Genomic DNA, 57671 nt, shown 5'->3' with positions numbered 1-57671 from the left:
TGCACCACTTCCGGGGCGGCCTGTTTGTGGATGCGCTCGATCATCACCACCTGGTTGTTGCTCAGGCGGGCCTCGCGCGCCAGCTCGGCGCGGCTGACCGGGGTGGAGGTCTCTTCCCACGGCGGGCTGTCGCTGTCGGCGGCGGCCTGGACGGTGCCGTGTTCGATGCCGGCGGCGGGCTGGTCATCGTCGGTGACCACCGGCGCTTCCGCCGCGGCGTCGGCATCGCGCTGGCTGCGCTGGCGCGCGGCCAGGATCTCGCGCTTGCGCAGCGCCAGCACGCCACGCTGGAAGTCCGACACGCTGCGCCGGCCCAGGTGCTGCTCGATCATCCACAGGTGCACGTCCTGCATCGACTGGAAGCGCGGGTTCTGCACGGTCTGGAACGGCAGGCCGTGCTTCTGGCAGATGCCGTAGCGGTTGTGGCCATCCACCAGCACATCGCCCCACAGCACCAGTGCATCGCGGCAGCCCTCGGCCAGCAGGCTGCGCTCCAGCGCCTCGTGCTCGTCGGGCGTCAACGGGTCGATGTAGGCCTTAAGTTCTTCTTTGACAACGATGTTCATGCGGCAACTGCGGGGAAGTGCGGGGCCGGCATTGTAGTGAGCCTGCCCCGGCTTTGCGCGCTTGACCGGGCTGCGCGCGGACGGTACACGCGGGCGCCCGTGCCGTCGCCGTCAGGCAGTGCTGCGCAGGATCTTCCCCAGCGTTTCGACCATCTGCCCGATCTGCTCGGGGGTGACGATCAGCGGCGGCGACAGCGCGATGACATCGCCGGTGACGCGCACCAGCAGGCCGCCGTCATGGAAGCAGCGCTCGAAGACCTCATAGCCGCGTGCGCCCGGCGCGCCGTCGCGCGGGGCCAGCTCGACCGCGCCGATCAGGCCGATGTTGCGGATGTCGATGACGTGCGGCAGCCCGCGCAGGCCGTGCAGCGCATCTTCCCATTGCCGGCCCAGCGTGATCGCGCGGTCGAACAGGTTCTCCTCGGCGTAGGTGTCCAGCGTGGCGATCGCCGCGGCGCAGGCCAGCGGATGGCCGGAATAGGTGTAGCCGTGGAAGAGCTCGATCGCGTTCTGCGGGCCGTGCATGAAGGCGTCAAAGATCGCATCGGCCACCAGCACCGCGCCCATCGGCACGCTGCCGCTGGTCAGCCCCTTGGCGGCGGTGATCAGGTCCGGGGTGACGCCGAAGCGTTGCGCCGCAAACGCCTCGCCGACCCGGCCGAAGCCGGTGATGACCTCGTCGAACACCAGCACGATGCCGTGGCGGTCGCAGATGGCGCGCAGCCGCTGCAGATAGCCTTCCGGCGGCAGGATCACCCCGGCCGAGCCGGACACCGGTTCGACGAAGACCGCCGCAATGGTGGAGGCGTCATGCAGGGTGATCAGGCGTTCCAGATCGTCGGCCAGTTCGGCGCCGTGCGCCGGCAGCCCGCGCGTGTAGGCATTGCGTTGCAGATCCAGCGTGTGCCGCAGATGGTCGGTGCCGGCCAGCAGGGGGCCGAACCATTTACGGTTGTTGGGCAGCCCGCCGATCGACATACCGCCGAAGCCGACCCCGTGGTAGGCCTTCTCGCGGCCGATGAAGCGGGTGCGCTGGCCCTCGCCGCGCAGGCGGTGGTAGGCGAGCACGATCTTCATCGCGCTGTCGACCGCCTCCGAGCCGGAGTTGGTGAAGAACACATGGCCCAGGCCGGGCGGGGCGATCGCGGCCAGCCGCTGTGCCAGCACGAACGGCAGCGGTGAGCCCATCTGGAAGGTCGGCGCGAAATCCAGCGTGCCGGCCTGCGCGCGGATCGCCGCCACGATGCGCTCGCGTGCATGGCCGGCATTGCAGCACCACAGCCCGGCAGTGCCGTCCAGGATCTGGCGCCCATCGACATCGCGGTAGTACATGCCGGCAGCGGAGGCCAGCAGGCGCGGGCGCGCCTTGAACTGGCGGTTGGCGGTGAACGGCATCCAGAACGCGTCCAGCTGCGCCGCTGCCTGCGACGCATGCGCGTCGTCGCGCGGAGGGTGGTCGTGCATGGCGGGCTCCGTCGCTGGGGAGCGTCCGACTCTACGGCCACCGCGCGTCGGCCGTCACCCCGCAGAGCGCGACGGCGACCACGATTTCCGGACCCGCATGCGCCGATCCGCACGGACTAGTCAATTAGTCGCAGCGTCTGCCGCTAAGCTCTGGGAACGCCTTGTGGCGCGGGCCAGGACGGGTGTTTGAGCGGCTGCGGGGCGCGCCGAAGCATTGCAAAGATTCAACGATCGCCGATGATGCGCCAGACGAGTGCCAGTTGGGCCTGGTAGTCGCCGCTGCCCTTATCGCAACACGTCAATCGATCGCAGCCATCAATCGTTTTCGCGGCCACTGACACCGCCTGCGTGCAGGCGTTGTGTCAGGCGCCCCGGACACTTCATCGTACTTTTTAGGGGAACGGGAATGACACAAGGGTCCACCGTGGCGAGCGCCAACGGCGCAGACGCCGGCCTGCTGTCCAAGGAGCGCATCGTCGCGCGTCCGGGGTTCAATCGTTGGTTGGTACCGCCGGCTGCACTGGCGATCCATCTGTGTATCGGCATGGCCTACGGCTTCAGCGTGTTCTGGCTGCCGCTGTCCAAGGCGCTGGGCATCACCGAAGCGATCGCGTGCCCGGCCGACATGGGCCTGTTCGCGCGCATGGTCGCCACCACCTGTGACTGGAAGATCAGCGAACTGCAATGGATGTACACGTTGTTCTTCGTGCTGCTGGGCTGCTCGGCGGCGGTCTGGGGCGGCTGGCTGGAACGTGCCGGCCCGCGCAAGGCCGGTGTGGTCTCGGCGCTGTGCTGGTGCGGCGGGCTGGTGATATCGGCGGCCGGCATCCACTTCCACCAGATCTGGATGCTGTGGCTGGGCTCGGGCGTGATCGGCGGTATCGGTCTGGGCCTGGGCTACATCTCGCCGGTGTCGACCTTGATCAAATGGTTCCCGGACCGCCGCGGCATGGCGACCGGCATGGCGATCATGGGCTTCGGTGGCGGCGCGATGATCGGCAGCCCCCTGGCCGATGCGCTGATGCGCCACTTCGCCACGCCGACCTCGGTGGGCGTGATGGAAACCTTCCTGGTGATGGCGGCGCTGTACTTCGTCTTCATGATGGCCGGCGCGTTCGGTTACCGCGTGCCGCCGAGCGGCTGGACCCCGGCCGGCTGGACCGCGCCGGTGGCCAGCAACAACGCCATGATCACCGCCAACCACGTGCATGTGAGCAAGGTCTGGGGCATTCCGCAGTTCTGGCTGCTGTGGGGCGTGCTGTGCCTGAACGTGTCGGCCGGTATCGGCGTGATCGGCATGTCCTCGCCGATGCTGCAGGAAGTGTTCGGCGGCCGCCTGATCGGGGTGGATGCCGGCTTCGGCAGCCTGGATACGGCGCAGCTGGCCAGCATCGCGGCCATCGCGGCCGGCTTCACCGGCCTGCTCAGCCTGTTCAACATCGGCGGCCGCTTCTTCTGGGCCAGCATGTCCGACAAGCTCGGCCGCAAGAACACCTACACGCTGTTCTTCGTGCTGGGCATCTGCCTGTATGCGGCGGCGCCGTCGGCCGGCAGCGTGGGCGGCATCGCGCTGTTCGTGGGCATCTTCTGCATCATCCTGTCGATGTACGGCGGCGGTTTTGCCACCATCCCGGCGTATCTGGCCGACCTGTTCGGCACCCAGATGGTGGGCGCCATCCACGGCCGCCTGCTGACCGCCTGGGCCACCGCCGGCATTCTCGGCCCGGTGGTCGTCGGCTACATGCGTGAGTACCAGCTGGCCCACGGCAGCCCGCCGTCACAGGTCTACAACACCACCATGTACATCCTGGCCGGCATGTTGGTGCTCGGTCTGATCTGCAACCTGTTGGTGCGTCCGGTGGCCGCGCGTCACTTCATGACGCCCGACGAACTGGCGCGCGAGAAGCAGCTGGCGCACGAGAAGGTGGACGGCAGCGGCAAGGCGATCCTGCCGCCGGAGCAGATGGCGCGCATCGGGCACGGCGGCAATCCCGCGCTGGTCGCGCTGGCCTGGCTGGCCGTCGGCGTGCCGATGTGCTGGGGCATCTGGGTCACGCTACAGAAAGCCTTCGTGCTGTTTCATTGAGATGAGATGACCACTCCGTCTTCCCGTTCCGTGCGCGCCGGCAGTGTGGTGCGCACGGTCGTCCGCCACCGCGGCGGCCGCAACGCCACGGTGCAGGACATGGTGGCGGCCGAAATGCCGGTCGCCTTCCACTACAACGGTGTGCCGTTCGCGGTGATGATGGCCACGCCGGAGGACCTGGAGGATTTCGCACTCGGGTTCTCGCTGAGCGAAGGCATCGTCGAGCACCCGCAGGACCTGCGGGTGACGGCGGTGGAGACGTTCCTGGAGGGCGCCTCGCTGCAGATCGAGATTCCGCCCGGGCGTGCCGCCGCGCTGGATCAGCGGCGGCGCAACCTGGACGGGCGCAGCGGTTGCGGGGTATGCGGCAACGAATCGATCGAAGCGGTGTTGCGTGTGCCGCCGGTGCTGCAGTCCGCGCTGCAGATCGATGTGCAGACCCTGGCGCGTGCACTGGATGCGCTGCATGCGCAGCAGCCGATCGCCGCGCAGACCGGCGCGGTGCATGCCGCCGGCTGGGCCGATGCGCAGGGGGTGGTGCGTTACGTGCGCGAGGATGTCGGCCGGCATAACGCGCTCGACAAGTTGATCGGTGCCCTGGCGCGCGCGCGCGTGGATGCATCGCATGGGTTTGCGGTGGTGACCAGCCGCGCCAGTTACGAAATGGCCATGAAAGCCGCGCATGCCCGGATCCCGCTGCTCGCAGCGATTTCGGCGCCGACCGCGCTGGCGATCAGCCTGGCCGACAGTGCGGGACTGACCCTGATCGGGTTTGCCCGCGATCACGATTGTGTCGTTTACAGCCATCCGCAGCGCCTGGACTTGGGCGTCGCCGTGGGAGAGCCCGCATGAGCAAGAAGACCATCCAGCAATACGACAATCCCGCTGGCGGCTGGGGCGCACTGCGCTCGGTGGCCAAGCACCTGATGGAACAGGACATCGCGGTGCAGGGCGCCAAGACGCTGCTGCATGCCAACCAGCCGGACGGTTTCGACTGCCCCGGCTGTGCCTGGCCCGACCGTGACCACACCTCCACCTTCGAGTTCTGCGAGAACGGCGCCAAGGCCGTTGCCGCCGAATCCACCGCGCGCCGCGCCGGGCCGGAGCTGTTTGCCTCGCACAGCGTCAGCCTGTTGTCGCAGTACAGCGACTACTGGCTGGAAGGGCAGGGCCGGCTGACCCAGCCGATGCGTTACGACGCCGCCACCGATCACTACGTGCCGGTGAGCTGGGACGCGGCGTTTGCGCAGATTGCCGGGCACCTCAACGGGCTGGCATCGCCGGACGAGGCGATCTTCTACACCTCCGGGCGCACCAGCAACGAGGCGGCCTTCCTGTATCAGTTGTTCGTGCGCGAGTTCGGCACCAACAACTTCCCGGACTGCTCGAACATGTGCCACGAGCCGTCCGGCACTGCGCTGCGTTCGCAGATCGGCGTGGGCAAGGGCACGGTGTCGCTGCACGACTTCGAACTGGCCGATGCGATCTTCATCTTCGGCCAGAACCCGGGCACCAATCACCCGCGCATGCTCGGCGAGTTGCGCCAGGCCTCCAAGCGCGGCGCGGCGATCGCGGCATTCAATCCGTTGCGCGAGCGCGGGCTGGAAAAGTTCGCCGACCCGCAGGACAAGCTGGAGATGCTGCACAACGGCTCCACCCGCATCGCCTCGGATTATTTCCAGCTCAAGATCGGCGGCGACCTGGCCGCGGTCAAGGGCATCATCAAGCATGTGCTGGAGCGCGACGCCCAGGCCCAGCGCGACGGCACGCCGCGCTTGCTGGATCTGGAATTCATCCACGCCCACACCGCCAATTTCGAGGCCTTCGCGGCCGAGGTGCATGGCGAATCCTGGGACACCATCATCGAAGAGTCCGGGCTGGACGAGGCCGCGCTGCGCAAGGCCGGCGAGCTCTATCTCAATGCCGAGCGCGTGATTGCCTGCTGGGGCATGGGCATCACCCAGCACAAGCATTCGGTGGCCACCATCCACATGATCACCAACCTGCTGTTGCTGCGCGGCCATCTGGGCCGGCCGGGCGCGGGCGTGTGCCCGGTGCGCGGGCACAGCAACGTGCAGGGCGACCGCACGATGATGATCTACGAGAAACCGCCGGCCGCCTTCTTGGACAAGCTGCAGACGCTGTTCGGGTTTGCGCCGCCGCGCGAAGACGGGTTCGACACCGTTGGTGCGATCGAAGCGATGCTGGACGGGCGCGGCAAGGTGTTCTTCGCGATGGGCGGCAACTTTGCCGCGGCCACGCCGGATACCGACGCCACGCACCGCGCGCTGCGCAACTGCGAACTCACCGTGCATGTGACCACCAAGCTCAATCGCAGCCACCTGGTGCACGGGCGCGATGCGCTGATCCTGCCATGCCTGGGCCGTACCGAAATCGACATCCAGGACGCCGGCCCGCAAGGCGTGACGGTGGAGGATTCGATGAGCATGGTGCACCTGTCGGCCGGCATCAACCCGCCGGCCTCGCCGGACCTGCTGTCCGAGCCGGCGATCGTGGCACGCCTGGCCGAGGCAACGCTGGGCGCGCGCAGCGCGATCCGCTGGCGCTGGCTGGTGGGCGACTACGACCGCGTACGCGATCTGATCGCACAGGTCTTCCCGGATTTTGCCGACTTCAACCAGCGCGTGCGCGTGCCGGGCGGTTTCCGTCTGTCCAACACCGCGCGTGATCGCCAGTGGGTGACGCCCGAGAAGCGCGCGGTGTTCAAGCCACACGCGGTGCCGACCGACAACCCGATCCACCGCGCACGCCGCAGCCACACCGGGCAGATCGTGTTTACGCTGGCCACCACGCGCTCGCACGATCAATACAACACCACCATCTATGGGCTGGACGACCGCTACCGCGGCGTGTTTGGCGAGCGCCGCGTGCTTTTCATCAATGGTGCGGACATCGCGGCATTGAACATGAAGGCCGGCGATTGGGTGGACCTGGAGAGCCTGTGCGAGGACGGTGTGCATCGTGAGGCACGCCGCTTCCTGCTGGTGGACTACGACATCCCGCGCGGCTGCCTGGCAGCGTACTACCCGGAAACCAACGCATTGGTGCCGCTGTCCAGCTTCGCCGACGAAGCGCGTACGCCCACCTCCAAGTCAATTCCGGTCATCGTGCTGCCGCACCGCGCAGAAACCGCCGATGCGGCGCCGCGCGACATCGGAGCGGTGCTTGTCCGCTGATCCACAGCTCACCGCGCAGTTGCTTGTTGCGTTGGCCGACACGCCGGAGGGCGTGTCGCTGGCCCGGTTGTGCAAGCAGCTGGGCGTGCGCATGAGCGTCCTGCTGCGCACCCTGGCGTGGTTGGGCAGCGCCAGCCTGGACGGTCACCCCGGTCCGGGCTGGATCCAGGTGGAAGCGCGCGGCGAGCGCCAATTCGCGGTGCTGACGGATGCCGGGCGCGCTGCGCATGCGCAGCGTGCAATGGCACAGGCGCCGCACGGCGACTGAGCAACTTGCTGGTACTTCCCGGCTGAGGAAAGCGGGAGACTGAAGCCTCTTCACCTGCAAGGGAAGCTTGATCAGACGCAACCTGATCCGAACAACGCAGGCCATGCTTTGCTTGCAGCCAAACACACCGAGTGTCTCGACAGGTCCTTGCCCGCTCACCGTCGCGGGACCTTACGCGGCATGGATGCCGCGTAAGAGCCTACACGGACGTACTTGCGGCGTGTCCTGCGATGGTGGGCGGGCAAGGGCCCTGCAGCACACTCGCAGCGTCGAGCGCGCGGCGCCCTCACCGCTTGCGGGACACGCCGTGAACCCATCCCCGGGGGGCTCGGTGGCGGCATCCATGCCGCCACACGGTCCCGCAACCGGCGAGGACACCGCACCAGACAGTTGGTCGGCGCTCGTTTGAAGAGCTGTCTGTCGTACGGTGCGCATCAGACGTGGAGGCGATGCTTCACGATCGAACAAGGCGCACCCAGCACTGCTCTACGTGACGTACCGACCATCTCGACTGGTCCTTGCCGGCCCACCGTCGCGGGACCCTGAGCGGCATGGATGCCGCGCCGGAGCCTACATGGACGTACTTGCGGCGTGTCCCGCGATGGTGGGCCGGCAAGGGCCTTGCAGCCAAATAGCTGACCAACCGCTCTGTCGGTGATCTATCCGCATTGTCTGACGACCACCCTTAAATGACCGGAATTTCGGGAGTTAGCGATGTACCCAGAGCGGACTTGCGGCGTGTCCTGCTGTGGCGGGCAGACAAGAGCTCTACAGCCAAGTCGCAGACCCGCCGCTCTGCAACCGACGCATTTTCGGCGCGATCAATCCTCGGTGAAGAGAACGCGCCGCGCTCTGTCGGTCACTGCCAGAACTGAGGCTGACATGGCCCACCTGGGCCGGAGGTCACGTCTGTAACTTTTTACCCACCGGTGGACCTGCGCAAACCCTTGCTGCAATCTGCCAGAATCGGCTGTCCTGTCTTGTCTGGAAGCCGATCAACGATGACTGCTGCCGCGCCGCTCGCTGCTCCCATCAATTCGCCTGCGCGCGTGCTGTTCGCCAGCCTGATCGGCACCACGATCGAGTTTTTCGATTTCTATATCTACGCCACCGCCGCGGTGCTGGTGTTTCCCACCCTGTTCTTTCCGGCGGGCGATGGCAGCGCGGCGATGCTGCAGTCGCTGGCGACGTTTGCAGTGGCTTTCGTCGCGCGGCCGGTGGGCTCGGCGGTGTTCGGCCACTTCGGTGACCGGATCGGGCGCAAGGCCACCCTGGTGGCGGCGCTGCTGACGATGGGCTTGTCCACCGTGGCGATCGGCTTGCTGCCCAGCTACGCCCAGATCGGCGTGTTCGCCCCAGCGCTGCTGGCCTTGTGTCGCTTCGGCCAGGGCCTGGGTCTGGGGGGCGAGTGGGGCGGGGCCGTGCTGCTTGCCACCGAAAATGCACCGCCGGGCAAGCGCGTGTGGTACGGCATGTTTCCGCAGTTGGGTGCGCCACTGGGCTTTCTGCTGTCCACCGGCACCTTTCTCGGCATGGGCGCGGTGCTCGACGATGCGCAGTTCATGCAATGGGGCTGGCGGGTGCCGTTCCTGGCCAGCGCGCTGTTGGTGCTGACCGGTTTGTGGGTACGCCTGAGCATCACCGAGACGCCGGATTTCCAGAAGGCCCTGGACCGCAAGACCCGTGTGCGCCTGCCCTTGGGCACGGTGATCTCGCAGCACTGGTCGGCGCTGATCATCGGCACGCTCGGCGCGTTCGCCACCTTCGTGCTGTTCTATCTGATGACGGTCTTCGCGCTGGGCTATGGCACCAAGACCCTGGGCTACGACAAGGAGCAATTCCTGTTGTTGCAGATGGCCGGCATCGTGTTTTTCGCGATCGGCATTCCGCTCTCGGCCAGGTTTGGCGACCGGCATGGTGCGCCGCTGGCGATGATGCTGGCCAGTGTTGCGATCATCGCGTTCGGGTTGGCATTCGCGCCGCTGTTCCAGGCCAATCACCCGCTGCAGGTACTGGCATTTCTGGGGCTGGGCTTCTTCTTCATGGGCCTGACCTACGGCCCCTGCGGCACGTTGCTGGCCGAGCTGTATCCCACCGAGGTGCGCTACACCGGTGCCTCGCTGTCGTTCAACCTGGCCAGCATTCTCGGTGCGGCGCCGGCGCCGTACGTGGCCACGCAACTGGCCGCACGCTTTGGCGTGCAGGCGGTGGGGCAGTATCTGGGCGGCGCTGCGGTCGTGAGCCTGGTGGCGTTGATGGCCGCACGTACGATGCGGCGCCGTTCGGCATCGGCGATTTCGACCTAGCCAGCGCGGCAGCGGAGCCGACGCGTCTCAGCTGGCCAGGCGCACCTGGTTACGGCCGCCGGCCTTGGCCAGGTACAGGTATTTGTCCGCTTCGCCCAGCAGGTGGTGCAGCGACTGGCCGTCTTCGGTGGCGATGCACACGCCGATGCTCACCGTCATGCTGAGGGTTTCATTGCCGATCCGCACGCGCAGCGCGCTGATGCGCTCGCGCAGGGTTTCGAAGTAACTGGTGGCGTTGGCGGCATCCAGCCCCGGCACCAGCAGGCAGAATTCCTCGCCGCCGAAACGTGCCACCAGATCCTGCGGCCGCGCATGGCTGGAGACCGATGCGGCCACCGCCCGCAGCGCCTGGTCGCCGGCTTCGTGGCCCCAGGTGTCGTTGATGTGCTTGAAGTGGTCGATGTCCAGCATCGCCGCGGTGACCGTCTGCTCCTGCGACAGCAGGGTGGGGATCACCCGCTGGCTCTGTTCCAGGAAATAGCGCCGGTTGGGCAGGCCGGTGAGGAAGTCGCGGGTGGCCAGGTCCTGCAGCGTGCCGATCAGTTCCAACTGGTCCACATTCTGCGATACGCGGCAGAAGAATTCTTCGCGCGAAAACGGCTTGCGCAGGAAGTCGTTGGCGCCATTTTTCAGGAAGCGCGGGATCAGCGACGAATCGCTGTTGCCGGAGATGCCGATCACCGCGACCTTGTCGCGCGAACGGATCGCGCGCAGCCGGCGGGTGAATTCCACCCCTTCCATACCGGGCATTTCCTGGTCGACGATGGTCAGGCGGATACCGGGATCGCGCTCGATCGCCTGCAGGCCGGCCGCGCCGTCGGCCGCCAGCACCACGCGGTAGCCGTACATGGACAACAACGCGGCTGCATAGGTCCGTGCAGACAGGGAATCGTCCACCACCAGCGCCGCGATGCGGCGGTTGCGTTCCAGACGCTGCACCAGCCAGGCCAGATACTCGATGCTGCCGGGCGCGTTCTTGAGCACGTAATCGATGATCTGCTGCTGCAGCACGCGCTGGCGCAGGTCCTCGTCATAGACGCCGCTGACCACCACGGTGGGCAGTTTGCGCGAAAGGAAAAATTCCACGACCTTGTCGCGGTCGCCGTCCACCAGCACCAGACCGGTCAGAACCAGAAACCAACCGTCTTCTTCGTCCAGTACGCGGGCCGCTTCCGCCAGGGTCGACACGACCGTGACCGGCAGTTCCACACGTTGCTCGATGGCTTCGCGCAGCATGCTGGTGAAGGTGCGCGAGTTCTCCACCAGCAACACGCGTTGCGGCAGGACTGCGCTTTCGCTATTGCGATGTAGGGTACCTGGGGACATCGGCTGGCCGTGCGGATCGAACCGTCCTACCGGCTAACGGCCCGGTTCGCCAAAACTTGAGCGCCGCGTCTCAAAGTGCCCAAGACCGCGCCCCTCTCACCACAATGCATCGCGCAGCCGGTACCAGCTCATCGCGGCCACCAGCAGCGGGGTACGCAGCAGGCGTCCACCGGGAAAAGGCCGATGCGGGATGCGCGCGAACACGTCCAGCCGTCGGCTCTGGCCGGCGATGGCTTCGGCGATGACCTGGCCGGCCAGCCCGGTGGCGGCGACGCCATGCCCGGAGAATCCCTGGGCGAAATACACGTTGGACCCCAGCCGTCCCCAGTGCGGGGCGCGATTGCGCGAGATGTCCACGTAGCCGCCCCACAGCGTTTCCAGCGGCACGTCGTGCAGTTGCGGGAAGACCGTGTGCATGCGCCGGGTCATCAAGCGATCCAGCCCGGGGGGCGGGCGCGATGAGTAGCTGGCGCGTCCGCCGAACAGCAGCCGGTGGTCGGCGCTGAGCCGGTAATAATCCAGTGCCCAGTTGGTGTCGGCGACCGCCATGTCGTTGGCGATCAGCGCGCGCGCGCGGGCTGCGCCCAGCGGCGGCGTCGCGCCGACATAGGTGCCGACCGGCATGATGTGGCGTTCCAGCGTTGTGGACATGCCCTGCAGCAGGGCGTTTCCGGCGATCACGCCGAAGTCGGCGCTGACGCTGCCCTGGTCGGTCTGCATCGTCACGCGCGCGCCATGTTCCAGGCGGGACACCGCCGAGGCCTCGTGGATGCGCACGCCGGCCGCCAGCGCTGCGCGTGCCAGGCCCAGTGCGTAGGCCAGCGGATGCAGATGGCCGCTGGCCGGGTCGAACATCGCGCCCAGGTAGAGCGGGCTGTCGAGCACCTGCCGGGTACGCGCGCGGTCCCACCATTCCAGCGGGTAGTCATAGCGCTCGGCCATCCGCACGATGCCGTGCTGCAGGGCCTGCACCTGGCGCGGTTTCAGCGGCACATGGGCGTGACCGTCGCGCCAGTCGCAGGCGATGGCATGACGCGCGATGCGCGCGCGCAGCAGGTGCATGCCGTCGCGCGAGAAGTCGAACAGCAGCCGCGCGTCGGCATCGCCGACCAGCGCTTCCAGGGTTTCCTGCTCGCAGCCGTAGCCGACGATGGCCTGGCCGCCGTTGCGCCCGGAGGCGCCCCAGCCGATGCGCCTGGCTTCCAGCACGATGACGGAGTAGCCGGCCTCGGCCAGGGCGAGCGCGGCGGTGAGGCCGGTGTAGCCGGCGCCGAGGATGCAGACATCGGCACGTGCGGCGCCCTGCAGGCGCGGTTGTTCCGGCAAGGGCGGCGTGCTGCGCGCGTACCAGCTGTCGGGATAGCCATTGCCCGGCGGATCGGCAGGCGGCAGGGGCGTGCCCGGGCCGTCCATCAGACGATTCGCAGATACCGGGCGTAGTCCAGATCCGGCACCAGCGCCTGGTAGTCGAGCAGCTCGCGCTGTTTCTGCTGGCCAAATACATGCTGGAACTGGCTGCCGAACTGCGCGCCGACGAAGTCGCTGGCGCCGAATGCATCCACTGCGCCCTGCCAGGTGCGCGGCCGGAACACCGCTTGCGCATAGGCATTGCCGGTGACTGGCGCGGTGGGTTCGCCGGGGTGTTGCAGGCCGTCCAGCATGGCGGCAAGCACGGCGGCGGCGGCCAGGTACGGGTTGGCATCGGCACCAGCGATGCGGTGTTCGATGCGGGTGTTGCGTGCATCGCTGTGCGGGATGCGCAGCGCCACGGTGCGGTTGTTGAAGCCCCAGCTTGCATCCAGTGGCACGAAGGCGTTGCTGACGAACCTGCGGTAACTGTTGGCGTGCGGTGCGAACATCAGCAGCGAGGCATCGGCATGCCGCTGCAGGCCGGCGATGGCATGGCGCAGGCGGTCGGCGGGCACATCGACGTTGCCGGCAAACACGTTGTGCCCGTCGGCATCGAGCAGGCTCACATGCAGGTGCAGGCCGCTGCCGGCCTGGCCGGGAAACGGCTTGGCCATGAAGCTCGCAAGCTTGCCCTGCTGCTGCGCAATCGCCTTGATGGTGCGCTTGAGCAGGAGTGCCTCGTCGCAGGCGGCCACCGCATCGGCGCGATGCTGCAGGTTGATTTCGAACTGGCCGGGCGCGTACTCGGCCACGGCGGTGTCGGCCGGGATGCCTTGCTGCCGGCAGGCGGCGGTGACCGCGTCGGTGAACGTGCGCTGGTCGTCCAGGTCCTGCAGCGAATACACCTGGGTACTGTCGCTGCGCGCACCGGTCTGCGGGTCGCGCGGTGTTTGCGGACGCCCTTGTGCATCGGGCACCGCATCGAACAGGTAGAACTCCAGTTCCACTGCAATCACCGGTGTCAGGCCGAAGGCGGCGAAGCCGTGCAGCACGCGCTGCAGGACCGCACGCGGTGCAACCTCGAACACGCTGCCGTCCGGCTGATGCATCGCCAGCAGCAGCTGTGCCATCGGCCGCGGTGCCCACGGCACCGGGCGCAGCGAGCCTGCAATGGGCCGGCAGATGCGATCGGCATCGCCGATGGCATAGCCCAGCCCGGTTTCCTCGACGGTATTGCCGGTGATGTCGGTGGCGATCAGCGACATCGGCAGGCACACCCCGTCGCGATAGATCTTGCCCAGGACCTCGGCTGTCACGCGTTTGCCACGCAGCACGCCATTGGTGTCGGGCAACAGCAGGTCGACCGCCTCGCAGCCATCGATCCGCGCCAGCGTGGCGGCATCGGTGGCGGGCAAGCACGCGACGGAGTTCTCGGAAACCATGGGGCACCACCTGCAGGGTCGCTGCCCAGACTAGCAAAGCGCACGTGATCTTTCGCAATCGTGCGCGTGCCGACCCTGGCAATGCCGCTGGCTGCGCGGTAAGTTCGCAGGCATCCACGACAGACCCTCAACCCGTGGCGAAGACACGCTGACGTTGCGTCGCGATCGGACGCATGCAATGCCACGCACGATTGCAAACACGCGCCACCCTGTGGCCAGCACATTGCCAGCGCCTGCCTGACGGTGAGCGCACCCGTTTCCCTGCCGCGTACAACCGGAATATCCAGCATGGCTGTCGTTCCCCTGGTCGGGTTGCCGACCGATCGCATCCAGCAAGGGCCGCATCCGTTTCTGGCCACCGGCGAAAAATACATCCGCGCGGTGGTGGACGCGGCCGGCGCAATGCCGGTGCTGTTGCCGAGCCTGCAGCCGGCGCTGGATGCGGGGGTCTGGCTGGATCGCCTGGATGGCCTGTTGCTGACCGGCGCGGTGAGCAATGTGGAGCCGCATCACTACAGCGACGAGCCGAGCTGGGAGGGCAATCCGCATGATCCGGCGCGCGATGCCGCCAGCCTCGGGCTGATTCCGCAGGCACTTGCGCGCGGCCTGCCGGTGCTGGCGATCTGCCGCGGGCTGCAGGAGGTCAACGTAGCGATGGGCGGGCGCCTGCATCAGCGCGTGCATGAGGTGCCCGGTCTGGCCGATCACCGCGAAGACCGTACCGCGCCACTGGACGCGCAGTACGGCCCGGCGCATCCGGTGCAGCTGCAGGCCGGCGGCCTGCTGGCCGGCATCAGCGACAGCGCGCAGGTGGCGGTGAACTCGCTGCACGGGCAGGGCATTGCGCGGCTGGCCGACGGCCTGCTGATCGAGGCGACCGCGCCGGATGGCCTGATCGAAGCCTTTCGCGGCCCCGGGCCGGGCTTTTTGCTCGCGGTGCAGTGGCATCCGGAGTGGCGTGTCACACAGCATCCGTTCTACCGTGCCATCTTTCAGGCCTTCGGCGAGGCCTGTCGCCAATATGCCGCCCGACGCGGTCAGTGAGGTTGCATGTCCATCCGCACACGTTCGCGCACGTCCACGCCCAAACAGCCCGAAAGCGCCCTGCGCCGCTGGCTCAAGGAGCGCCACATCACCGAGGTCGAGTGCCTGGTGCCGGACATCACCGGCAATGCACGCGGCAAGATCATTCCGGCCGACAAGTTCTCGCACGACTACGGCACCCGCCTGCCGGAAGGCATCTTCGCCACCACCGTCACCGGCGATTTCCCGGACGATTATTACGCGCTGACCTCGCCATCGGATTCGGACATGCATCTGCGCCCGGACGCGTCCACCGTGCGCATGGTGCCGTGGGCGGCCGATCCTACCGCGCAGGTCATCCACGATTGCTACACCAAGGATGGGCAGCCGCATGAGCTTGCCCCGCGCAATGTGCTGCGGCGCGTGCTGGAGGCGTATGCCGAAGCCAGGCTGCAACCGGTGGTGGCGCCGGAGCTGGAATTCTTCCTGGTGCAGAAGAACACCGATCCGGATTTCCCGTTGTTGCCGCCGGCCGGGCGCTCGGGGCGTCCGGAGACGGCGCGGCAGTCGTATTCGATCGATGCGGTCAACGAGTTCGACCCGATCCTGGACCTGATGTACGACTACTGCGATGCGATGGAGCTGGACGTGGATACGCTGATCCACGAATCCGGCGCCGCGCAGCTGGAGGTCAACTTCACCCATGCCGATGCGCTCTCGCGCGCGGACCAGGTGTTCCTGTTCAAGCGCACCATGCGCGAGGCCGCGCTGCGGCATGGCGTCTATGCGACGTTCCTGGCCAAGCCGATGGAGACCGAGCCGGGCAGTGCGATGCACATCCACCAGAACCTGCTGCATGCCGGCACCGGCAAGAACGTGTTCAGCGGCAAACGCGAGGGCGGCTTCAGCGACACCTTCGCGCATTATCTGGGTGGCCTGCAGAAGTACATTCCGATGGCGATGGGGCTGCTGGCGCCCAACGTCAATTCCTACCGGCGGCTGATGTTCGGCGAGGTCTCGCCGAGCAATGTGCTGTGGGGCTTCGACAATCGCACCTGCGGGCTGCGCGTGCCGATCGATGCACCACAGAACATGCGGGTGGAAAGCCGCTTTGCCGGCTCCGACGCCAATCCGTATCTGGCAATGGCGGCGACCCTGGCCTGCGGGTTGCTCGGCATCCGCGAGAAGCTCGAGCCGACTGCGCCGATCAGCAGCAACGGCAAGGAGCAGGGCTACGATCTGCCACGCTCGCTGGGCGAGGCACTGGACGGACTGGAGGGCTGCGAGGCCTTGCAGGACATGCTGGGGCAGCGCTTCGTGCGCGCCTATATCTCGGTGAAACGGAAGGAATACGAGACCTTCTTCCGGGTGATCAGTTCGTGGGAGCGCGAGTTCCTGTTGTTGAATGTGTAAGGCGTATGCGCGTCGCGCAGCGTGCCGCACCGTTCCCTTCTCCCACCGGGAGAAGGTGCCCGAAGGGCGGATGAGGGGAGGTCGTCTGGCAATGGCTCGAACCCACGTGCACTGCTAGCGTCCGACGCGTTCTGCGCCAGCTGCTTTTTATGACGCCACTGCATTCGCGCCACTGGCGTGAGCCACCTTCCGGAGCAAGCCGTGCACCCCACCGCGTTGAAAACCTTGCAGCAACTCGATGCCGCCCATCACCTGCATCCGTTCAACGACAACGCGGCATTGGCCGAGCAGGGCACGCGCATCCTGACCCGCGGCGAGGGCGTGTATGTCTGGGACGCGCAGGGCAACAAGCTGCTGGATGCGTTCGGCGGCCTGTGGTGCGTGAATGTGGGCTACGGGCGCACCGAGCTGGCGCAGGCCGCAGCGCGGCAGATGGAACAGCTGGCCTACTACAACAGCTTCTTCCAGTGCACCACCGAGCCCACCATCCATCTGGCCGCCAAGCTGGCGGAGCTGGCGCCGGGCGATCTGAATCACGCGTTCTTCGCCAACTCCGGGTCGGAGGCCAACGACACCATCCTGCGCCTGGTGCGGCATTTCTGGGCGGTGCAGGGGCAGCCGGAAAAACGCATCTTCATCGGCCGTCACGACGGTTACCACGGCACCACCATGGCCGGTGCCAGCCTGGGTGGCATGAAAGGCATGCACAGGCAGGGCGGCTTGCCGATCCCGGATATCCACCACATCGCGCCGCCGTATCACTTCGGCGATGGCGGCGACATGGACCCCGAGGCCTACGGACTGCTGGCGGCACGTCGGCTGGAAGACCGGATTCTGCAGCTCGGGCCGGAACACGTAGCGGCGTTCATCGGCGAACCGATCATGGGCGCGATCGGGGTGTACATCCCGCCGCGCAGTTACTGGCCGGAAATCGAACGCATCTGCCGGCGTTACGACGTGCTGCTGGTGGCCGACGAGGTGATCTGCGGGTTCGGGCGTACCGGTGCCTGGTTCGGCGCGGAGTATTTCGGCTTCCAGCCCGACGTGATGACGCTGGCCAAGGGCATCACCTCCGGCTACATCCCGTTGGCAGCGGCAATGTTCAACGATCGCGTGGCCGGTGTGCTCAAGGCGCAGGGCGGCGAGTTGGCGCATGGCGGCACCTATGCGGGGCATCCGGTCTGCGCGGCGGTGGCACTGGAGAACCTGCGCCTGCTGCAGGACGAGGGCATCGTGGAACGCGCGCGCACCCACATCGCACCGTATCTGGCGCAGCGCTGGGCCGAGCTGGGCGAACACCGGCTGGTGGGGGAGGCGCGTATCGCCGGGCTGGTCGGGGCACTGGAATTGGTGCCGGACAAACGCCGGCGCGGCGTCTACTTTCCCGAGCGCGGACGGGTCGGCGCCCTGTGCCGCGATTTCGCGCTGCGGCGCGGGCTGATCCTGCGTGCCACCCATGACGCCATGCTGCTGTCGCCGCCGTTGATCATCACCCGCGAACAGGTCGACGAACTGTTCGACAAGGCCTGGGCGGCGCTGGACGATACCGCGCAGGCGCTGGGCGTCGGCGCGGCGTAAGCCCTGCCGGCGCAGCTCCCGAGGCTGAAGGTCTCGCGCGCATGTGCAAAGGGCGGCGGGCCGGTGCGATTCCGGCATCGGCCGTGCCCGCCTGCCGCAGTGCACGCGGGAATTGCGCCACGCCACGCTGTGCAAACACAAACACCATGGGTAGGCTGGACCTCCGACCGGCCGTACACCGGTCCGCCCTGATCGCGCTGCCCTGGAGACCCGCATGACGCTGCGACTGCTCGCCCTGACGCTGTCCACCACCTTGCTGGCCGCCTGCGGTGGCCGCAATGCGCCCGGCGACGCCGAGGCGCAGGCCAAGGTGCTCAATGTCTACAATTATTCGGACTACATCGCCGAAGACACCATTCCCGCGTTCGAAAAGAGCACCGGCATCAAGGTCACCTACGACGTGTTCGACAGCGACGAGATGGTGGAAACCAAGCTGCTCGCCGGTGGCAGCGATTACGACGTAGTGGTGCCCACGCTGAACTTCTTCGGCCGGCAGATCCAGGCCGGCGTGTTCCTGCCGCTGGACAAGGACAAGATCCCCAATCTGGCCAATCTGGACCCGGACATCATGCGGCGCATCGCCGCGCAGGATCCGGGCAATGCCTATGGCGTGCCGTACATGATCGGCACCACCGGCATCGGCTACAACGTGGACAAGCTCAAGGCGATCTTCGGCAGCACTGAGGTCGCCAACAGCTGGGATCTGGTGTTCAAGCCGGAAAACCTGTCCAGATTGAAGGACTGCGGCGTGACCCTGCTGGACACGCCCTCGGACCTGATTCCGATCGCGCTCAACTACCTGGGCCTGGATCCGCACAGCAGCGCACCGGCCGACATCGAAAAGGCCGCCGCGCTGATCAAGACGATCCGCCCGTATGTGCAGAACTTTCATTCCAGCCAGTACGTGACCTCGCTGGCCAACGGCAACACCTGCCTGGCGGTGGGCTGGTCGGGCGACATCATCCAGGCGCGCGACCGCGCGGTGGAAGCCGGCAACGGCATCAAGGTGGCCTATGTGATCCCCAAGGAAGGCGCGCCGCAGTGGTTCGACATGCTGGCCATTCCCAAGGACGCCAAGCACCCGGACAACGCCTACGCCTTCATCAATTATCTGTTGAAGCCGGAGGTGGCCGCGGCCAACAGCAACTTCATCCACTACGCCAACCCGGTGCGCACCGCCACGCCGCTGGTGGACGCGGCGATCCGCAACGACCCCACCATCTACCCGCCGCCGGAGGTGACCGCCCGGATGTTCACCTATGCGATCAATCCGCCCGAGGTGGACCGGCTGTATACGCGGCTGTGGACCGAGATCAAGACCGGGCGCTGACAGCCGCCATCGCTGCTTTATTCCTGTAGGAGTGTCCGCCGGCGTCTGTCCGAAGTCCTAGCGGACGCTGACTGCGGTCATCACGCAATCTGTACCGGGCGGTTCAAATAATTGTATGGTTGCGCCGCCTTCGCCGAACCGCTGATGCGGCCCCGTCGTCGCGCGCGCCTCGCCCACGACACAGGACACCCCACCTTGAGCAATCACGACCAGCAGTCCAACGACGGCCAGCCTTCGGGCACGGATGCGCAAGGCAGCGGCGCGCACGACGAGCAGGAGCCACCCAAGCCCTCGCCGTTGAAGAATCCCAAGGTCAAGTGGACGCTGATCGTCGTCGGGGTGCTGGTGGTGGTGCTGCTGGTGATCTGGCTGGCCTATTACCTGATCAAGGGCCGCTACATGCAGGACACCAACAACGCCTATCTGCAGGCCGATTCGGTCGCCGTGGCGCCGCGGGTCAGCGGCTACGTGACCAAGGTGATGGTGAGCGACAACCAGATCGTCGAGGCCGGCCAGCCGCTGCTGCAGATCGACGACCGTACCTACCAGGCCACGCTGCAGCAGGCCGAAGCCGCAATCGCCGCGCGCCAGGCCGATATTGCCGCTGCCACCGCCAATGTCTCCGCACAGGAGTCGGCGCTGGTGCAGGCACGTAGCCAGGTGAGCTCGGCAGCGGCGAGCCTGACGTTTGCCCAGGCCGAAGTGAAGCGCTTCGCGCCGTTGGCCGCCTCCGGCGCGGACACCCACGAACACCAGGAAAGCCTGCAGCACGAACTGCAACGCGCACGCGCGCAGTACCAGGCCGCGCAGGCGCAGGCCAAGGGTGCGCAAAGCCAGATCCTGGCCAGCAACGCGCAACTGGAACAGGCCCAGGCCGGCGTCAAGCAGGCCACTGCCGACGCCGACCAGGCCCGCGTGGCGGTGGAAGACACCTTGCTGACCAGCCGCATCCACGGCCGCGTCGGCGACAAGACCGTGCAGGTCGGCCAGTTCCTCGGGGCGGGTACCCGCACCATGACCATCGTGCCGCAGGAATCGCTGTACCTGATCGCCAATTTCAAGGAAACCCAGGTCGGGCTGATGCGTCCCGGTCAGCCGGCCGAAATCGAGGTCGATGCCTTGTCGGGCGTCACGCTGCACGGCAAGGTCGAGAGCCTGTCGCCGGGGACCGGCTCGCAGTTCGCGCTGCTGCCGCCGGAAAATGCCACCGGCAACTTCACCAAGGTGGTGCAGCGCGTGCCGGTGCGCATCCGCGTGCTGGCCGGCGAGGAGGCGCGCAAGGTGCTGGTGCCGGGCATGTCGGTCGAGGTCACCGTGGACACGCGCTCGGCCAAGGACGCCAAGCAACGGGCCGAGGAGGAATCCGATCGCGTGCAGGCGCAGGAGCGCGCGCAGTGAGTGCAGCGGCGGCCACCGGCCCGCGTGCCGGCGGCAGCGCGCAACGCGAGAAGGCCGAGCCGGGCGCCTGGCTGGCGGTGCTGGCCGGCACCATCGGCTCGTTCATGGCGACGCTGGACATCTCCATCGTCAATGCGGCGCTGCCCACCATCCAGGGCGAGGTCGGCGCCAGCGGCACCGAAGGCACCTGGATCTCCACCGCGTATCTGGTGGCCGAGATCATCATGATCCCGCTGACCGGCTGGTTCGTACGCACGCTGGGCCTGCGCAACTTCCTGCTGATCTGCGCGGTGATGTTCACCGCGTTTTCGGTGGTGTGCGGGCTGTCGACCTCGTTGACGATGATGATCATCGGCCGCGTGGGGCAGGGCCTGGCCGGTGGCGCGCTGATTCCCACCGCGCTGACCATCGTCGCCACGCGCCTGCCGCCCAGCCAGCAGACCATGGGCACCGCCCTGTTCGGCATGACCGTGATCATGGGCCCGGTGATCGGCCCGCTGCTCGGCGGCTGGCTTACCGAAAACGTCAGCTGGCACTACGCGTTCTTCATCAACGTGCCGATCTGCGTCGGCCTGGTGGCCTTGCTGCTGCTCGGCCTCAAGCATGAGAAAGGCGATTGGGCCGGCCTGCTCAATGCCGACTGGCTGGGTATCTACGGCCTGACCGCCGGCCTGGGCGGGCTCACCGTGGTGCTGGAAGAGGGCCAGCGCGAGCGCTGGTTCGAATCCAGCGAGATCAACACGCTCAGCGTGATCGCGCTCAGCGGATTTGCTGCACTGGTCGTGGGCCAGTTCCGCAAACGGCCGCCGGTGATCCACCTGTCACTGTTGCTGCATCGCAGTTTCGGCGCGGTGTTCGTGATGATCATGGCGGTGGGCATGATCCTGTTCGGCGTCATGTACATGATTCCGCAGTTCCTGGCGGTGATCTCCGGCTACAACACCGAGCAGGCCGGCTACGTGCTGCTGCTGTCGGGCCTGCCGACCGTGCTGCTGATGCCGATGATGCCCAAGCTGCTGGAGGTGGTGGACGTGCGCATCCTGGTGATCGCCGGGCTGATCTGTTTTGCCGCGGCCTGCTTTGCCAATCTGTCGCTGACCGCCGACACCGTCGGCATGCATTTTGTCGCCGGCCAGTTGTTGCAGGGCTGTGGCCTGGCGCTGGCGATGATGTCGCTGAACCAGGCGGCCATCTCCTCGGTGCCGCCGGAGCTGGCCGGCGATGCGTCCGGCCTGTTCAATGCCGGCCGCAACCTGGGCGGCTCGGTGGGGCTTGCGCTGATCTCCACCTTCCAGGAGCGCCGCATGACCTTCCATACCGAAACCATCGGCAGTGCGATCACTGCCAATTCCTCGCGCGCGCAGGATTTTCTTTCCGGCCTGACCGCGCAGATGCAGGGCAGCGCCGGCGGCGAGGCGGCCATTCGCTCGGTTGCGCAGCTGGCGCGCCTGGTGCAGCAGCAGGCCCTGGTGATGACCTATAGCGATCTGTTCTGGATCTTCGGCGTGATCGTGGTCTGCACGATTCCGCTGGCCTTTTTGCTCAAGCCGTTACCCAAGGGGGCGCACCTTGCAATGCACTGATTCCATGCGCCTGATCCGCATGCCGCTGGCCGCGGCGTTGAGCGTGGTCCTGCTCGGCGGCTGCATGCTGGGTCCCAACTACACCAAGGCGCCGGCAGTGGCCGATGCGGCGATGCAGGCGCCCGCATTGCATCGCGCCAGTGACGCCGACGTGGTCGCTGCCGCGCCGCTGAATCACTGGTGGGAGGAGTTGCACGATCCGACCCTCACCCAGCTGGTCACCCAGGCCCTGGCCGACAGCCCCAACCTGCGCGCGGCGCAGGCGCGGCTGCGCGCCAACCGCGCACTGGCCAGCCAGCGCCGTGCCGAGCGCCTGCCCAAGCTCAATGCCAGCGCGGTGTATGCGTATGCCGAGCCGCCGCAGACCATTGTCGATACGCTGGGCGGCCTGCAGAATGGCCAGAACGGCCAGCCACCGGCCCAGGGCAGCGAGGCGCTGGATCTGGAAAAGACCCAGATCTACAGCGCCGGTTTCGATGCCAGCTGGGAGCTGGATTTCTTTGGCCGCCGCCGTCGCGCCGCCGAAGGCGCCCTGGCGCAGGCACAGGCCTCGGAAGCCGAGCTGGCCGATGCGCAGGTGCAGCTGGCGGCCGAAGTGGGGCAGGTGTACCTCAACTACCGCGGCCTGCAGGCACGGCTGGCGATCGCCGATGCCAACCTGGACAAGATCGGGCAGACCCTACGCCTGACCCAGCAGCGCCGCGCGCGTGGCGCGGCCTCGGACCTGCAGGTCGAGCAGATCGCCACGCAGGTGCAGCAACAGGAAGCGCAGCGCCTGCCGCTGGAGATGCAATCGCAGGAAGCGCTGGACCAGCTGGCGCTGATGGTGGGGCGCGCGCCCGGCGCGCTGGATGCGCAGTTGCGCGCGCCGCAGCCGTTGCCGATGCTGCCCACGCAGGTGCGCGTGGACGATGCCGGCGCCCTGATCCGTCGCCGCCCCGATGTGCGCAAGGCCGAGCGCGAGCTGGCGGCCTCCAGCGCGCAGATCGGCGAGGCGTTGAATGGCTATTTCCCGCAAGTGACCTTGCTGGGCGGCCTGAGCTGGGTGGCCGGTTCGCCCAGCGATTTCAATTCCGACGCGTTGACCACGCTGGCGGTGCCGATGCTGCGCTGGTCGATCTTTGATTTTGGCAAGACCCGCGCGCAGGTGGAGCAGGCGCGTGCCGGCAACGCCGGCCGCGAGGCGGCCTACGAGGGTGCGGTGCTGGCGGCATTGCAGGACGCCAACTCCGCGTTGTCGCGTTTCGGCTCGGCGCGCAAGCAACTGGTGGTGGCGCGGCAGGCCGAAGCCTCGGCAACGCGTTCGGCCGGGTTGATGCAGCAACGCCGCGATGCCGGTGCCACCTCGTCGATCGATCTGCTCGACGTGCAACGCCAGCAGCTGTCGGCGCAGGACGCTGCCGCACAGGCGCAGGTGCAGTTGCTGGTGAACTACGTCGCGCTGCAGAAGAGCCTGGGGCTGGGCTGGAGCGCGCCGGTGCAGGAGGCACGCTGATCGCGACCGGTCGCGGCGGGCATGGGCACGCTGGTCCTGGCAGGGTGCTGCCCAGCTGCGCTACCCGCGCTGGCAGGTGCGCATCAGACATGCCGCGTCGGCGTCAGCTGGTGGCAGAGCACGCGATCGAACTGAAGGGGACCGGTGCCGACATTCGCACCGGGCACTGGCGGCCCCGGCGTCTTGCGGTGCACAGTCATTGCCGGGCCACGCTTCGCAAACGAGAGGGTTCATGGCACTTACCCAGGCCGCAGCGGCGCCGCTTTCCGCTGGCGACAACGCCTATCTGAGCATCAGCGAGGTCCGCAAGGAGTTCGACGGCGTCGTCGCGGTCGACGAAGTCAGCCTGCAGATCCGCAAGGGCGAAATCTTCGCGTTGCTGGGCGGCTCGGGCAGCGGCAAGTCCACCTTGCTGCGCTGCCTGGCCGGCTTCGAGCGGCCGACCAAGGGCCGCATCGTCCTCGATGGCCAGCCGATCGACGCGCTGCCACCGTACGAGCGGCCGATCAACATGATGTTCCAGTCGTATGCGCTGTTTCCGCATATGAGCGTGGAGCAGAACATCGCCTTTGGACTGAAGCAGGAAGCCCTGCCCAAGGCCGCAATCGCGGCGCGCGTGGGCGAGATGCTGGAGCTGGTGCAGCTCGGCAGCCTGGCCAGGCGCAAGCCGCATCAACTCTCCGGCGGCCAGCAGCAGCGCGTGGCGCTGGCGCGTTCGCTGGCCAAGCGGCCCAAGTTGCTGCTGCTGGACGAACCGATGGGCGCACTGGACAAGAAGCTGCGCTCGCAGATGCAGCTGGAGCTGGTCAACATCATCGAGACCTCCGGCGTCACCTGCGTCATGGTCACCCATGATCAGGAGGAGGCCATGACCATGGCCACCCGCATCGCATTGATGGACCAGGGCTGGATCCAGCAGGTCGGCACCCCGGACGAAATCTACGAGCAACCGGCCAACCGCTTCGCCGCCGAATTCATCGGCTCGGTCAATCTGATCGATGCGGTCATCGTCGAGGACAAACCGGACCACGTCAGCCTGAAGGCCCCGGCATTCGACGCCAGTATCCGGGTCGGCCATGGCATCACCGGTTTCGAAGGGCAGGCGGTGGCGTTCGCGCTGCGTCCGGAAAAACTGGTCATCGGCAAGGAGGAACCCGCCCAGCCCTGCAACAAGGCGCAGGGCGTGATCGAGGACATCGCCTATTTCGGCAGCCACTCGGTCTACCACGTGCGTCTGCCCGGTGGCTTCAAACTGATGGCCAACTTCGCCAATCGGCAGCGCTGGGCCAGCGAAGCGCTGACCTGGGGCGACACCGTATGGCTGAGCTGGGGCGAGGACGACGGCGTGGTGCTCACCGCATGAGGCGCCGCCTGTTCCGCGCAGCAGTGCCGGGCGCGCGCTGGGGCGTGATCGCCGCACCGTATCTGTGGCTGCTGGTGTTCTTCGCGATCCCGTTCCTGATCGTGCTGAAGATTTCTTTCGCCGAGCGCGCCACCGCAATGCCGCCGTACACGCCGCTGTTCGCGGCCGATGGCGCGGTGAGCGTCAAGCTGCATCTGGGCAACTATCTGGTCATGCTGCACGACAGCCAGTACCTGGCGGCGTATGCGAGTTCGATCAGGATCGCCGCGCTGTCTACAGTGTTCGCGCTGTTGATCGGCTACCCGATGGCCTATGTCATTGCGCGTCTGCCGCTGGCCACGCGCAACGTGGCGATGATGCTGGTGGTGCTGCCGTCGTGGACCTCGTTCCTGGTCCGCGTGTACGCCTGGATCGGCATCCTCGACGGCAACGGATTGCTCAATCAGGCACTGCTGGCGCTGGGAGTGATCCGCCAGCCGTTGCAGTTGCTGTACACGCCGCTCGCCGCCTATATCGGCATCGTGTACTGCTATCTGCCGTTCATGGTGCTGCCGTTGTACGCCAACCTGGTCAAGCATGACCAGCGCCTGCTCGAAGCCGCCTACGATCTGGGCGCGCGGCCGTGGCAGGCGTTCGTGCGCATCACCTTGCCGCTCTCGCGCAACGGGATCGTGGCCGGCTGCATGTTGGTGATGATTCCGGCGGTGGGCGAATTCGTGATTCCGGAAATGCTGGGCGGGCCGGATACCTTGATGATCGGCCGCGTGCTGTGGGGCGAGTTCTTCAACAATCGCGACTGGCCGGTGGCCGCTGCGGTGGCCACGGTGATGTTGCTGCTGTTGCTGGTGCCGATCGTGCTCTTCCACCGTTATCAGCAGCGCGAGCTGGAAGGGCGGCTGACATGATGCGCGCCTGGCGCGGTGGTCGCGTGCTGGGTGGCAGCGTGCTCGCGCTGGGCTTCGGCTTTCTGTACCTGCCGATCCTGTTGCTGATGGTCTACTCGTTCAACGCCTCGCGGCTGGCGATGGTGTGGGGCGGATTTTCCACGCGCTGGTACGGTGAATTGCTGCGCGATCGCCAGCTGCTGGATGCGGCCTGGGTCAGCCTGGAAGTCGCGTTCTGGACAGCCGGGGCATCGACGGTGCTGGGCACGATGGCGGCGCTGGCGATGGTGCGCATGCGGCGTTTCCCCGGCAAGACCCTGTTCGGTGCGCTGATCACCGCACCGTTGGTGATGCCGGAGGTGATCATCGGCCTGTCGATCCTGTTGTTGCTGGTCTCGATGGGCGGCGTGCTCGGCATCGCACCGCGCGGCGCGGTGGCGATCTGGGCGGCGCATGTCACCTTCACCGTCTCGTTCGTCACGGTGGTGATCTCCTCGCGCCTGCAGGAACTGGATCGCTCGTTGGAAGAAGCGGCGATGGATCTGGGCGCGACACCGCTGAAGGTGTTCTTCCTGATCACCTTGCCGATCATCGCCCCCGCATTGGCATCGGGCTGGCTGCTGGCGTTCACGCTGTCGCTGGACGACGTGGTGATCGCCAGCTTCCTGGCCGGGCCCAGTTCGACCACCTTGCCGATCAAGGTGTTCGCGTCGGTGCGGCTGGGCATCAGCCCCAAGATCAACGCGCTTGCCACGCTGATGGTGCTGGCGGTGTCGATCGCCGCAGCGATCGGCTGGTGGCTGCTGGCGCGCAGCGAAAAACATCGTCAGCGCGATGCGCAACTGGCGCTGCAAGCTGCTTCCTGAGCAGGCACCAATATGAGTGTGGCGAATGCATCGCTACCAGCGGCGGCCAGACGGCTGCGAACGCCGACGCCACCGACATCCACGATGGCTGCACGCCGATTGCGGACGCCTGATGCGGCCACCGGACGCCGGGCACGGCAGTTGGTTGGGCCGCTGTTACCTGGCCGGAGGCGTGTATCCGCTGTCCCAGGGCTGCGGCTTGGTCAGGTAGCACTGATACTCGGCGCTGATGTCGTAGCCCTGTTGCTCGACCTTGGGTTGTTCGTCGGCGCGATCCTTGTCCTTGTTCTTTCCGTCGTCCTTGGATTTCTGCCTGCTCGGATAGATCGTGACCATGTTCGGCGACGAGTGCGCGGTAACGAATTGGCGGATGGCAGTGTCCGAGCAGGCCCGCAGTGCCTGTTCCTCGCAGGGTTGGCTGGGATTGGGCAGCGTGTTGGTGCAGCTCACGGTGACAAATCCGTTCGGACCCGGACGCGGGCCGTGCAGCATGTCCTGCAGGACGGCGCACCCCGGCAGGCAGGCGCCGATGCCAAGTACAACTAGAACAATCAGATCCCGGCGCATCGTGGTGGTCTTCCGTGAATGGATGAAGCTGCCAAGTGCCGAATGCTAGAGCATTTTTGTGCGGTGGGACGGTCGGGACAGGGCAGGCCGCTTTCGTTAGCGTGGCTGGGAGCGTTGCTCCGGTTGCCAGTGATCCGCGAGCGGTGCGATGGAGGTGCGGCATTGCGTCGCGGCGTGGGTAAACACAGCGTTGCAGCGATTTGCTGCGGTTGTGACGCGGCTGCAACTTCCCGACGACTAGCATGACGGGCCTGTAACAGGAGACCGTCATGTCCTACGACACCGTCAACCCGGCCAATGGCCAGGTCGAGCACACCCAGCACATCCTGGACGCCGCCGCCATCGAGGCGCGTCTGGCTGCTTCCGCCAAGGCATTCCCGCAGTGGGCGGCGCTGCCGTTGGCCGAGCGCGGCGCGCTGTTGCGGCGCGTGGGCGACGAGCTGACCCGGCGGCGCGACGAGTTGCAGCGCATCATGACCGCCGAGATGGGCAAGCTGCGGCACGAGGCGCTGGCCGAGGTCGACAAGTGCGCACAGGCCTGCGCCTATTACGCCGAGCATGCGGCCGAATATCTGGCACCGCGCGACATCCCGACCGAGGCGCAGTCCAGCTATGTGCGCTACGAGCCGCTGGGTTGCGTGTTTGCGGTGATGCCGTGGAATTTCCCGCTGTGGCAGGCGTTTCGTTTCCTCGCCCCGGGGCTGATGGCCGGCAATGTCGCGCTGCTCAAGCACGCCAGCAATGTGCCGCGCTGCGCCGATGCGATGAAGCAGGTGCTCGATGCCGCCGGTATTCCGCCCGGCGTGTTCGACGTGCTGCATATCGACAACGACCAGGCCGCAGATGTGCTGCGTGACGATCGCATCGCCGCGGTGACGCTGACCGGCAGCGAGCGCGCCGGGCGGTCGCTGGCTGCAAATGCGGGCGATCAGTTGAAGAAGTGCGTGATGGAACTGGGCGGCAGCGACGCGTTCGTGGTGCTGGAAGACGCCGACCTGGAGCACACCGTCGCTTCAGCCGTGCAGTCGCGTTTCGACAACAGCGGGCAGACCTGCATCGCCGCCAAGCGCTTCATCGTGGTGGACGCCATCGCCGATCGCTTCATCGAACGCTTCGTGGCCGCCGCGTCCAAGCGCGTGCTCGGTGACCCGCAGCAGGAGGGCACCACGCTGGCGCCCATGGCCCGCGCGGATCTGCGCGACGAGTTGCACAAGCAGGTACAAGCTAGCGTGGAAAAAGGTGCCAAGGTGCTGCTGGGCGGCGAACCGGTACCTGGTTCGCATGCCGGCTATCCGGCCACCATTCTCGATCACGTCGCCCCGGGCATGCCGGCCTACGAGGAAGAATTCTTCGGTCCGGTGGCCTCGGTGATTCGCGTGCGCGATGAGGCCGAGGCGGTACGCGTGGCCAACGACACCAGCTTCGGCCTGGGCGGCAGTGTGTGGACTTCCGATGCCAAGCGCGGCGAGCGCGTGGCGCAGCAATTGCAGTGCGGCGCGGCGTTCGTCAATTCGGTGGTCAAGAGCGACGTGCGCCTGCCGTTCGGCGGCATCAAGCGCTCCGGGTTCGGCCGCGAGCTGGCCGAGCACGGCATCCACGAGTTCATGAACATCAAGACCATCTATGTGGCTTGAGTGCGGGGATTGGTGAGTCGGGATTGGGGATTCGTAAAAGCAAGCCGCCTCCTTCTCCCGCCGGGAGAAGGTGCCCGAAGGGCGGATGAGGGTACGTCATCACGCGATGATGCCGACGCCTTCAAACCAGCCAGTGCAGAGCCAGCGCGCCCTTGCAGTGCGGGAACCTACAGCAGCTCTGTGCCAAAGCAACACCCAGCAGTCAGAAACCCGCTCGAACCAATCCCGAATCCCCACTCCCGAATCCCGGCCGCAACGCGGCCTACAGCCACCGCGCATGCTTGAACAGGCGATACAGCACCAGGCACGAGGCGACCACGCCGGCGACCAGCAGCGGGTAGGCGTAGCGCTTGTCCAATTCGGGCATGTGGGTGAAGTTCATGCCATACCAGCTGGTGATCAGGGTGGGGGCGGCCAGCAGCGCGGCCCAGGCGCCCAGGCGCTTGACGGTTTCGCCCTGGGCCAGGGTCACCATCGACAGGTTGACGCTCAGCGCGGTGCCCAGCATCTCGCGCAAGGTGTCGATGGCGTCGTTGATGCGCACCGCGTGATCCAGCACGTCGCGCAGGTAGATGCCGACTTCGTCGTGGATCAGCGAGCCCGGGTTGCGCTTGAGGTGCGAGAGCACGTCCTGCAGCGGCGCCACCACCAGCCGCATCTTGTTGAGTTCGCGCTTGAGCTCGTACAGGCGCACCACGGTTTCGCGCTTGTAGTTGTCGGCAAAGATGTCCTTTTCCAGGCCTTCCAGCGTGTCGCGGAACTCGTCCATGATCGGCAGATAGTTGTCGACCACGAAATCGAGTACACCGTACAGGCAGAACGAGGCGCCCATGCGCAGCATGGCCGGTTCGCGTTCGACCCGGTGCCGCACCGGCGTATACGACAGCGATGCGCCATGGCGCACCGTCAACAGAAAGCGCGCGCCCAAAAACGCGTGCGTCTCGCCGTAGCGGATGCGCTCGTTGACCAGCTGCGCGGTATTGACCACCACGAACAGGGAGTTACCGTAGCTCTCGGCCTTGGGGCGCTGGTGCGCCTTGAGGGCATCCTCGATGGCCAGATCGTGCAGGCCGAACTCGTCCTGCAGTTTGTGCAGTACCGATTCCTGCGGCTCGTACAGCCCCACCCAGACGAACCCATCCGGGCGCTGCAGCACGTCGCTGATCTGCTCCAGGCTGATGTCGTGGCGTTCGCCCTCACCGTCGTAATAGGCACAGGTGATGACGCAGGAGGGGTTGTCCGGATGGCGGCCGTGGTGGTTCATGGACGCATCCTGGATCAGCGCGTGCGCACGGACAAGTCACGCCGCCGCAAGGCGATGGCGAGCGCGGTGTGGATGGGCAACAGCAGCAGCACCCATTGCAGGTTGTCCTGCGCCTGGAACGACAGCCAGTGGATCAGCAAGGCCAGCAGGGCCGAGCCGGCGACCAGCCAGCGCAGCACGTCGAACCAGCGTCCGGGCCGGCGCCCGCGCAGCAGGGCGATGCCGCCGACCAACAGCAGCACGCACAGCGGGTTGACCAGCAGCAGGTTGCGATTGGCCCAGGCTGATTGATGCACGGTGAAGCCCCACAGATACACCAGCAGGCCGCCGCCGATCGCGCACAGCAGCCAGTACGGCAGGGCGAAAGCGGCGAGCACGCGCTGCCGGCGACCGAGCGCCAGCACGCCGGCAGCGACGATCAACCCGGTCAGCAACCATGGCCACCAGTGCCGTTGCTGTTCGGCCGGCTCCGGTGCGATGCGATGCGGCAACAGCACCTGCGTGGACTGCACCAAAGGGCGGCCGGCGCTGTTGTGCACCTGGGTCAGGCTGTCGGCCAGCCGCATCGGTACGAAGGCTTCTTCCCAGCGCGACAACGGGCGGTCGGCGTACGGCCCCAGGCCCAGGTCGAAGCCCAGCCACATCCACGGGGCGGGAGAGGCCAGGCGTACTGCCTCGCTGCGGTAGGTATTGCCACGCGAGCGCCCGGCCAGTTGCGATTTCAATGCGCCGCCCATCGCCCGGTCCAGCGTGTCGCGGACCATCGTGGCGCAGTTGGCCACGAAATAATCGTAGTGGTAGCGCGCGTTCTCGGGCCGGCTGCGGGCGGCCAGCCCGTCGGCCAGCGCGCGCGCCTGGTCCGGTGGCAGATCCAGCCACTGGATGCTGACGCCGCGGCCGACCGCGCGATATTGCTGCAAGTCTTCGTCCAGCGGCAACGCAACCAGGTAGTACATCATCTCGCCACGCGCGAAACGCGGAACGAAATCCGGTTCGCTGGGATCGAAGAAGCCGAAGTTGTACGAGGTGGCCTGCCCGGTGACCGGATCGACCACCACGATGGCATCGTGACCGAAGCGCTCGAAGAACACCTCGCCCGGCTGCATGGTGACCACGCCGACACGCGGTGCCGACGCAGCCGGTTGGGCAGGGGCCTGATCGGCGACCTGGGCAACGGCGGCAGGCGCCACCAGCAGTGCAAGCAACAGCAGCAGACAGGACGCCGCCCATCGCCGAACCCTGCCGCGGCCTGTTGCTGCAGCAGTCATGCGGTGCGAAAGGTTCAAGCGTCGTCCTGCGGGTCTGGCGGCAGGATGGTCACGTGGAAGGCGTGCACGCGCCGCGCATCGGCCTTGGCCACGCGGAACGCAAAGCGCCCCAGCGTCAGCTCCTCGCCGGTTTCCGGCAGATGCCCGATCGCATCGGTAACCAGGCCGCCGACGGTGTCGTACTCGTCATCGGGGAAGTCGGCGCCAAAGCGCTCGTTGAAGTCCTCGATCGGCGTCAGCGCATCTACCACATAGCGGCCGTCGGCCTGGATGGCGATCAGCGAATTCTCTTCCTCCGCATCGTCGTGCTCGTCGTCGATCTGGCCGACGATCTGCTCCAGCACGTCCTCGATGGTGACCAGCCCGGCGACACCGCCGTACTCGTCCACCACGATGGCCATGTGGTTGCGCGACAGGCGGAATTCCTTGAGCAGGACGTTGAGCTTCTTCGACTCGGGGATCAGCACCGCCGGGCGCAGCAGTTCGCGCACATTGCCGGGGCCGTTGTCGGCAACCACGCCGCGCAACAGATCCTTGGCCAGCAGGATGCCGAGCACTTCGTCCTTGTTCTCGCCGTGCACCGGGAAGCGCGAATGGCCCGATTCCACCACCTGCTTCATCAGGTCGATGAAACGGGCTTCCACCGGCAGCGAGACCATCTGCGAGCGCGAGATCATCACATCGCCCACGGTGAGCTCGGACACGGAGATCGCGCCTTCCATCATGCGCAAGGTGTCTGCGGCGATCAGGCCGTCCTGTTCGGCGGTCCGCAGCAACGCGACCAGTTCGTCGCGGGTATGGGGCTCGCCAGAGAAGGCAGCGCTCAGGCGCTCGAGCCAGCTACGGCGTTTTTCGGGTGTTTCTTGGGATTGGCTACTGTCGTCTTCGGACATCGTGACGGGGGGCGGCGCCCGGCAAACCAGGCGATAGCAGGCAGTCTAACAGGAAGCCGCTAAGGCGCTGTAGACGGGGCGGGGCGGGCACCGCGTCAGGGCAGGTCCAGGCTGTAGCCGCAGCCGACCACGGTCTTGCCCGGATGTGACTTCACGTTGGAGACGCTGAGCACGATCGATTCGATCATCGCCTCGCCGGTCTTGGGGTTGGTGGTGTCTTCGCTGACCAGCTCGCGGCCGTACATGACCTTGTCGGCGTTATCCACGCCCAGTTCCAGGTTCAGCTGCTTGGCCAGCGGGCGCGGGTCGGGCAGGTCCAGCAGCGCCATGACGCTGGCGCCGGAAAACGCGATATGGGTGGTGCGGTGGCCGAACACGCTGATCGGCGTGTTGAGCGTGTACTCGGTCATGAACAGGTTGGCCTGTTCCAGCGGCGTCCAGCCCAGCGCCACCGCCTTGAGCGGGTCGGCCAGCACCGGCGCCAGCGCGTTGAAGTCGCCGATGCGCTGGCGGCATTCGATCAGGGCCGGCAGGTCCGGACGCACTGGCGCGGTCTGGGCCCGGGCGCCGGAGCAGGCCAGCAACAGCACCGCGGTGGCGACACAGGCCCGCATCAGTGCTCTCCCGCATAGGGATCGTCGATGCCGAGATCGGCCAGGATCTCGCGTTCGAGTTGCTCCATTGCGTCGGCTTCCTTGTCGTCCTCGTGATCCCAGCCCAGCAGGTGCAAGGTGCCGTGCACGGTCAGATGGGCGTAATGGGCGGCCAGCGACTTGCCTTGTTCGGCGGCCTCGCGCGCCACCACCGGTGCACAGATCACCAGATCGCCGAGCAGCGGCATCTTGATGCCCTTGGGCAGGCCCTCGGGCAACTCGGCCGGAAAACTCAGCACATTGGTGGCGTAATCCTTGCCACGGTAATGGTGGTTGAGCGAGCAGCCTTCCTTCTCATCGACAATGCGCACCGCCAGATCGGCCTCGCGGATGCGCCCCTTCAGCGCGGCCGCCACCCATTTGCGAAAACTTACCGCCGACGGCAGGCCTGCGCGCGGCAGCGCGTAACTGACAGCGACGTCGAGGCGGACAGGTCCACGGGTCATGGGGAGAGTTTCCTGGGCTGGGGTCAGTGCGTGCACGTGATCAGCAGTATCACCGCAGGCCCGTTGGCCACGCGGTAGCTCGAACTTCCGATCGGGCCGCGCCCGCAGCCGTGATTGTAATCCCGCACCCGCAAGCTTGAGAACGAATCCTGGCTGGTCATGCAGCCAGACCGCACGCGATCGGGATGCCCGGCGACGGCGACGACTGCGTCTGTCAGCACCAGGCTCACAGGGCGCGAACTCACTCAGGCTGTTGCTTGGCGGCAGCGTCCTGCTGATCGCGCTTTTCATAGGCCGTGACAATGCGCTGCACCAGCGGGTGGCGCACCACGTCGCGTGCCTCGAAGAAGGTGAAGCTGGCGCCGTCCACATCGCGCAGCACCTCGATGGCGTCGCGCAGGCCGGACTTGACGTGCTTGGGCAGGTCGATTTGGGTCAGGTCGCCGGTGACCACCGCGGTGGAGCCGAAGCCCAGGCGGGTCAGGAACATCTTCATCTGCTCAATGGTGGTGTTCTGCGCCTCGTCCAGGATCACGTAGGCATCGTTGAGCGTGCGGCCGCGCATATAGGCCAGCGGCGCAATCTCGATGACGTTCTTTTCCAGCAGCTTGACCACCTTTTCCACGCCCAGCATTTCGTACAGCGCGTCGTACAGCGGGCGCAGGTACGGGTCCACCTTCTGGCTGAGATCGCCAGGCAGGAAGCCCAGCTTCTCGCCGGCTTCCACCGCCGGGCGCACCAGGATCAGGCGCTGTACGCGCGATTCGTTCAAGGCTTCCACTGCGCTGGCCACGGCCAGGAAGGTCTTGCCGGTACCGGCCGGGCCGATGCCGAAATTGATGTCGTGCGTGGCAATCGCATGCAGGTACTTGGCCTGGTTGGCGCCGCGGCCACGCACGGTGCCGCGCTTGACCTTGATCGCCACGTCCTGGGCCACGTAGGAACGATCGACCACGTGCTCGACATTGGCATCGTTCAGGCGCAGGTGGATGGCGTGGTTGTCGAACGTGGTGGCGGCAGCTTCCTCGTACAAGGCCGTCAGCAGCGACTGCGCGGCGGTAATCGCCGGCTCCGGGCCGGTGACGCGGAAGATGTTGCCGCGGTTGGCGATCTCCACGCCGAGCTTGAGTTCGATCTGGCGCAGGTGCGCGTCGAACGGGCCGGCCAGATTGGCCAGGCGCTCGATGTCGTCGGGTTCCAGGGTGAAGTCGCGATGTGCAGGTGAGTTCATGGTCGGATCGGACCGCGCACGCATGCGCTGTCGGTTGGGCGGCAGACGAGGGTAGCGCGCAGCGTGTGATCCCACCAACACGCCCGGGCACTGCAATCACCCGGTCTGGCCGGGGCCGGCGGCGTGCGCGGGTTTTCCACAGTCGCTGTGGAGTCACGCATCACTAACCTGTGGATAAAAATTGTGGCGCCTACTCGCACAAGGTCTGGCAGGCAGGTGGCGAAAAAATCGCCACTGCGATGGCGGTTGTCCACAAGCGGTGTGGATCGAATTCGGCAAAGCCTGTGGGTAAGTACTCGCACGCCTTGTGCCGCAAGGTGTTGCAGATGGGTGGTGAAATTTTGATCACTCGGCGTGCGTGCCGCGTGCTGGGGCGAGCCGCTGTCGATGTCGTCGCTGTGCGCGATCAACACATTGCCCGGCCCTTGCGAACGATGCGCGCTGTCGCTGGCTTGCAGACCGAGCATGGCCCAGTGCTGCGCCAGGTCACCGGGCCACTGCCGACGCTCTAGCGCCAGTTGGCGACTCAGCGCGATGCGCACGCCGCTGCGTGCTCGCGAAAGTAGAGGCGCGCGGCGTGACACGCGTGAGCTGGCTGAAGTGCCAGCGTATTGCACACACGCACGCAGCCACGCAAGGTAAGGACCATCGCAGGCAGATGCGGCATCGGGCGGCTGGCGGCAGCACCACGACCGTCGCGACCGACCAGCACGCACTCAGTCATCCATCAAGAATCCGCCACCAAATGCTGACGGAAGGCGCCACGCAAGCCGGCGCCCGTGCCGCGTCAGCTTGCGCTGTCGTCCACCTGGATAAGGCCACGCAGCGAATTGCTCATCGCCTCGGTGATCACCACATCAACGAAGTGCCCGATCAGGCGCGGGTTGCCGGGGAAATTCACCGGGCGCATGTTCTCGCTCTTGCCAGTCAACTCGTTCGGATCGCGCCGCGACGGGCCTTCCACCAGTACCCGTTGCACGCTGCCGACCATGGACTGCGAGATACGCGTGGCGTGCGCATTGATCTGCGCCTGCAGGCGGGCAAGCCGCGCTTGCTTGACGGCTTCCGGCGTGTCGTCCTGCAGGTCCGATGCCGGCGTGCCGGGACGCCGCGAATACACGAACGAGAAACTCTGGTCGAAGCCCACGTCCTCGATCAGCTTCATGGTCTTTTCGAAATCCGCTTCGGTCTCGCCGGGAAAGCCGACGATGAAGTCCGAGCTGATCGAAATGTCCGGGCGCACCGCGCGCAGCTTGCGGATCTTGGACTTGAATTCCAGTGCGGTGTAGCCACGCTTCATCGCCGACAGGATGCGGTCGCTGCCGGCCTGCACCGGCAGGTGCAGGTAATTGGCCAGCTGCGGCACGTCGCGATAGGCATCCACCAGCGAATCGGAAAATTCCAGCGGATGGGAGGTGGTGAAACGGATACGGCCGATGCCGTCGATCTGCGCGATGGTGCGGATCAGCAGGCCCAGATCCGCGTACTGCGCCGCATCGCCGGCATCGGCGCCGTACGCGCCGCGATACGCGTTGACGTTCTGGCCGAGCAGGTTGATCTCACGCACGCCCTGCGCAGCCAGTTGCGCCACTTCCACCAGCACGTCCTCGAACGGCCGGCTGACTTCCTCGCCGCGGGTGTAGGGCACCACGCAGAACGAGCAGTATTTGGAGCAGCCTTCCATGATCGACACAAATGCCGACGGGCCATCGGCACGCGGCTCGGGCAGGCGATCGAACTTCTCGATTTCCGGAAAGCTGATGTCCACCTGCGACTTGCCCGATTCGCGCCGCGCGCGGATCAGCTCCGGCAGGCGATGCAGGGTCTGCGGGCCGAACACCAGATCCACGTACGGCGCGCGCTTGACGATGGCCTCGCCTTCCTGCGACGCCACGCAGCCACCCACCCCGATGATCACCGGCTTGCCGCCGGCCTTCAGTGCCTTCCAGCGGCCGAGCTGGCTGAACACCTTTTCCTGCGCCTTCTCGCGGATGGAGCAGGTGTTGACCAGCACCACGTCGGCGTCTTCGGGGTTGTCGGTCAGCTCCAGGCCCTCGGAGGCGGCGAGCACGTCGGCCATCTTGGCCGAGTCGTACTCGTTCATCTGGCACCCGTGGGTCTTGATGTAGAGCTTGCCGCGCACCACGGCAGGCGCCGACGGGCGGGCCACCGGCAGCGGCAACAGGGCAGGTGCGTCCACGGCGGTGGCCGCGGACAGGTCGGAAACGGATGTCCCGGGCATGGCGCTTATTCCAGGCGGGTAGAAGATAGCCGCACAGTTTACCCGCTTGCGCCGGGCCCGTCCGCCTGGTCAGGCCTTGGCGTTGGTCGCCTCGGCACGTGCAAACGCCGGCCGGTCGGCCATGCGGGCGATGTAGGCGCGGGTGCTGGCAGGCGGATCGACCAGGCCGAAATCGAGCATCCAGCCCAGCGCGCCGCCCCACAGCACATCGGCCGCGCTGCAGCGTTCGCCCAACAGATAGTCGCCCTTGGCCAGTTGCGCATCGATCACCTGCAGCACCGTGTCGCAGTCGGCGTAGGGCGAGATCGCGCGCGGCGGCGCGTCGCGCTTCAGCGCGCGGTCGATGATTGCCGGCTCGAACGCCGAGCCGTAGAAGGCCAGCCAGCGCAGGTAGGCGCCGCGATCGGCATCGCCCGGGGCCGGCGACAGGCCGGCTTCCGGATACAGCTCGGCCAGGTACTGGTAGATCGCACCCTGTTCGGTGACCACGCTGTCGCCGTGCCGGATCGCCGGAATCTTGCCCATCGGGTTGATCGCCAGGTAGTCGCTCGTCAGTTGCTCGCCTTTTTCCAGATTGACGATCTGCAGGTCGTAACTGGCGCCGAGCTCTTCCAGCAGCACCAGCACGCCGCGCGAGCGCGAGCGGGGATTGTGGAACAGGGTGATGTGGCGCTGGTCGGACATTGCAGGTTCCTTGGTGGAGGCGGAAGGCATGGGCCGCGGTACCAGCCCATCCTACGCAGCCATTGCGGACAGTTCCTGTCCGCAATACGGTAGCGCGATGGCTTCGACCGCTGCCCGCTTGTTGCGTCTGCTCGCCCTGCTGCAAGGCGGCCGGACCTGGTCCGGTGCGGCGCTGGCCGAGCGCCTGGACCTGCATCCGCGCAGCGTACGGCGCGCGGTCGAGCGCTTGCGCGAACTGGGCTACCCGGTGCAGGCCGCGCCCGGGGCCGGAGGCGGTTATCAGCTGGGGCAGGGCGCTGCGGCCCTGCCGCTGTTGTTTGAAGAGGACGAAGCGCTGACCGTGGCGATCGCCTTGCGCGCAGCGGCTCCGGTGATGCGCGGCATGGATGCGTCGGCGGCGCGGGTGCTGCGCAAGCTCGATCCCTTGTTGCCGCAGCGCAGCGGCCAGCGTGCCAGTGGTGCGCATGCGGCCACGGCCAGTCTGCCGATCACCGAGGACGCCGCTGCCTTGGTGGATGCGGCACTGCTGGCGCACCTGGCCAGCGCCAGCCGCGACCGGGCCACGCTGCGGCTGGACTATCGCCGGCATTCCGGCGCGCCCATCACGCGCTGCGTGGAACCGGCCTTGCTGGTGAACTACGGGCGGCGTTGGTACCTGCTGGCCTGGGACTGCAAGCGTCAGGACTGGCGTACCCTGCGGGCCGACCGGATCGACCAGGCCAGCGCGACCGGCGCCCGGTTCGCCGCGCGCGCGTTGCCGGAGGAGCCGCTGCAACTCCTGCGCAAGGCGATCGGCGAGTCGCCGTTTCCGTGTCGGGCCCGGGTACGCCTGCACGGCACGCTGGATGCACTCGCCGCGCGCATCCCGCCCTGGCTGGGCGCGCTGGAAGCCGACGGGCCGGCACATTGCTGGCTGGGCCTGGGCGCACCGAGCATGCCGGCCCTGGCGGCCAACCTGCTGCTGCTCGATCTGCCCTTCGATGCGATCTCCCCGCAGGCCGTGCGTGCTCCCCTGACCCAGGCGCTGAACGTGTTGCGGACGCGGCTGGAGCAACTGCCCGGATAACCGCGGCAGCCACTTGGCAAGCCGGGGCCAAGCTGGGACACTCCGCCGCATGAAGGGGATGTCAAGAGTGCTGGGGCTGCTAGTTGTCACGTTGTCGGCGGCGCCGGTCAGCGCCGGCACCTTGTACAAGTGCGTCAGCGGCGACGGGATCACCAGCTACCTGAGCAAGCGCCAGAGCGGGGCGACCTGCAGCGTCATCAGCAGCTACACCCCGGACCGGTCCGCGCGCCGCGCCGCGCCGTCCACGCTTCGGCCGACGCCGGGGGTGGCCGCCAACCCGGCGCGCAGCAGCGCCACGATCGACAGTGGCGCGCCGGCCACGATCATCAGCCAGCCAGCCAGCCAACCGCCTCCGCGCGCTGCCGAGCTCGCCTCGGCGCTGAGGCCGCGCGCGCAGGCGGTGTCGGAGTCGTCGATCGTTCAGCCGCCCGCTGCTGCCGCGGTCAATCCGCGCCGGGTGGTCAGCGGGCAGGTCTATTCGTACATGAAGGACGGTGTGCGCCATTACACCAGTGCGCGCCCGCGCCAGGTCGCCAGCATCCAGGGCCTGCGCACCATCCACTACAGCTTCATCGAAACCTGCTACGCCTGCGGGGCTAAGCCGGGCGTCAATTTCGGCGCGATCCGGCTCAATACCAACGCCTACCAGCAGGAAATCACTGCGGCCGCGCGCGAGTTCGGGGTCGAAGAGGCGATCGTGCGCGCGATCATCCATGCCGAGTCGGCCTACAATCCGCTGGCATTGAGTCGTGCCGGCGCGCAGGGGCTGATGCAATTGATGCCCGGGACCGCACGCCGCTTCGGGGTCAGCGATGCCTATGATGCAACGCAAAATATTCGCGGTGGCGTGCAATATCTTTCGTGGTTGCTGAAGCGCTTCAACGGCGATCTCACGCTGGCTGCTGCCGGCTACAACGCGGGCGAGGGCGCGGTGGATCGCTACGGTGGCGTGCCGCCTTACAGCGAGACCCAGCGCTACGTGCAACGCGTCGGCCTGCTGGCCGGACGCTATCGTGGGCAGGCCACGGCAGCCAACTGAGCTGCGTGCCTTCGCACGCATGCGCTGCCCGCTTCGGCCTGCCTTGACCGCAACCAATCGGGACGGATGTCGGGCGGCCACCACGTCGCGCAGGCAGCCCTCGCGGCTGCGCGATGCCGCAGCCCACGCGCAGCAGGTCTTCGCCGGGGCAGGGTCGATGCCAGCACTGCGTCACAGCTGTCGGTCCTGTGCCAGGCTGGCAAGTGATGCAATCGGCGCGCGCCTGCATCCGGTGTTTGCACTGCGCCGGTCCGACTGCGTACATTGCGTTGTCTGTGTATTAAGCGTTCCGCTACACTGCGGTCGATTCATCGCGGCTGGACCCCCCGCCAGCCGTTGGCAGCCTCACGCTACCTAATCAAGATCGGAGAGCCGGATGGCCAACGATGGGGTTAACGCACCTGCGGATATCGGGCGTCGTCGGTTCTTGACCGCGACAACGGCCGTGGTCGGTGCGGTCGGAGCAGGATTTGTCGCAGTTCCGTTCGTGAAGTCGTGGAATCCCAGTGCACGCGCCAAGTTGGCCGGTGCCCCGGTGACTGCCGACATCAGCGCCTTGCAGGAGGGGCAACGGCTGGTTCTGGAATGGCGCGGTCAGCCGATCTGGATCGTCAAGCGCTCCAAGGCGATGCTCGACGCGCTGCCATCGCTGGATGACCGGCTCAAGGATCCCAAGTCCGAGAACAAGGACCAGCAGCCGGACTATGTACTGAAGAATCCCGAATACCGCTCGATCAAGTCCGACATCTCGGTGCTGGTCGGGCTGTGCACGCATCTGGGCTGCTCGCCGGAAATGGTCGCCGAAATCCGCCCCGAGCCCTACGACCCGCAATGGAAGGGCGGCTATTTCTGCCCCTGCCACAAGTCGCGTTTCGACATGTCCGGCCGCGTCTTCGACGGCGTGCCGGCACCGATCAATCTGCTGGTGCCCCCACACCATTACGTGGACGACAACACCCTGGTGATCGGCGTCGATCCCGATGGTGCCGGTACGTCGGCCAACAGCACGGGGGCTGCCTGATGAGCAATATCCTGGTCCGTACCGCCAACGGTGTGTTCGATTGGGTCAACGAACGCGCGCCCGGGCTGATGCCCATGTATCGCAAGCATGTCAGCGAGTACTACGCGCCGAAGAACTTCAACCTCTGGTACTACTTCGGCTCGCTGGCCATCGTGGTGCTGGTCAACCAGATCGTCACCGGCATCTTCCTGACGATGCACTACAAGACCAGCGCCGCCGATGCATTCGCCTCGATCGAATACATCATGCGCGACGTGGAGTGGGGCTGGCTGATCCGCTACATGCACAGCACCGGCGCCTCGCTGTTCTTCATCGTGGTGTATCTGCACATGTTCCGCGGGCTGATGTACGGCAGCTACCAGAAGCCGCGCGAATTGGTGTGGATTCTCGGCATGCTGATCTACCTGGTGCTGATGGCCGAAGCCTTCATGGGTTATGTGCTGCCGTGGGGTCAGATGTCGTTCTGGGGCGCCAAGGTCATCATCTCGCTGTTCGGTGCCATTCCGGTGATCGGCAACGGGCTGACCGAATGGATCATGGGCGACTACCTGCCCGGCGATGCCACGCTCAACCGCTTCTTCGCGCTGCACGTGATCGCGCTGCCGCTGGTGCTGTTGTTGCTGATCGTGCTGCACATCGGCGCGCTGCATGAAGTGGGTTCCAACAATCCCGATGGCGTGGACATCAAGAAGGGGCCGAAGGGCAACCGCTGGGACGCGCACAAACCGGCCGACGGCATCCCGTTCCACCCGTACTACACGGTCAAGGATCTGGTCGGGGTCGGCTTTCTGCTGTTGATCGCGGCCTTCATCATCTTCTTCGCGCCGGCGTTTGGCGGCCTGTTCCTGGAGCACGACAACTTCACCGAGGCCAATCGCCTGGTGACTCCCGAGCACATCAAGCCGGTCTGGTACTACACGCCGTATTACGCGATGTTGCGGGTTGTGCCGAACAAGCTCGGCGGCGTGCTGGTGATGTTCTCGGCGATCGCGATCCTGTTCCTGGTGCCGTGGCTGGATCGGGCCAAGGTGCGCTCGATCCGCTACCGTGGCTGGATCTCCAAGGTCGCGCTCGGCGTGCTGGTGGTGTGCTTCGTGTGGCTGGGCGTGATCGGCTCCGGCCCCGGCACCGACGCGCACGAAACCTATGTCGGGCGCGTGCTGACCTTCCTGTACTTCGCCTTCTTCATCACCATGCCGGTGTGGACGCGGCTGGACAAGACCAAGCCGGTGCCGGAGCGGGTGACCACCCATGACTAATTCCAACGTGAGGTCATGGACGTCGCGCCTGGTCGCCCTGCTGTGCGGGCTGCTCATTGGCGGCGGTGCGATCGCGGCCGAAGGCGGTGCGGTGCAGCAGGCCGGCAACGACCTGAGCGACCGTGCCTCCCTGCAGCGTGGCGCGCAGTTGTTCATGAACTACTGTTCCGGCTGCCACTCGCTGAAATACCTGCGCTATTCGCGCATGGCCAGCGATCTGGGCTTGAGCGAAGCAGAGGTCATGACCAACCTCAACTTCACCGGCGCCAAGATCGGCGAACACATCGAAGGCACCATGCCGCACGATGCGGCGGCCAAGTGGTTCGGCAAGGCGCCGCCGGACCTGACCCTGATCGCCCGCGTGCGCGGCACTGACTGGGTCTATACCTACCTCAAGTCGTTCTACCTGGATCAGACCCGCCCCCTGGGCTGGAACAACCAGTTGTTCCCGAATGCGTCCATGCCCAACCCGCTGTGGGAGCTGCAAGGCCTGCAGCAGGCGCAGTTCGGCCCGCCCGACAAGGCGACCGGCGACAAGCCGGTGCAGGCGCTCAAGCTCGGCCAACCCGGGCGACAGACGCCGGTGGAGTTCGACCAGACCGTGCGCGACATCGCCAACTTCCTAGAGTACGCGGGCGAGCCGGCGGCGCTGAAACGGCAAAGCATAGGCGTGTGGGTGATCCTGTTCCTGGTCTTGCTCACCTTCATTGCCTACTTGCTCAAGAAGGAATACTGGAAGGACGTGCATTGATCGTGCGGTGAACCCGAGGCGGCCGCGCAATGCCGCGGCGGCCCAGGAATAGCAACCGATCGCCCGGTGCATGCAGGCGCTGCGCAGGGCAGGGGTGCGCATGCTATGTGCCGATTCCGGGCCTGGGCCGCGTCCGTCGGCGGTGGCGCAGTCGTTGAGCGGCATGGACGCCGTTCAAGAGCCTAGATCGACTCAAGAGCCTACATGGACGTACTTGCGGCGGGTCTTGCGACGGTGGGCGGGCAAGGGCCCTGCAGCCAACTCGCAGCGTCGAGGGCGCGGTGCCCTCACCGCTTGCGGGACACGCCGTGAACCCGTCCCGCAACCGGCAAGGGCACCGCACCAGACAATTGGTCGGCGCTCATTTGAAAAGCTGCCTGTCGTGCGGTGTGCATCAGACGTGCAACCGATGCTTCATGATCGAACAAGGCGCATCCAGCGCTGCTCTTCCCATGCACACCGACCCTCTCCACTGGTCCTTGCCCGCTCACCGTCGCGGGACCCTGAGCGGCATGGATGCCGCGCCGGAGCCTACATGGACGTACTTGCGGCGTGTCCCGCGATGGTGGGCGGGCAAGGGCCCGGCAGCAAACTCGCAGCGTCGAGGACGTACTTGCGGCGTGTCCTGCGGTGGTGGGCGGCAAGGGCCCGGCAGCAAACTCGCAGCGTCGAGGACGTACTTGCGGCGTGTCCTGCGACGGTGGGCGGGCAGGGCCCGGCAGCAAACTCGCAGCGTCAAGGACGTACTTGCGGCGTGTCTCGCGATGGTGGGCGTGCAAGGGCCTGCACAGAATCCGCAGATCCGCTGCGGACCCTGCCGATGACGCGTCATCGCCGGCCGCGCCAGACATTGAACGCCACAATATGGCCAGTTGGTGTTTTTGAGGCCCTATCACCCTTGGCTTTTGCGTGACGTGATTGCACACTCGAAGGACCGTGGTGACGGTCGGCGTTGGGCCGGCCGCGCCGATGCGGCCGGCGGATTCCGGTCGTCGGAGAGCCTTGAATGGCGACGAGTGTGCGTATGCGGAATACCTTGACTTTGTTTTCGTCCAACGACGACGTGTTGTGCCACCGGGTCCGTCTGGTCCTGGCGGCGAAAGGGGTGACCTACGACCTGGTGCCGGTCGACCCGCAAAATCCCCCGGAAGATCTGATCGATCTCAATCCCTATCATTCGGTCCCGACCCTGGTCGAACGCGACCTGGTGCTGTACGCCGCATCGGTGGTCAGCGAATACCTGGACGAGCGCTACCCGCATCCGCCGTTGATGCCGGTCGACCCGCTCTCGCGCGCGCGCCTGCGTCTGGCGATGTTGCGGATCGAGCACGACTGGGTGCCGCAGGTGCAGGCCATCCAGCTCGGCAACAAGACCCAAGCCGAAGCCGGCCGCAAGCGCCTGAAGGAACTGCTCACCGCGTCGGTGCCGCTGTTCAAGGCCAGCAAGTTCTTCCTCAATCCGGAAATGAGTCTGGCCGATTGCGCGATGGCGCCGATCATCTGGCGACTGGACGCGTTGGAGATCGGGCTGCCCAAGGATGGCAAGGCGATCGAAGATTACGGCAACCGGATCTTCCGCAATCCCGGCTTCATCCGCAGCCTGACCGATCAGGAAAAGAAACTGCGCGACCTGCCAGGCTGATGCGACGGCTGTATGCCAACAGACCGACACCGCATCGCGCAGCCGCCGCTGCGGGCCGTGTGCGGGTAAAATGACGCCATGAGCGAAGATTTCCCCCGCATGACCAGCCATCGCCCGTACCTGCTGCGGGCCTTGGTCGAATGGATCAACGACAACGGCATGACGCCGCACGTTCTGGTGGACGCAGGACTGCCCGGCGTGCAGGTGCCTGCCAGTGCGGTCAAGGACGGCCGTGTGGTCCTGAACATCGCCGAGCGCGCCGTGGTCGGGCTGCAGGTCGACAACGAAAGCGTGCAGTTCACCGCGCGCTTTGGCGGCGTCAGTTATCCGGTGATGGTGCCGATGGCCGCCGTCCTGGCGGTATATGCGCGCGAGACGGGGCAGGGCATGGCCTTGCCGGACGATATCCCCGGTACCAGCACCGAACCGCCGGATCCGGGGGCGTCGCCGCCGCCGGGCGCGCCCACGCCGGACGAGCCGCCGGCTGCCGGCAAGCGTCCGCATCTGCGCGTGGTCAAGTAACCGGCAACGGGCGCGCACCGCGCGTCCGTCCGGTGCCGCGGCAGGTACGCGTGGTGTGTGCGCCGCGGTCGAATGAGGGCACCGACAGATGCGGTTGCAGTCACTGCGGCGGCTTCTTGAATGCGCTGCAGGACGCTGGTCTTCGGTTGCCGCCTGCAGGCCAGGCGCCTGCATGCATGCGTACACAGCGACCAGATCGCGGTCAGTTCAGGCGCTGATGATCCGGGCTCAGCGGTGTCACCGTGGCCACTTGCGGTCCGGTAAAGGCGATCAGCTGATCGCCGCGCAGCACCAGGCGGCCGCTATGCCGGTCGATGCCATCGTGCGAATACTCGAACCGGAACGTCCGCTCGAAGCCCAGCCAGCCGTTGGGCTTGCGACAGATGCGCAGGTTGGTGGAATGCACGCTCTGGTCCAGCCATTGCACGTCGGCGGCGCGGCAGGCGTTGCGGCCGAGGATGTCGGCACGTTCGGCTGCGGCACGCGAGGAGTTCCAGAACGCGTACAGCGCGGCGCCGGCAATCATGAAGAGAATCAGGCTGGGCATGGGCGTCAATGTGCCATGGCACGCGCCCGGTCGACAATCGCCGCGCCGGGCCGCAGCGTTGCGTTGGCCGCCGGCGAGGTCGCGCGCCGGTCGTCCTCCGATTTCATGATGCACCGCCATTGCTGCGGCTGGCTTGTGTGGGGCGCAGCGCAACCCCATCCATTGAACTCACCCCCTTGAATCCACGCGCCGTCGGTCCTGGCTTGGCATCACGGCCTGCGGTATCGCCTATGCATCCTGTCCTGCAGCAGTTCCATCCTGTCGTGGCTTCGTGGTTCGCGCAGACCTTCGCCGAGCCCACGCCGGCGCAGATTGCCGCGTGGCCGGCGATCCAGGCCGGACGCCACACGCTGGTAGCCGCGCCCACCGGCTCGGGCAAGACATTGACGGCGTTCTTCGCGGCGATCGATGCATTGATCCGCGACGGCCTGGCCAACGGCGGCGCGCTGCCGGACGAAACCCGCGTGGTCTACGTTTCGCCGCTGAAGGCGCTGTCCAACGACATCCACCTCAATCTGGATGCGCCGTTGCAGGGCATCCGCACGGCCCTGGTCGCGAGCGGCCTGCCGGACGTGGCAGTGCGCACGGCGGTGCGTACCGGCGACACCCCGCAACGTGAGCGGGCGCAAGCACGCCGCACGCCGCCGCATATCCTGGTGACCACGCCGGAGTCCCTGTACGTGCTGTTGGGCTCGGCCTCCGGACGCCATGCGCTACGGCATGTGCGCACCGTCATCGTCGATGAAATCCACGCGGTGGCGGCGGACAAACGCGGCAGCCACCTGAGCCTGACCCTGGAGCGGCTGCAGCGGCTGGCCGAGCGCCCGATCACCCGCATTGGCTTATCGGCGACGCAGAAGCCGATCGAGACCGTGGCGCAGTTCCTGGTCGGGGCGGGTGATGCCGGCCAGTCGCCGCCTTGCGAGATCGTGGACATCGGCTACACCCGCAAGCGCGATCTGGCGCTGGCCCTGCCGCCGACGCCGCTGAGCGTAGTGATGTCCAACGATCAGTGGCTGCAGGTCTACGCCGATGTCGCCAGGCTTGCGGAGCAGCATCGCACCACGCTGGTGTTCGTCAATACCCGGCGCATGGCCGAGCGGGCTGCGCGCCATCTTGGCGATCTGCTCGGCAAGCAGCGCGTCGCCGCGCACCACGGCAGCCTGTCGCGCGAGACGCGGCTGCTGGCCGAGCAGCGGCTCAAGGCCGGCGACCTCACCGTGCTGGTGGCCACCGCATCGCTGGAACTGGGCCTGGATATCGGCGATGTGGATCTGGTCTGCCAGCTCGGTTCACCACGCTCGATCGCCACCTTCCTGCAGCGCGCCGGACGCTCCGGGCACAAGGTCGGCGGCACGCCCAAGGCGCGCCTGTTCCCGCAGACCCGCGACGAGCTGGTCGAATGCGCCGCGCTGCTGGACAGTGTGCGCCGCGGTGAGCTGGACGCCTTGCGCATGCCGCTGGCGCCGATCGACGTGCTTGCGCAACAGATCGTGGCCGAGGCCGCGTGCGAGGACTGGGACGAAGACGCGCTGTTTGCCTTGGTGCGTCGTGCCTGGCAGTTTGCGCAGCTGAGCCGTGCGAGCTTCGACGACGTGGTGCGCATGTTGTGCGACGGCTTCAGCACACGGCTCGGGCCGCGTGCGGGTTACCTGCATCGCGACGCGGTGCATCGGCGCCTGCATGCGCGGCGTGGCGCACGCATGACCGCGCTGACCTCCGGCGGCACCATTCCCGAAACCGGCGACTACAGCGTGGTGCTGGAGCCGCAGGCCGAAAAGATCGGCACGGTGAACGAGGATTTTGCGGTCGAAAGCCTTACCGGCGATGTGTTCCAGCTTGGCAATGCCAGCTACCGCATCCTGCGCGTGGATGCCGGGCGCGTGCGCGTGGAAGATGCCAAGGGCGCGCCACCGAATATCCCGTTCTGGCTGGGCGAGGCGCCCGGGCGCAGCGATGAATTGTCGGCGGCGGTGTCGCGCCTGCGCGGCGAGATTGCGGTGCGGCTGGAGAGCCCGCCACATCAGGCCGCCTGCGACTGGCTGCACGACGTCTTGGGTCTGTCGGTGGAAGCTGCACGCCAACTGGTCGACTATCTCGCCCATGCCTGCACGGCCCTGGGCGCGATGCCGACCCAGCAGTGTCTGGTGATGGAGCGCTTCTTCGATGCCAGTGGCGGCACCCAGCTGGTGATCCACTCGCCGTACGGCAGCCGCATCAACCGTGCCTGGGGACTGGCGTTGCGCAAGCGCTTCTGCCGCACCTTCAACTTCGAACTACAGGCCGCCGCAACCGAGGATGCGATCGTGTTGTCGCTGTCCACCAGCCACAGTTTTGCGCTGGAGGAGGTGGCCCGCTACCTCCATTCGTCATCGGCCGAGCATGTGTTGATCCAGGCGCTGCTGGATGCACCGCTGTTCGGCGTGCGCTGGCGCTGGAATGCGACCAATGCGATGGCGCTGCCGCGCTTTGCCGGCGGCCACAAGGTCGCGCCCCAGCTGCAACGGATGAAGTCGGAGGATCTGCTGGCGACCGTGTTCCCCGACCAGGTCGCCTGCGCGGAGAACCTGGTGGGCGAGCGCGAGGTGCCGGACCACCCGTTGGTGGCGCAGACGCTGGAAGACTGCCTGCATCAGTCCATGGACAGCGAGGGCTGGTTGCAGGTGCTGCGCGGGCTGGAGTCGGGCGCGATCACGCTGGTGGCGCGCGATCTGGCGGCACCGTCGCCGCTGGCGGCCGAAGCCCTGAATGCGCGGCCGTATGCCTTCCTGGACGACGCACCACTGGAGGAGCGCCGCACCCAGGCCGTGCAGAGCCGTCGCTATACGCCGCAGAGCAGCGACGACCTGGGGCAGCTCGATCCCGAGGCTATCGCCTCGGTGCGTGAACAGGCCTGGCCGCAGCCGCGCGATGCCGAAGAAATGCACGAGGCGTTGGTCGGGCTCGGTGTGCTTCCGGTCGATGAAGCCGGCGATGTGCAATGGCAGGCGTGGCTGGCTGCACTCGCCGGCGATGGGCGCGCCAGTTGTCTCGCCTTCGACGGGGTGCCCGCGTTGTGGATCAGTGCCGAGCGCATCGACTGGTTTGTGCCGCTGTATCCGCATGCCGTTGCCCAACCGCCGCTACAGGCGCCGGCAGATTGCCGCGTTGCCGACTGGCAGCGCGACTGGGCCGTGCGCGAGCTGCTGCGCGGGCGCCTGTCTGCGGTCGGCCCGGCGCAGGTACCGGCCCTGGCGGGTGCATTGCGCCTGCCAGAGTCCGAGATCGTGCTTGCCCTGGCCGCGCTGCAGCGCGAGGGCTATGTCATGGCCGGCCACTTCAGCGCGCAGGCGCAGTCGGAAGAATGGTGCGAACGTCATCTGCTGGCGCGCATCCATCGCTATACCCTGGGGCGGTTGCGCCGCGAGATCGAGCCGGTGGCGCAACGCGACTACGCGCGGTTCCTGTTCGAGTGGCAGCACGTCGATGGCGCCAGCCGTGTGGCAGGGCCGGACGCACTGGCCGGCGTGGTCGGGCAGCTGGAAGGCTTCGAGGCCCCCGCAGTGCTGTGGGAAAGCGAGCTGCTGCCGGCACGCGTGCGCGACTACCAACCGGCCTGGCTGGACGAGCTGTGCACCGCCGGGCGCACCGTATGGGCGCGGCTGCGGCCCGGCGGCGGACGTGGCGGTGCCGCGCTGCGTAGCACGCCGATCGTGTTGCTGCCGCGCCGCGCCGCGCAACGCTGGAGCAGCCTGGCACGCGATGGCGACGACGCACCATTGGGCTCGCGCGCGCAACGGGTGGCGGAGGTCCTGCAGCAGCAAGGCGCCTTGTTCTTCGACGAGATTGCCGATGCGGCCCGGCTGATGAGCACCGAATTGGAAGATGCACTGAGCGAACTGGTGATGCGCGGGCGTGCGCATTGCGACAGTTATGCCGGGCTGCGCGCGCTGCTGGTGCCGGCATCCAAGCGGCCCTCGGCGCTGTCGCGCCACCGGCGCCGCGCCAGTGCCCTGGGCATTCGCGATGCCGGGCGCTGGGCGCCGGTGCGCGCGCTGCCGGAGTTGCCGCTGGCCGAGGCCGGCGAGCGTCATCAGGACATGCTCGAACATGTGGCGCACACCTTGTTGCGTCGCTACGGCGTGGTCTGTTGGCGGCTGCTGGAGCGCGAGGCGGCATGGTTGCCGCCGTGGCGCGAATTGCTGCGCATGTACCAACGCCTGGAAGCGCGTGGCGAAATCCGTGGCGGGCGTTTCATCGCCGGCCTGTCCGGCGAGCAGTTTGCGTTGCCGGATGCGATCGCCGCCCTGCGCCGCGTACGTGCGCAAGCCTTGCCGCAGCAGTGGGTGTGCGTGAGCGCGAGCGACCCGAGCAATCTGCTGGGCAGCCTCCTGCCGGGCGAGCGCGTCGCGCGCGTGCCCGGCAATCGGGTGGCCTATCTCGATGGCCTGCCGATGGCGGTATGGGCGGCCGATCGCTTCCAGCCGCTGCAGGACCTGAGCACCGAGCAGGCCGAGCAGGCCCTGCGCCTGCTGCAGCGTGGGCCTGGCGCCGCCGAGCAGACGCCGATGGAGCAGTGGCTGGCTCAGTCGCCCGGCAGCACCGCGCGCGCGCCTGTCGTCCGTGGCAGCGGACGCGACAGATAGCGGCTATCGGGCACCACCCAGCGCCATGGTGCATCCATCGCCTTGCGGATGCCGATGCGCGGCGTTGCCAGCGGCCCGGATGGCGGCGGCAGGCCATCGTCCTCGATCCACAGGCGTGCGCGCGCGTCGGTCAGGTCCAGCCCGTTGTCCGTGGCGTTCACGCCAAATGCCTGGGCCAGGCGACCGGGGCCGGTGGTCAAGCTCTTGAGCGGGGCGGCGCTGCGCGCGGCCTGCATCGCGGCGATTGCGGCCAGCGGCTCGAGCGCGCGGATCAGCACCGCATGCCCGGGCGCACCACCGCATACCGCGTTGATCGCCCAATGCATGCCGTAGATGAAATACACATACAGATGCCCCGGCGCGCCGAACATCACCTGCGTGCGTGGGGTCATGCCGCGAAACGAATGCGCGGCCGGATCTTCGCTGCCGCAATACGCCTCGACCTCGGTGATGCGGCCGCGGCGCCCATCCGCGCTGACCAGCACCTTGTTGAGCAATCGCGGTGAGACCTGGCGGGCATCGTGCGCATAGAAGCTGCGTGGAAGTGGCTGTGGCGACATGCGCCAAGCCTAACCGTGCAGTGGTGATGTCGCTGCGGACTGTCCGGGCATCAATCCGGGGGTAGGAATTTTCTGAATGCCTGGCCCTGCGAGCGCGTGACCGGTCACAAAAGCGCATATCCGATGGTGTGAATACGTGGTTAAACACCGTTTGTGTCTCAAGCGCGTTTTGACGTCGCCGATAGCCATTAGCGATTGGTTAGACAAGCCGCATCGCAGCGAGCGGCATCCGCATCACGCCACCGGGCGACCCTGCACTGCAGGTCGCACATGCACCATCTCAAGAGAACTTCCCAATGTTAGGCAACTTCAGAATTGGAACCAGGCTGATCGTGGCGTTCCTGATCGTCTCGGCGATCGGCGCATGCATCGGCTGGGTCGGCTATTCCAACTCCGGTCGTATCAGCGACCTGTCGACCTCGCTGTACCAGCGCGAGCTGCTCGGCCTGTCGAACGTGAAGGAGGCCAATATCAACCTCATCTACGCCGGCCGCGCACGCGCCAACCTGTTGTTGGCCAGCAGCGCCGAAGAGCGTCAGTCGCATGTGCAGAACATCGACAAGTACACCGCCAAGGTGGTCGACTACATGACGCGCGCGCGACCCAGTTTCCAGACCGAGGAAGGCAGGAACAAGCTGGCGCAATTCGACCGCGCCTGGCAGAAATATCTGGAAGAGCGCGGCCGCTTCATCGACGCCGCCAACCGCGAAGCCTTGCGCGACGCCAATCCGGAACTGGCCGAGTTGTCGCGCGCGGTACGCGCCAGTTCGGATGAAGTCGATAGCCTGATGACCGACCTGAGCGGGCTGCGCGAGCGCAGTGCCGCCTCGGCCAATGCCGAAGCCGGCAGCATCCACACGCGCAGCTCCCAGCTGCTGATCGCCATCATCTGCGGCGGCGTGCTGCTCGGCGCGATTCTCGGCGTGGTGATCAGCCGTAGCGTCACCGGCCCGATCCGCCGCGCGGTGACGGTGGCCAACGGGCTGTCCGAAGGCGATCTGACCATGCGCATCGACGTGCATGGCCGCGACGAGACCGCGCAGCTGCTCGAAGCGATGCGCACGATGGTGCAGAAGCTGTCGCAGGTGGTCGGCGAGGTCAACACCAGTGCCGAAACCCTGGCCAGCGCGTCGGAAGAAGTCAGCGCCACCGCGCAATCGTTGTCGCAGGCTGCCAGCGAACAGGCCGCCGGTGTCGAAGAGACCAGCGCCTCGCTGGAACAGATGACCGCATCGATCAGCCAGAACACCGAAAATGCCCGCATCACCGATGGCATGGCCACGCAGGCCGCCAAAGAAACCATCGAAGGCGGCGAAGCGGTGGTCGCCACCACCCAGGCGATGAAGCAGATCGCACAGAAGATCGGCATCATCGACGACATCGCGTACCAGACCAATCTGCTCGCGCTCAACGCGGCGATCGAGGCGGCGCGCGCCGGCGAGCATGGCAAGGGCTTTGCCGTGGTGGCCGCCGAGGTGCGCAAGCTGGCCGAACGCAGCCAGGTGGCCGCGCAGGAGATTGGCGAGGTGGCCAGTTCCAGCGTCGAACTGGCCGATCGTGCCGGCCGTCTGCTCGACACCATCGTGCCCAGCATCAAGCGCACCTCGGACCTGGTGCAGGAGATTTCCGCCGCGTCCGAGGAACAATCCTCCGGTGTCAGCCAGATCAATTCGGCGGTGGTGCAGCTGAGCCAGACCACCCAGCAGAACGCCAGTGCATCGGAAGAACTGGCCGCCACCGCCGAGGAAATGAGCGCGCAGGCCGAGCAGCTGCAGCAGAGCATGGCGTTCTTCCGCCTGGGCGGGCAGGGGCCTGCGAGCACCCCGCCCAAGCGCGGCAAGGTGGCGACCGCAGGCCCGGCACGTGCGCCCGGTACGCGCGGCTGGCGCAGCACCGCGGCGCCGGCCTATGCGATGTCCGAGGGCCCGGACGAAGGCCAGTTCGCCCGCTTCTGAGAGACCGATCGATGACTGCACAGACCCCCGATGTGATGCCTGGCGACGCCGCTGCGGCAGCCCAGTACCTGACCTTCCAGCTGGATGGTGAAATCTTCGCCATCAGCATTGTTGGCATTCGCGAAATCATCCAGTACCGCGCGCCCACGCCGGTGCCGTCGATGCCGGCCTGCGTGCGCGGGGTGATCAATCTGCGCGGTGCGGTGGTACCGGTGGTGGACCTGCAGGCGCGGCTGGGGCGTGCCGACAGTGCGATCAGCAAACGCAGCTGCATCGTGATCCTGGCCACCGAACAGGCGCAGGGACCGCAGGTGATCGGGATGCTGGTCGATGCGGTCAACGCGGTGATCGAACTGGCCGATCAGGACATCGAAGCGGCGCCGTCATTCGGCACGCATATCCGCCGCGACCTGCTGCGCGGCATGGGCAAGGTGGGCGAGCGCTTCGTGGTGCTGCTGGAGATGGACCAGGTGCTGCAAGTGGATGAGATTGCCGGCAACACCGATGCCTTGGCAGCCTGAGCCCGGCCAGGCGCAGCCCACCAACACCGCTGCGGACTCGCCGGGCGGCTGCCCGCCACGTGTGATCGACCATTGAAGGAAGCGGGCGCGGATGTATGCACTGCATCCGCAACCGCAACGACTGCAGCCGGACACCGGCATCGACCACGCCGCCCGAGGCCGCGTGGCCGGGGCGATCCGCGCGCTGGTGACCGACCTCCTCAGACCTGGGTGTGGTCTGCCGCTCAGTCCTGCCGATGCCAGCCATCGAAGCGACGCACGCAGTTGCGTCCCTTGCCGATCGCGCCCTGCAGGGCGTGCCGTGCACGCGCCAGCAAGGCGTTGCTGTCGAGCGACGCACCGGCTGCCACCTCGACCAGGCCGGCGCTGATCGTCAGTGCACCGGCTGGCCAGCGTGCCGCTTCGATCGCCCTGCGCACGGCCTCGATCATTTCCATGGCCTCGGTCGCCGCTGTCTCCGGCACTGCGACACAGAGCTGGTCGCGGCTCAACCGCGCCACCGTGGCGGTCTCCGGCAGCTGCGCTTCGATCATCCTGGCAGCCTGGACCAGCGTGGCGTCCGCTGCTGCCGTTCCAGCCTGCAGCTTCAGCCGCTTGAAGCCGTCCAGGTCGATCAGTGCCAGCGCAAGCGATGGCGACGCGGCCGTCTCCGATCCCTGTGCCAGCGTCTGCAGTGCCTGCTCCAGGCCGGCGCGATTCCACACGCCGGTGAGGTCATCGCGCAATGCGTCCAGCTCGACCAGTCTGGCCGCACGCTGCAACTCGATGGTGTTGACGACCTGCCTGGCCAGTGCCTGCAGTGCGTCGCGCTCGGCGACCGACAGGCGGCGGGGTGTGCGATCCAGCACGCACAGCGTGCCCAGCGCGATCCCGTCGGAGGTCAGCAGCGGGGCGCCGGCATAGAAGCGGATCTGCGGCTCGCCGGTGACCAGCGCGTTGCGCACGAAGCGCGCATCCAGCTGGGTGTCGCCCACTTCCATCACATGATCGGGTTCGAGGATGGCGTGGGCACAGAACGACAGCTCGCGCGGGGTTTCACTCGGCGCCATGCCCAGCTTCGACTTGAACCACTGGCGCTGCGTGTCGATCAGCGAAATCAGTGCCATCGGCGTACGGCAGACCGCCGCCGCGATCGAGGTGAATTCGTCGTAGACCGGCTCCGGAGCGGTGTCCAGAAGCTGGTAGTCCTGCAGTGCAGCCAGGCGTTCGTCTTCGTTGGCCGGTACCTGCGCCGCTACGGCGGCATCGCCTGGCAACAGCGTCGCGTGGAAGAGTTGCAGCGCGGACGCATCAGGAATCTGCATACGAAGACCACCGGAACAGGGCGCCGTCAGGCGAGGGAGGTGTGCGTGCGGCGAGGGCGTGTCGCAGCCCATCGCGCGCGCTGGTTGGCGTAGGCCTCATCCACCCCGGCGGATGACGGCTGTCGCCGATCTTGCCACATCGGGCAGGGCGGAGCAGCGCCAGCGAACCCGCGCTGAGGCGCTGCGAAACCGCCCTGCTCGGCAGGTCATTCGCCCTGGCCGGCGTTGCCCTTGGGGCGGCGGGTCTGTTCGTCATGGACCTGCAGGTCTTTCTGTCCGGGGCGCTGCTTGGCGGCCTCATCCTGTTTGCGATCCTGCTGGCTCTCCGAAACACCGTGCTGGTTGTCGGCGGCCTTGTCGGGCTGGCTCTGCTTGTTGTTCATGGCTTGCGTCCGGCGTGATGATGAGACGGACGTTAGCGCGCACGATGTGATCCCGGCGACATGGCCGTGACCGGCACCGGCACTGCACTGGCCGACGCGCTCCCGATGCACACGCCCGACACGAAAAGGCCCCGGAAACATGGCGTTTCCGAGGCCCTACGGTTGAAGCAATGGTGGAGCGGAAGGGGATCGAACCCTCGACCTTCGCGATGCGAACGCGACGCTCTCCCAGCTGAGCTACCGCCCCACGTGTCCTGATTCTACCCACATGTGGCGCGATTCGCCAAGCAGGCCGGCAGCCTGGATCGCCGCCCGAAGGCGCGATCCTGCGGCAATCACTCGCGGACGAGCGGGAACTTGAGGTCCGGATTCTTGGCCTTCCATTCCTTGTACGACACCGACCCTTCCCAGGCGGCGAAGGCCTTGGGCGTGCGGCCGCGGCCGGACCAGGTCTCGCCGGTGTGCGGCAGTTCGTACTTCGGCTTGACTTCGCTGCGGCCGCTCTTGACCACGTCCTTGCGTGCAGCAGTGGTGCCCAGGTAAGCGGCAATATCGTTGCGCTGCTTGGTGTTGAAGTGGCCGGCAAACTGTTCCAGCAGCGAGACGATGGTGGCATGCGCAGAGGATGCCTCGCTGGCGCGCTCGGTCTTTTCCTGTTCTTCCAGCTTCTGCAGCTCGTCCAGCAGCTTGGCTTTGGCTTGTGCGATGGAATCCAGTTTGGAAGTGGTATTGCTCACAGAGGTATAGCCTCGGAATAAGTGGTGGAGACGTTGCCCGATGGACACGCGTCATTATGGCATGTGGCCCGGGGGCGGCCGTTGCGCGCGCGCCTGCAGATAGTGAGCAGGCCTTTCACAGGGCCTGTTCGCGCGTTCGCGGTGTCTGGCGAGGCCGCCGAAGATGCTTGCGCACACGGCGACCCCGGCCGTAACGATACAGCAGCAGGCCAGGCGAGATGACACATCCATGCAGTCCTGGTCAGACACTGACCGCTTCGTGACCAGAACATGTCCTGGTGGACTGCGCCAGCTTCGATGGCGCGAGCTCCATCTCAGATGCGGCGATCGACGGGGATGCCGCTGGCGTGTGCGGTCGGATCCACAGGCTGCGCCGTGGAAGTGAAGCTGGCTGAAAACCGTCTGCGCTTTGCCCGCCTCGCGACGGGCGCATGGAGGCGTGATCTCAGGACCGCTGCACCACGTCACTGCGTCGCAGTGTCTTCCAGCAGTGGCGTCAGCTGCGCTTCCAGGGCGTGGCGGCGCCATTGTCCCAGCGGTGCAGGCCAGCTGCGTTGCTCGATCAGGGTTTCCAGATGCCGGCGCGAGGCCAGGATGCCGTCGGGCAATCCCAGCTCGCGGCTGCGCTGGGCCACCGCATCCTGCAGGCGCTTGAGCACGGCCTTGTTGCCGTCGGTGGCGGCCTGCGCCAGCGGCGCGTGCTCCTCGTCGGGCAGCGGCGTGTTCAGCGCTTCCCATACGGCGGCGGCGAGCTTGCGCGGCGCCTTGGGGAACTTGTCGAACTGACGCAGCAGGGCGTCCAGATCAGCCGGCGGAAACCGTGCCAGCTGGCTGGCCAGTTCGTTGTCCAGGATCCAGCTGCGCGGGCGATCGCTCTGACGCGCCTGCAGGTCGCGCCAGCGCAGCAGGCGCAACAGGCGACGTTGCGCCGCCGGTTCCAGGAACTGCGCGGTGCGCAGGCTCACATGCGGCCAGCGCTCGCCGTCGTCGTGCTCCACCGTGGCGAGCAGGCGCTCGGCATCTTCGGCCAGCCAGCCCAGGCGATCCTGCTCGGTCAGGCGACGGGTGAGTTCGTCGTGGATGGCGAACAGGTAGCGCACATCGTCGGCAGCGTATTCCAGCTGCGCCGGCGACAGCGGGCGGCGCATCCAGTCCGAGCGCGTCTCGCCCTTGCTCAGCAAGGTGCCGGTCACTTCCTGCACCAGTTTCTGATAGCCCATGCCGCCACCCACACCCGCCAGCGCGGCGGCGATCTGGGTGTCGAACAACGGCCGCGGCAATACCCCGCACGCGCATTTGAAGGTGACCAGATCCTCGCTGGCGCTATGCATCACCTTGACGATGTCGGTGGCGGTCAACCACGCCTTTAGCGCCTCGTTCATGCCCGGGATCAGCGGGTCGATCAACAGGATCTCCTCGCCGATGGCCATCTGCACCAGCGCCAGTTGCGGCCAGTAGGTGCGTTCGCGAATGAATTCGGTATCCAGGCCAATGCGGGACGGACGCGACGCCTGCAGGCGTTCGGTCAGCTCGGAGGGGTGGGTGATCCAATGGGGCACGTGATTTCCGTCGACAGCGAGGGTTTGCGCAGAACGCGCAGAATAGCCTAACGTCGCGATCGCCTGTCGTGCGGCAGAGCACTGGAAGGAGCAGGTGGTGGGTGAGTGCGGTAACCGGATCGCAGCATGGGCCTTGCTCGCGCTAGGCGTGTGCGCCTGTTCGCGGACACCGACGCCGGCGCCTGTCGCGGCGCCCCCAGCTGCCGCCGCCGCGCCGTCGAGCCAGCCGAATGTGTCCATCGGTGGCGAGGAATCCGCCGAGACCGTGGCGCAATGGCAGCCACCGCCGGTGGACCTGGGCGACGAGACGCTGGCACAGGCGCGCAAGCGCGCCGACCAGGCATTGCAGGATGACCGGCT

At 66.7% G+C, this 57671-nt stretch carries 47 protein-coding genes and 1 tRNA gene (2 of these 48 cut by a window edge); 27 read left to right on the top strand and 21 right to left on the bottom strand.

Translation table 11 applies throughout. From position 1 onward, the window contains the following. A protein-coding gene (locus H7A87_RS11850; protein ID WP_119128618.1) for a plasmid replication/partition related protein crosses the window boundary here: on the bottom strand, positions 1–566 show its 5' portion. 292 nt of this gene lie to the left of the window's left edge; 566 of the gene's 858 nt are visible here — the first part of the coding sequence; the start codon lies at positions 564–566; the stop codon falls past the left edge of the window. 111 nt (positions 567–677) lie between these two features. Continuing rightward, complete coding sequence (locus H7A87_RS11845) at positions 678–2030, bottom strand: aspartate aminotransferase family protein (protein WP_119128619.1); 1353 nt, start codon at positions 2028–2030, stop codon at positions 678–680. 406 nt (positions 2031–2436) lie between these two features. Between H7A87_RS11845 and H7A87_RS11840 the strand changes: the two genes are divergently transcribed. From H7A87_RS11840 to H7A87_RS11820, 5 genes are all read left to right on the top strand, one after another. Then, the gene (locus tag H7A87_RS11840; RefSeq protein ID WP_104647911.1) at positions 2437–4116 is read left to right on the top strand and encodes an OFA family MFS transporter; all 1680 of its coding nucleotides are present in this window, start codon (positions 2437–2439) and stop codon (positions 4114–4116) included. Between the two features lie 6 nt (positions 4117–4122). After that, on the top strand, positions 4123–4968 hold the full coding sequence (gene fdhD, locus H7A87_RS11835) for a formate dehydrogenase accessory sulfurtransferase FdhD (protein WP_119128620.1): 846 nt from the start codon (positions 4123–4125) through the stop codon (positions 4966–4968). After that, the gene (locus H7A87_RS11830) at positions 4965–7313 is read left to right on the top strand and encodes an FdhF/YdeP family oxidoreductase (protein WP_119128621.1); all 2349 of its coding nucleotides are present in this window, start codon (positions 4965–4967) and stop codon (positions 7311–7313) included. Before fdhD ends, H7A87_RS11830 begins: the two co-directional genes overlap by 4 nt. After that, positions 7303–7581 carry a hypothetical protein gene (locus tag H7A87_RS11825; RefSeq protein WP_166762180.1) on the top strand — a complete coding sequence of 93 codons (279 nt, stop codon included), beginning with the start codon at positions 7303–7305 and terminating at the stop codon, positions 7579–7581. The genes H7A87_RS11830 and H7A87_RS11825 overlap by 11 nt, the downstream gene beginning before the upstream one ends. A 1001-nt stretch (positions 7582–8582) precedes the next feature. Beyond that, a complete protein-coding gene (locus H7A87_RS11820; RefSeq protein ID WP_119128623.1) occupies positions 8583–9887 on the top strand; it encodes an MFS transporter in 1305 nt (434 codons plus the stop codon). 27 nt (positions 9888–9914) lie between these two features. Here H7A87_RS11820 and H7A87_RS11815 read toward each other — a convergent pair whose 3' ends face one another. From H7A87_RS11815 to H7A87_RS11805, 3 genes are all read right to left on the bottom strand, one after another. Beyond that, complete coding sequence (locus tag H7A87_RS11815; protein WP_047125193.1) at positions 9915–11213, bottom strand: diguanylate cyclase; 1299 nt, start codon at positions 11211–11213, stop codon at positions 9915–9917. A 96-nt stretch (positions 11214–11309) separates the two neighbouring features. Next, positions 11310–12626, bottom strand: coding sequence for an FAD-binding oxidoreductase (locus tag H7A87_RS11810; RefSeq protein ID WP_119128624.1), 1317 nt, complete (start codon positions 12624–12626; stop codon positions 11310–11312). Next, complete coding sequence (locus H7A87_RS11805) at positions 12626–14005, bottom strand: glutamine synthetase family protein (protein WP_119128625.1); 1380 nt, start codon at positions 14003–14005, stop codon at positions 12626–12628. Before H7A87_RS11805 ends, H7A87_RS11810 begins: the two co-directional genes overlap by 1 nt. Positions 14006–14293: 288 nt before the next feature. On the opposite strand from H7A87_RS11805, the gene H7A87_RS11800 reads away from it, so the two are divergent. The 10 genes from H7A87_RS11800 (at position 14294) to H7A87_RS11755 (ending at position 26938) form a co-directional block, all read left to right on the top strand. Beyond that, positions 14294–15049: a gamma-glutamyl-gamma-aminobutyrate hydrolase family protein gene (locus H7A87_RS11800; RefSeq protein WP_119128626.1), complete on the top strand. Its 756-nt coding sequence runs from the start codon at positions 14294–14296 to the stop codon at positions 15047–15049. 6 nt (positions 15050–15055) lie between these two features. Further along, complete coding sequence (locus H7A87_RS11795; RefSeq protein WP_119128627.1) at positions 15056–16441, top strand: glutamine synthetase family protein; 1386 nt, start codon at positions 15056–15058, stop codon at positions 16439–16441. A gap of 201 nt (positions 16442–16642) precedes the next feature. Next, positions 16643–18019 (top strand): aspartate aminotransferase family protein, encoded by a 1377-nt coding sequence (locus H7A87_RS11790; protein WP_119128628.1) that lies wholly within the window; start codon positions 16643–16645, stop codon positions 18017–18019. Between the two features lie 214 nt (positions 18020–18233). Next, positions 18234–19349 (top strand): polyamine ABC transporter substrate-binding protein, encoded by a 1116-nt coding sequence (locus H7A87_RS11785; RefSeq protein WP_119128629.1) that lies wholly within the window; start codon positions 18234–18236, stop codon positions 19347–19349. 195 nt (positions 19350–19544) lie between these two features. Further along, on the top strand, positions 19545–20747 hold the full coding sequence (locus H7A87_RS11780) for an HlyD family secretion protein (protein ID WP_104649074.1): 1203 nt from the start codon (positions 19545–19547) through the stop codon (positions 20745–20747). Then, positions 20744–22330, top strand: a complete 1587-nt coding sequence (locus tag H7A87_RS11775) for an MDR family MFS transporter (protein WP_104582146.1) — start codon at positions 20744–20746, stop codon at positions 22328–22330. Before H7A87_RS11780 ends, H7A87_RS11775 begins: the two co-directional genes overlap by 4 nt. 4 nt (positions 22331–22334) lie before the next feature. Next, the gene (locus tag H7A87_RS11770; RefSeq protein ID WP_180496647.1) at positions 22335–23825 is read left to right on the top strand and encodes an efflux transporter outer membrane subunit; all 1491 of its coding nucleotides are present in this window, start codon (positions 22335–22337) and stop codon (positions 23823–23825) included. 232 nt (positions 23826–24057) lie between these two features. After that, positions 24058–25188: a polyamine ABC transporter ATP-binding protein gene (gene potA / locus H7A87_RS11765; RefSeq protein ID WP_119128631.1), complete on the top strand. Its 1131-nt coding sequence runs from the start codon at positions 24058–24060 to the stop codon at positions 25186–25188. Further along, positions 25185–26093 carry an ABC transporter permease subunit gene (locus H7A87_RS11760; protein WP_119128632.1) on the top strand — a complete coding sequence of 303 codons (909 nt, stop codon included), beginning with the start codon at positions 25185–25187 and terminating at the stop codon, positions 26091–26093. The genes potA and H7A87_RS11760 overlap by 4 nt, the downstream gene beginning before the upstream one ends. Beyond that, positions 26090–26938: an ABC transporter permease subunit gene (locus tag H7A87_RS11755; RefSeq protein WP_119128633.1), complete on the top strand. Its 849-nt coding sequence runs from the start codon at positions 26090–26092 to the stop codon at positions 26936–26938. The genes H7A87_RS11760 and H7A87_RS11755 overlap by 4 nt, the downstream gene beginning before the upstream one ends. A gap of 156 nt (positions 26939–27094) precedes the next feature. On the opposite strand, the gene H7A87_RS11750 is transcribed toward H7A87_RS11755, so the two are convergent. Continuing rightward, positions 27095–27505, bottom strand: a complete 411-nt coding sequence (locus H7A87_RS11750; protein ID WP_104649069.1) for a hypothetical protein — start codon at positions 27503–27505, stop codon at positions 27095–27097. A gap of 269 nt (positions 27506–27774) precedes the next feature. On the opposite strand from H7A87_RS11750, the gene H7A87_RS11745 reads away from it, so the two are divergent. Further along, a complete protein-coding gene (locus H7A87_RS11745) occupies positions 27775–29139 on the top strand; it encodes an NAD-dependent succinate-semialdehyde dehydrogenase (protein WP_119128634.1) in 1365 nt (454 codons plus the stop codon). A gap of 262 nt (positions 29140–29401) precedes the next feature. On the opposite strand, the gene H7A87_RS11740 is transcribed toward H7A87_RS11745, so the two are convergent. The 8 genes from H7A87_RS11740 to H7A87_RS11705 form a co-directional block, all read right to left on the bottom strand. Beyond that, the gene (locus H7A87_RS11740; RefSeq protein WP_119128635.1) at positions 29402–30403 is read right to left on the bottom strand and encodes a magnesium and cobalt transport protein CorA; all 1002 of its coding nucleotides are present in this window, start codon (positions 30401–30403) and stop codon (positions 29402–29404) included. A 14-nt stretch (positions 30404–30417) separates the two neighbouring features. Beyond that, positions 30418–31671: a DUF4105 domain-containing protein gene (locus H7A87_RS11735; protein ID WP_232087977.1), complete on the bottom strand. Its 1254-nt coding sequence runs from the start codon at positions 31669–31671 to the stop codon at positions 30418–30420. A 14-nt stretch (positions 31672–31685) separates the two neighbouring features. Further along, the gene (locus H7A87_RS11730; RefSeq protein ID WP_016901625.1) at positions 31686–32564 is read right to left on the bottom strand and encodes a transporter associated domain-containing protein; all 879 of its coding nucleotides are present in this window, start codon (positions 32562–32564) and stop codon (positions 31686–31688) included. 95 nt (positions 32565–32659) lie between these two features. Next, positions 32660–33178, bottom strand: a complete 519-nt coding sequence (locus H7A87_RS11725; protein ID WP_119128637.1) for a hypothetical protein — start codon at positions 33176–33178, stop codon at positions 32660–32662. Further along, positions 33178–33663: an rRNA maturation RNase YbeY gene (ybeY, locus tag H7A87_RS11720; protein WP_104582154.1), complete on the bottom strand. Its 486-nt coding sequence runs from the start codon at positions 33661–33663 to the stop codon at positions 33178–33180. Before ybeY ends, H7A87_RS11725 begins: the two co-directional genes overlap by 1 nt. A gap of 241 nt (positions 33664–33904) precedes the next feature. Beyond that, positions 33905–34894 (bottom strand): PhoH family protein, encoded by a 990-nt coding sequence (locus H7A87_RS11715; protein WP_119128857.1) that lies wholly within the window; start codon positions 34892–34894, stop codon positions 33905–33907. Between the two features lie 787 nt (positions 34895–35681). Next, positions 35682–37136 (bottom strand): tRNA (N6-isopentenyl adenosine(37)-C2)-methylthiotransferase MiaB, encoded by a 1455-nt coding sequence (gene miaB, locus H7A87_RS11710; protein ID WP_115676864.1) that lies wholly within the window; start codon positions 37134–37136, stop codon positions 35682–35684. A gap of 69 nt (positions 37137–37205) precedes the next feature. Continuing rightward, positions 37206–37820: a glutathione S-transferase family protein gene (locus tag H7A87_RS11705; protein ID WP_119128638.1), complete on the bottom strand. Its 615-nt coding sequence runs from the start codon at positions 37818–37820 to the stop codon at positions 37206–37208. Between the two features lie 97 nt (positions 37821–37917). Here H7A87_RS11705 and H7A87_RS11700 point away from each other — a divergent pair, with 97 nt between their 5' ends. From H7A87_RS11700 to H7A87_RS11670, 7 genes are all read left to right on the top strand, one after another. Continuing rightward, positions 37918–38886 carry a WYL domain-containing protein gene (locus tag H7A87_RS11700; protein ID WP_119128858.1) on the top strand — a complete coding sequence of 323 codons (969 nt, stop codon included), beginning with the start codon at positions 37918–37920 and terminating at the stop codon, positions 38884–38886. 49 nt (positions 38887–38935) lie between these two features. Next, complete coding sequence (locus H7A87_RS11695; protein ID WP_119128639.1) at positions 38936–39925, top strand: lytic transglycosylase domain-containing protein; 990 nt, start codon at positions 38936–38938, stop codon at positions 39923–39925. Between the two features lie 376 nt (positions 39926–40301). Next, positions 40302–40946, top strand: a complete 645-nt coding sequence (gene petA, locus H7A87_RS11690; protein WP_026064126.1) for a ubiquinol-cytochrome c reductase iron-sulfur subunit — start codon at positions 40302–40304, stop codon at positions 40944–40946. After that, positions 40946–42205, top strand: coding sequence for a cytochrome bc complex cytochrome b subunit (locus H7A87_RS11685; RefSeq protein ID WP_104649060.1), 1260 nt, complete (start codon positions 40946–40948; stop codon positions 42203–42205). The genes petA and H7A87_RS11685 overlap by 1 nt, the downstream gene beginning before the upstream one ends. Beyond that, entirely contained in the window at positions 42198–42956 is a 759-nt protein-coding gene (locus tag H7A87_RS11680; protein ID WP_180496645.1) for a cytochrome c1, read from the top strand. The genes H7A87_RS11685 and H7A87_RS11680 overlap by 8 nt, the downstream gene beginning before the upstream one ends. 1006 nt (positions 42957–43962) lie before the next feature. Then, positions 43963–44598 carry a glutathione S-transferase N-terminal domain-containing protein gene (locus tag H7A87_RS11675; RefSeq protein ID WP_024939278.1) on the top strand — a complete coding sequence of 212 codons (636 nt, stop codon included), beginning with the start codon at positions 43963–43965 and terminating at the stop codon, positions 44596–44598. Positions 44599–44676: 78 nt separating this feature from the next. Next, entirely contained in the window at positions 44677–45120 is a 444-nt protein-coding gene (locus H7A87_RS11670; protein WP_104582164.1) for a ClpXP protease specificity-enhancing factor, read from the top strand. A gap of 202 nt (positions 45121–45322) precedes the next feature. On the opposite strand, the gene H7A87_RS11665 is transcribed toward H7A87_RS11670, so the two are convergent. Beyond that, entirely contained in the window at positions 45323–45667 is a 345-nt protein-coding gene (locus tag H7A87_RS11665; protein WP_119128642.1) for a DUF3301 domain-containing protein, read from the bottom strand. Positions 45668–45897: 230 nt separating this feature from the next. Here H7A87_RS11665 and H7A87_RS11660 point away from each other — a divergent pair, with 230 nt between their 5' ends. After that, positions 45898–50292: a DEAD/DEAH box helicase gene (locus H7A87_RS11660; RefSeq protein ID WP_119128643.1), complete on the top strand. Its 4395-nt coding sequence runs from the start codon at positions 45898–45900 to the stop codon at positions 50290–50292. Here H7A87_RS11660 and H7A87_RS11655 read toward each other — a convergent pair. Next, positions 50232–50852 (bottom strand): DNA-3-methyladenine glycosylase, encoded by a 621-nt coding sequence (locus tag H7A87_RS11655; RefSeq protein ID WP_119128644.1) that lies wholly within the window; start codon positions 50850–50852, stop codon positions 50232–50234. The two genes, H7A87_RS11660 and H7A87_RS11655, sit on opposite strands and share 61 nt — an antisense overlap. Positions 50853–51148: 296 nt before the next feature. On the opposite strand from H7A87_RS11655, the gene H7A87_RS11650 reads away from it, so the two are divergent. Next, positions 51149–52807 carry a methyl-accepting chemotaxis protein gene (locus H7A87_RS11650; RefSeq protein ID WP_119128645.1) on the top strand — a complete coding sequence of 553 codons (1659 nt, stop codon included), beginning with the start codon at positions 51149–51151 and terminating at the stop codon, positions 52805–52807. Positions 52808–52818: 11 nt separating this feature from the next. Then, a complete protein-coding gene (locus H7A87_RS11645) occupies positions 52819–53328 on the top strand; it encodes a chemotaxis protein CheW (protein ID WP_119128646.1) in 510 nt (169 codons plus the stop codon). Positions 53329–53552: 224 nt separating this feature from the next. Here the strand turns inward: H7A87_RS11645 and H7A87_RS11640 are convergent, their stop codons facing one another. The 5 genes from H7A87_RS11640 to rnd form a co-directional block, all read right to left on the bottom strand. Continuing rightward, a complete protein-coding gene (locus H7A87_RS11640; protein ID WP_119128647.1) occupies positions 53553–54632 on the bottom strand; it encodes a sensor domain-containing diguanylate cyclase in 1080 nt (359 codons plus the stop codon). 206 nt (positions 54633–54838) lie between these two features. Then, on the bottom strand, positions 54839–55015 hold the full coding sequence (locus tag H7A87_RS11635; RefSeq protein ID WP_164739860.1) for a hypothetical protein: 177 nt from the start codon (positions 55013–55015) through the stop codon (positions 54839–54841). A 171-nt stretch (positions 55016–55186) separates the two neighbouring features. After that, positions 55187–55262: transfer RNA gene (locus H7A87_RS11630), tRNA-Ala, on the bottom strand. A gap of 88 nt (positions 55263–55350) precedes the next feature. Further along, on the bottom strand, positions 55351–55752 hold the full coding sequence (locus H7A87_RS11625; protein ID WP_104649055.1) for an H-NS family nucleoid-associated regulatory protein: 402 nt from the start codon (positions 55750–55752) through the stop codon (positions 55351–55353). 464 nt (positions 55753–56216) lie between these two features. After that, positions 56217–57311: a ribonuclease D gene (gene rnd / locus H7A87_RS11620; RefSeq protein ID WP_104649054.1), complete on the bottom strand. Its 1095-nt coding sequence runs from the start codon at positions 57309–57311 to the stop codon at positions 56217–56219. A gap of 97 nt (positions 57312–57408) precedes the next feature. Between rnd and H7A87_RS11615 the strand changes: the two genes are divergently transcribed. Then, a protein-coding gene (locus H7A87_RS11615; RefSeq protein ID WP_164739861.1) for a formylglycine-generating enzyme family protein crosses the window boundary here: on the top strand, positions 57409–57671 show its 5' end (the start). The gene runs 1600 nt beyond the window's last position; the window shows 263 of its 1863 coding nt (coding positions 1–263); its start codon is at positions 57409–57411; the stop codon falls past the right edge of the window.

The organism is Xanthomonas sp. CPBF 426 (assembly GCF_903989465.1).
Lineage (GTDB): Bacteria > Pseudomonadota > Gammaproteobacteria > Xanthomonadales > Xanthomonadaceae > Xanthomonas > Xanthomonas euroxanthea.
Note: the sequence above shows the minus strand (reverse complement) of the source record. Positions and strands in the feature narration are given on the sequence as shown.

What these genes read in the sequence shown, in the direction of transcription:
- H7A87_RS11785 (WP_119128629.1), top strand. Translation starts at nt 18,234, where the DNA reads ATGACGCTGCGACTGCTCGCCCTGACGCTGTCCACCACCTTGCTGGCC.
- miaB (WP_115676864.1), bottom strand. Translation starts at nt 37,136, where the DNA reads ATGCCCGGGACATCCGTTTCCGACCTGTCCGCGGCCACCGCCGTGGAC.
- fdhD (WP_119128620.1), top strand. Translation starts at nt 4,123, where the DNA reads ATGACCACTCCGTCTTCCCGTTCCGTGCGCGCCGGCAGTGTGGTGCGC.
- H7A87_RS11750 (WP_104649069.1), bottom strand. Translation starts at nt 27,505, where the DNA reads ATGCGCCGGGATCTGATTGTTCTAGTTGTACTTGGCATCGGCGCCTGC.
- H7A87_RS11650 (WP_119128645.1), top strand. Translation starts at nt 51,149, where the DNA reads ATGTTAGGCAACTTCAGAATTGGAACCAGGCTGATCGTGGCGTTCCTG.
- H7A87_RS11820 (WP_119128623.1), top strand. Translation starts at nt 8,583, where the DNA reads ATGACTGCTGCCGCGCCGCTCGCTGCTCCCATCAATTCGCCTGCGCGC.
- H7A87_RS11725 (WP_119128637.1), bottom strand. Translation starts at nt 33,178, where the DNA reads ATGCGGGCCTGTGTCGCCACCGCGGTGCTGTTGCTGGCCTGCTCCGGC.
- H7A87_RS11715 (WP_119128857.1), bottom strand. Translation starts at nt 34,894, where the DNA reads ATGAACTCACCTGCACATCGCGACTTCACCCTGGAACCCGACGACATC.
- H7A87_RS11660 (WP_119128643.1), top strand. Translation starts at nt 45,898, where the DNA reads ATGCATCCTGTCCTGCAGCAGTTCCATCCTGTCGTGGCTTCGTGGTTC.
- H7A87_RS11665 (WP_119128642.1), bottom strand. Translation starts at nt 45,667, where the DNA reads ATGCCCAGCCTGATTCTCTTCATGATTGCCGGCGCCGCGCTGTACGCG.
- ybeY (WP_104582154.1), bottom strand. Translation starts at nt 33,663, where the DNA reads ATGACCCGTGGACCTGTCCGCCTCGACGTCGCTGTCAGTTACGCGCTG.
- H7A87_RS11645 (WP_119128646.1), top strand. Translation starts at nt 52,819, where the DNA reads ATGACTGCACAGACCCCCGATGTGATGCCTGGCGACGCCGCTGCGGCA.
- H7A87_RS11675 (WP_024939278.1), top strand. Translation starts at nt 43,963, where the DNA reads ATGGCGACGAGTGTGCGTATGCGGAATACCTTGACTTTGTTTTCGTCC.
- H7A87_RS11770 (WP_180496647.1), top strand. Translation starts at nt 22,335, where the DNA reads ATGCGCCTGATCCGCATGCCGCTGGCCGCGGCGTTGAGCGTGGTCCTG.
- H7A87_RS11655 (WP_119128644.1), bottom strand. Translation starts at nt 50,852, where the DNA reads ATGTCGCCACAGCCACTTCCACGCAGCTTCTATGCGCACGATGCCCGC.
- H7A87_RS11730 (WP_016901625.1), bottom strand. Translation starts at nt 32,564, where the DNA reads ATGTCCGAAGACGACAGTAGCCAATCCCAAGAAACACCCGAAAAACGC.
- petA (WP_026064126.1), top strand. Translation starts at nt 40,302, where the DNA reads ATGGCCAACGATGGGGTTAACGCACCTGCGGATATCGGGCGTCGTCGG.
- H7A87_RS11805 (WP_119128625.1), bottom strand. Translation starts at nt 14,005, where the DNA reads ATGGTTTCCGAGAACTCCGTCGCGTGCTTGCCCGCCACCGATGCCGCC.
- H7A87_RS11810 (WP_119128624.1), bottom strand. Translation starts at nt 12,626, where the DNA reads ATGGACGGCCCGGGCACGCCCCTGCCGCCTGCCGATCCGCCGGGCAAT.
- H7A87_RS11640 (WP_119128647.1), bottom strand. Translation starts at nt 54,632, where the DNA reads ATGCAGATTCCTGATGCGTCCGCGCTGCAACTCTTCCACGCGACGCTG.
- H7A87_RS11760 (WP_119128632.1), top strand. Translation starts at nt 25,185, where the DNA reads ATGAGGCGCCGCCTGTTCCGCGCAGCAGTGCCGGGCGCGCGCTGGGGC.
- H7A87_RS11695 (WP_119128639.1), top strand. Translation starts at nt 38,936, where the DNA reads ATGAAGGGGATGTCAAGAGTGCTGGGGCTGCTAGTTGTCACGTTGTCG.
- H7A87_RS11735 (WP_232087977.1), bottom strand. Translation starts at nt 31,671, where the DNA reads ATGACTGCTGCAGCAACAGGCCGCGGCAGGGTTCGGCGATGGGCGGCG.
- H7A87_RS11685 (WP_104649060.1), top strand. Translation starts at nt 40,946, where the DNA reads ATGAGCAATATCCTGGTCCGTACCGCCAACGGTGTGTTCGATTGGGTC.
- H7A87_RS11840 (WP_104647911.1), top strand. Translation starts at nt 2,437, where the DNA reads ATGACACAAGGGTCCACCGTGGCGAGCGCCAACGGCGCAGACGCCGGC.
- H7A87_RS11740 (WP_119128635.1), bottom strand. Translation starts at nt 30,403, where the DNA reads ATGAACCACCACGGCCGCCATCCGGACAACCCCTCCTGCGTCATCACC.
- H7A87_RS11795 (WP_119128627.1), top strand. Translation starts at nt 15,056, where the DNA reads ATGTCCATCCGCACACGTTCGCGCACGTCCACGCCCAAACAGCCCGAA.
- H7A87_RS11700 (WP_119128858.1), top strand. Translation starts at nt 37,918, where the DNA reads ATGGCTTCGACCGCTGCCCGCTTGTTGCGTCTGCTCGCCCTGCTGCAA.
- H7A87_RS11635 (WP_164739860.1), bottom strand. Translation starts at nt 55,015, where the DNA reads ATGAACAACAAGCAGAGCCAGCCCGACAAGGCCGCCGACAACCAGCAC.
- H7A87_RS11815 (WP_047125193.1), bottom strand. Translation starts at nt 11,213, where the DNA reads ATGTCCCCAGGTACCCTACATCGCAATAGCGAAAGCGCAGTCCTGCCG.
- H7A87_RS11800 (WP_119128626.1), top strand. Translation starts at nt 14,294, where the DNA reads ATGGCTGTCGTTCCCCTGGTCGGGTTGCCGACCGATCGCATCCAGCAA.
- H7A87_RS11830 (WP_119128621.1), top strand. Translation starts at nt 4,965, where the DNA reads ATGAGCAAGAAGACCATCCAGCAATACGACAATCCCGCTGGCGGCTGG.
- potA (WP_119128631.1), top strand. Translation starts at nt 24,058, where the DNA reads ATGGCACTTACCCAGGCCGCAGCGGCGCCGCTTTCCGCTGGCGACAAC.
- H7A87_RS11670 (WP_104582164.1), top strand. Translation starts at nt 44,677, where the DNA reads ATGAGCGAAGATTTCCCCCGCATGACCAGCCATCGCCCGTACCTGCTG.
- H7A87_RS11755 (WP_119128633.1), top strand. Translation starts at nt 26,090, where the DNA reads ATGATGCGCGCCTGGCGCGGTGGTCGCGTGCTGGGTGGCAGCGTGCTC.
- H7A87_RS11745 (WP_119128634.1), top strand. Translation starts at nt 27,775, where the DNA reads ATGTCCTACGACACCGTCAACCCGGCCAATGGCCAGGTCGAGCACACC.
- H7A87_RS11845 (WP_119128619.1), bottom strand. Translation starts at nt 2,030, where the DNA reads ATGCACGACCACCCTCCGCGCGACGACGCGCATGCGTCGCAGGCAGCG.
- H7A87_RS11680 (WP_180496645.1), top strand. Translation starts at nt 42,198, where the DNA reads ATGACTAATTCCAACGTGAGGTCATGGACGTCGCGCCTGGTCGCCCTG.
- H7A87_RS11705 (WP_119128638.1), bottom strand. Translation starts at nt 37,820, where the DNA reads ATGTCCGACCAGCGCCACATCACCCTGTTCCACAATCCCCGCTCGCGC.